The sequence below is a fragment of the Kitasatospora sp. NPDC059812 genome (assembly GCF_042732075.1).
Classification (GTDB): domain Bacteria; phylum Actinomycetota; class Actinomycetes; order Streptomycetales; family Streptomycetaceae; genus Kitasatospora.
This window is the reverse complement of the sequence record NZ_JBHWIO010000005.1, coordinates 73,398-128,542: the sequence shown is the minus strand read 5'-3', so window position 1 is coordinate 128,542 and position 55,145 is coordinate 73,398. Positions and strand designations below refer to the sequence as shown.

At 72.7% G+C, this 55,145-nt stretch carries 52 protein-coding genes (1 of these 52 only partly in view); 18 read left to right on the top strand and 34 right to left on the bottom strand.

The features are described from left to right. A protein-coding gene (locus ACFV6D_RS04360; RefSeq protein ID WP_380558298.1) for a DMT family transporter crosses the window boundary here: on the bottom strand, window positions 1-464 show its 5' portion. Its footprint begins 442 nt before the window's first position; the window shows 464 of its 906 coding nt (coding positions 1-464); its start codon is at window positions 462-464; the stop codon falls past the left edge of the window. Here ACFV6D_RS04360 and ACFV6D_RS04355 point away from each other — a divergent pair. After that, a complete protein-coding gene (locus tag ACFV6D_RS04355) occupies window positions 463-1,917 on the top strand; it encodes a PLP-dependent aminotransferase family protein (RefSeq protein ID WP_380558295.1) in 1,455 nt (484 codons plus the stop codon). The genes ACFV6D_RS04360 and ACFV6D_RS04355 overlap by 2 nt on opposite strands. A 44-nt stretch (window positions 1,918-1,961) precedes the next feature. Here ACFV6D_RS04355 and htpX read toward each other — a convergent pair whose 3' ends face one another. The 11 genes from htpX to ACFV6D_RS04300 all read right to left on the bottom strand — a co-directional run bounded on the left by htpX (window position 1,962) and on the right by ACFV6D_RS04300 (window position 13,203). Further along, the gene (htpX, locus tag ACFV6D_RS04350; protein WP_350876984.1) at window positions 1,962-2,825 is read right to left on the bottom strand and encodes a zinc metalloprotease HtpX; all 864 of its coding nucleotides are present in this window, start codon (window positions 2,823-2,825) and stop codon (window positions 1,962-1,964) included. A gap of 160 nt (window positions 2,826-2,985) precedes the next feature. Next, window positions 2,986-4,581 carry an NADH-quinone oxidoreductase subunit N gene (locus tag ACFV6D_RS04345; RefSeq protein ID WP_380558292.1) on the bottom strand — a complete coding sequence of 532 codons (1,596 nt, stop codon included), beginning with the start codon at window positions 4,579-4,581 and terminating at the stop codon, window positions 2,986-2,988. Between the two features lie 56 nt (window positions 4,582-4,637). After that, a complete protein-coding gene (locus ACFV6D_RS04340) occupies window positions 4,638-6,194 on the bottom strand; it encodes a NuoM family protein (protein WP_380375437.1) in 1,557 nt (518 codons plus the stop codon). A 62-nt stretch (window positions 6,195-6,256) separates the two neighbouring features. Then, a complete protein-coding gene (locus ACFV6D_RS04335) occupies window positions 6,257-8,308 on the bottom strand; it encodes an NADH-quinone oxidoreductase subunit L (RefSeq protein WP_380558289.1) in 2,052 nt (683 codons plus the stop codon). Beyond that, window positions 8,305-8,676 carry an NADH-quinone oxidoreductase subunit NuoK gene (nuoK, locus tag ACFV6D_RS04330; RefSeq protein ID WP_063348902.1) on the bottom strand — a complete coding sequence of 124 codons (372 nt, stop codon included), beginning with the start codon at window positions 8,674-8,676 and terminating at the stop codon, window positions 8,305-8,307. Before nuoK ends, ACFV6D_RS04335 begins: the two co-directional genes overlap by 4 nt. Then, entirely contained in the window at window positions 8,676-9,392 is a 717-nt protein-coding gene (locus tag ACFV6D_RS04325) for an NADH-quinone oxidoreductase subunit J (RefSeq protein ID WP_380558286.1), read from the bottom strand. Before ACFV6D_RS04325 ends, nuoK begins: the two co-directional genes overlap by 1 nt. Then, entirely contained in the window at window positions 9,389-9,961 is a 573-nt protein-coding gene (locus tag ACFV6D_RS04320; protein ID WP_380344090.1) for a NuoI/complex I 23 kDa subunit family protein, read from the bottom strand. Before ACFV6D_RS04320 ends, ACFV6D_RS04325 begins: the two co-directional genes overlap by 4 nt. Next, complete coding sequence (gene nuoH / locus ACFV6D_RS04315; protein ID WP_380558283.1) at window positions 9,958-10,917, bottom strand: NADH-quinone oxidoreductase subunit NuoH; 960 nt, start codon at window positions 10,915-10,917, stop codon at window positions 9,958-9,960. Before nuoH ends, ACFV6D_RS04320 begins: the two co-directional genes overlap by 4 nt. After that, window positions 10,914-12,164 (bottom strand): NADH-quinone oxidoreductase subunit C, encoded by a 1,251-nt coding sequence (locus tag ACFV6D_RS04310; RefSeq protein WP_380558280.1) that lies wholly within the window; start codon window positions 12,162-12,164, stop codon window positions 10,914-10,916. The genes nuoH and ACFV6D_RS04310 overlap by 4 nt, the downstream gene beginning before the upstream one ends. After that, window positions 12,161-12,796 (bottom strand): NADH-quinone oxidoreductase subunit B, encoded by a 636-nt coding sequence (locus tag ACFV6D_RS04305; RefSeq protein WP_063348898.1) that lies wholly within the window; start codon window positions 12,794-12,796, stop codon window positions 12,161-12,163. Before ACFV6D_RS04305 ends, ACFV6D_RS04310 begins: the two co-directional genes overlap by 4 nt. Continuing rightward, the gene (locus tag ACFV6D_RS04300) at window positions 12,787-13,203 is read right to left on the bottom strand and encodes an NADH-quinone oxidoreductase subunit A (protein ID WP_063351317.1); all 417 of its coding nucleotides are present in this window, start codon (window positions 13,201-13,203) and stop codon (window positions 12,787-12,789) included. Before ACFV6D_RS04300 ends, ACFV6D_RS04305 begins: the two co-directional genes overlap by 10 nt. 354 nt (window positions 13,204-13,557) lie before the next feature. Between ACFV6D_RS04300 and ACFV6D_RS04295 the strand changes: the two genes are divergently transcribed. Further along, window positions 13,558-14,727: a sensor histidine kinase gene (locus tag ACFV6D_RS04295; RefSeq protein WP_063351316.1), complete on the top strand. Its 1,170-nt coding sequence runs from the start codon at window positions 13,558-13,560 to the stop codon at window positions 14,725-14,727. A 118-nt stretch (window positions 14,728-14,845) separates the two neighbouring features. Here ACFV6D_RS04295 and ACFV6D_RS04290 read toward each other — a convergent pair whose 3' ends face one another. Next, window positions 14,846-15,931, bottom strand: a complete 1,086-nt coding sequence (locus ACFV6D_RS04290) for a S1C family serine protease (RefSeq protein WP_380338176.1) — start codon at window positions 15,929-15,931, stop codon at window positions 14,846-14,848. 209 nt (window positions 15,932-16,140) lie between these two features. On the opposite strand from ACFV6D_RS04290, the gene galE reads away from it, so the two are divergent. Further along, window positions 16,141-17,127 carry a UDP-glucose 4-epimerase GalE gene (gene galE, locus ACFV6D_RS04285; protein WP_063348897.1) on the top strand — a complete coding sequence of 329 codons (987 nt, stop codon included), beginning with the start codon at window positions 16,141-16,143 and terminating at the stop codon, window positions 17,125-17,127. 49 nt (window positions 17,128-17,176) lie between these two features. Here galE and ACFV6D_RS04280 read toward each other — a convergent pair whose 3' ends face one another. After that, the gene (locus tag ACFV6D_RS04280; RefSeq protein WP_363374955.1) at window positions 17,177-19,588 is read right to left on the bottom strand and encodes a PQQ-binding-like beta-propeller repeat protein; all 2,412 of its coding nucleotides are present in this window, start codon (window positions 19,586-19,588) and stop codon (window positions 17,177-17,179) included. A 436-nt stretch (window positions 19,589-20,024) separates the two neighbouring features. Between ACFV6D_RS04280 and ACFV6D_RS04275 the strand changes: the two genes are divergently transcribed. Then, window positions 20,025-20,672, top strand: coding sequence for a TetR family transcriptional regulator (locus ACFV6D_RS04275; protein WP_063348895.1), 648 nt, complete (start codon window positions 20,025-20,027; stop codon window positions 20,670-20,672). Window positions 20,673-20,887: 215 nt separating this feature from the next. On the opposite strand, the gene ACFV6D_RS04270 is transcribed toward ACFV6D_RS04275, so the two are convergent. From ACFV6D_RS04270 to ACFV6D_RS04245, 6 genes are all read right to left on the bottom strand, one after another. Further along, window positions 20,888-21,832, bottom strand: coding sequence for a beta-ketoacyl-ACP synthase III (locus ACFV6D_RS04270; RefSeq protein WP_063348894.1), 945 nt, complete (start codon window positions 21,830-21,832; stop codon window positions 20,888-20,890). A gap of 252 nt (window positions 21,833-22,084) precedes the next feature. Further along, window positions 22,085-23,341 (bottom strand): L,D-transpeptidase family protein, encoded by a 1,257-nt coding sequence (locus ACFV6D_RS04265; RefSeq protein ID WP_380558276.1) that lies wholly within the window; start codon window positions 23,339-23,341, stop codon window positions 22,085-22,087. 112 nt (window positions 23,342-23,453) lie between these two features. Next, a complete protein-coding gene (gene mqnE / locus ACFV6D_RS04260) occupies window positions 23,454-24,617 on the bottom strand; it encodes an aminofutalosine synthase MqnE (protein ID WP_063348893.1) in 1,164 nt (387 codons plus the stop codon). A gap of 121 nt (window positions 24,618-24,738) precedes the next feature. After that, a complete protein-coding gene (locus tag ACFV6D_RS04255) occupies window positions 24,739-25,746 on the bottom strand; it encodes a threonine/serine dehydratase (RefSeq protein WP_380491013.1) in 1,008 nt (335 codons plus the stop codon). A 3-nt stretch (window positions 25,747-25,749) separates the two neighbouring features. Then, complete coding sequence (locus ACFV6D_RS04250) at window positions 25,750-26,208, bottom strand: Lrp/AsnC family transcriptional regulator (protein ID WP_063348891.1); 459 nt, start codon at window positions 26,206-26,208, stop codon at window positions 25,750-25,752. Between the two features lie 119 nt (window positions 26,209-26,327). Beyond that, window positions 26,328-27,002, bottom strand: a complete 675-nt coding sequence (locus ACFV6D_RS04245; RefSeq protein ID WP_380426661.1) for a UbiX family flavin prenyltransferase — start codon at window positions 27,000-27,002, stop codon at window positions 26,328-26,330. Between the two features lie 66 nt (window positions 27,003-27,068). Between ACFV6D_RS04245 and ACFV6D_RS04240 the strand changes: the two genes are divergently transcribed. From ACFV6D_RS04240 to ACFV6D_RS04230, 3 genes are all read left to right on the top strand, one after another. Next, window positions 27,069-27,812, top strand: a complete 744-nt coding sequence (locus tag ACFV6D_RS04240; RefSeq protein WP_063348889.1) for a cyclase family protein — start codon at window positions 27,069-27,071, stop codon at window positions 27,810-27,812. A gap of 128 nt (window positions 27,813-27,940) precedes the next feature. After that, window positions 27,941-28,651: an MOSC domain-containing protein gene (locus tag ACFV6D_RS04235; RefSeq protein WP_380558273.1), complete on the top strand. Its 711-nt coding sequence runs from the start codon at window positions 27,941-27,943 to the stop codon at window positions 28,649-28,651. Between the two features lie 248 nt (window positions 28,652-28,899). After that, window positions 28,900-30,933 carry a hypothetical protein gene (locus tag ACFV6D_RS04230; protein WP_380558270.1) on the top strand — a complete coding sequence of 678 codons (2,034 nt, stop codon included), beginning with the start codon at window positions 28,900-28,902 and terminating at the stop codon, window positions 30,931-30,933. 146 nt (window positions 30,934-31,079) lie between these two features. Here ACFV6D_RS04230 and ACFV6D_RS04225 read toward each other — a convergent pair whose 3' ends face one another. After that, entirely contained in the window at window positions 31,080-31,853 is a 774-nt protein-coding gene (locus ACFV6D_RS04225) for a TetR/AcrR family transcriptional regulator (protein ID WP_063351314.1), read from the bottom strand. 102 nt (window positions 31,854-31,955) lie between these two features. Between ACFV6D_RS04225 and ACFV6D_RS04220 the strand changes: the two genes are divergently transcribed. From ACFV6D_RS04220 to gcvH, 3 genes are all read left to right on the top strand, one after another. Beyond that, on the top strand, window positions 31,956-33,182 hold the full coding sequence (locus ACFV6D_RS04220) for an FAD-dependent oxidoreductase (protein ID WP_380558267.1): 1,227 nt from the start codon (window positions 31,956-31,958) through the stop codon (window positions 33,180-33,182). Between the two features lie 65 nt (window positions 33,183-33,247). Beyond that, a complete protein-coding gene (locus tag ACFV6D_RS04215; RefSeq protein ID WP_380338149.1) occupies window positions 33,248-34,003 on the top strand; it encodes an alpha/beta fold hydrolase in 756 nt (251 codons plus the stop codon). A 116-nt stretch (window positions 34,004-34,119) separates the two neighbouring features. Continuing rightward, complete coding sequence (gene gcvH, locus ACFV6D_RS04210) at window positions 34,120-34,515, top strand: glycine cleavage system protein GcvH (RefSeq protein ID WP_063348884.1); 396 nt, start codon at window positions 34,120-34,122, stop codon at window positions 34,513-34,515. Window positions 34,516-34,579: 64 nt separating this feature from the next. Here gcvH and ACFV6D_RS04205 read toward each other — a convergent pair whose 3' ends face one another. Next, the gene (locus ACFV6D_RS04205; protein ID WP_380426671.1) at window positions 34,580-35,431 is read right to left on the bottom strand and encodes a hypothetical protein; all 852 of its coding nucleotides are present in this window, start codon (window positions 35,429-35,431) and stop codon (window positions 34,580-34,582) included. Between the two features lie 245 nt (window positions 35,432-35,676). On the opposite strand from ACFV6D_RS04205, the gene ACFV6D_RS04200 reads away from it, so the two are divergent. Next, the gene (locus ACFV6D_RS04200; protein ID WP_380558264.1) at window positions 35,677-36,468 is read left to right on the top strand and encodes a hypothetical protein; all 792 of its coding nucleotides are present in this window, start codon (window positions 35,677-35,679) and stop codon (window positions 36,466-36,468) included. Window positions 36,469-36,499: 31 nt separating this feature from the next. Next, window positions 36,500-36,709: a hypothetical protein gene (locus ACFV6D_RS04195; RefSeq protein ID WP_380558261.1), complete on the top strand. Its 210-nt coding sequence runs from the start codon at window positions 36,500-36,502 to the stop codon at window positions 36,707-36,709. 128 nt (window positions 36,710-36,837) lie between these two features. On the opposite strand, the gene mqnP is transcribed toward ACFV6D_RS04195, so the two are convergent. Together mqnP and ACFV6D_RS04185 are read right to left on the bottom strand one after the other, a co-directional pair. Further along, the gene (mqnP, locus tag ACFV6D_RS04190; protein ID WP_380558361.1) at window positions 36,838-37,743 is read right to left on the bottom strand and encodes a menaquinone biosynthesis prenyltransferase MqnP; all 906 of its coding nucleotides are present in this window, start codon (window positions 37,741-37,743) and stop codon (window positions 36,838-36,840) included. Then, window positions 37,731-39,188, bottom strand: coding sequence for a menaquinone biosynthesis decarboxylase (locus ACFV6D_RS04185; protein ID WP_063348882.1), 1,458 nt, complete (start codon window positions 39,186-39,188; stop codon window positions 37,731-37,733). The genes mqnP and ACFV6D_RS04185 overlap by 13 nt, the downstream gene beginning before the upstream one ends. 90 nt (window positions 39,189-39,278) lie before the next feature. On the opposite strand from ACFV6D_RS04185, the gene ACFV6D_RS04180 reads away from it, so the two are divergent. The 4 genes from ACFV6D_RS04180 to ACFV6D_RS04165 all read left to right on the top strand — a co-directional run bounded on the left by ACFV6D_RS04180 (window position 39,279) and on the right by ACFV6D_RS04165 (window position 42,876). After that, window positions 39,279-39,686 (top strand): PLD nuclease N-terminal domain-containing protein, encoded by a 408-nt coding sequence (locus tag ACFV6D_RS04180; protein ID WP_063348881.1) that lies wholly within the window; start codon window positions 39,279-39,281, stop codon window positions 39,684-39,686. 451 nt (window positions 39,687-40,137) lie between these two features. Further along, complete coding sequence (locus ACFV6D_RS04175) at window positions 40,138-41,739, top strand: acyl-CoA carboxylase subunit beta (protein WP_063348880.1); 1,602 nt, start codon at window positions 40,138-40,140, stop codon at window positions 41,737-41,739. 83 nt (window positions 41,740-41,822) lie between these two features. Further along, the gene (locus ACFV6D_RS04170) at window positions 41,823-42,032 is read left to right on the top strand and encodes an acyl-CoA carboxylase subunit epsilon (protein ID WP_063348879.1); all 210 of its coding nucleotides are present in this window, start codon (window positions 41,823-41,825) and stop codon (window positions 42,030-42,032) included. Window positions 42,033-42,258: 226 nt separating this feature from the next. Continuing rightward, window positions 42,259-42,876 carry a ScbR family autoregulator-binding transcription factor gene (locus ACFV6D_RS04165; RefSeq protein ID WP_063348878.1) on the top strand — a complete coding sequence of 206 codons (618 nt, stop codon included), beginning with the start codon at window positions 42,259-42,261 and terminating at the stop codon, window positions 42,874-42,876. Window positions 42,877-42,931: 55 nt separating this feature from the next. On the opposite strand, the gene ACFV6D_RS04160 is transcribed toward ACFV6D_RS04165, so the two are convergent. Further along, window positions 42,932-43,558 (bottom strand): ScbR family autoregulator-binding transcription factor, encoded by a 627-nt coding sequence (locus ACFV6D_RS04160; RefSeq protein ID WP_063348877.1) that lies wholly within the window; start codon window positions 43,556-43,558, stop codon window positions 42,932-42,934. 350 nt (window positions 43,559-43,908) lie between these two features. On the opposite strand from ACFV6D_RS04160, the gene ACFV6D_RS04155 reads away from it, so the two are divergent. Further along, window positions 43,909-45,027, top strand: coding sequence for a ScbA/BarX family gamma-butyrolactone biosynthesis protein (locus ACFV6D_RS04155; protein WP_380338132.1), 1,119 nt, complete (start codon window positions 43,909-43,911; stop codon window positions 45,025-45,027). Window positions 45,028-45,093: 66 nt separating this feature from the next. Here ACFV6D_RS04155 and ACFV6D_RS04150 read toward each other — a convergent pair whose 3' ends face one another. The 7 genes from ACFV6D_RS04150 to hemL form a co-directional block, all read right to left on the bottom strand. After that, window positions 45,094-45,480, bottom strand: coding sequence for a hypothetical protein (locus ACFV6D_RS04150; RefSeq protein ID WP_380338130.1), 387 nt, complete (start codon window positions 45,478-45,480; stop codon window positions 45,094-45,096). 140 nt (window positions 45,481-45,620) lie between these two features. After that, window positions 45,621-46,745, bottom strand: coding sequence for a c-type cytochrome biogenesis protein CcsB (gene ccsB / locus ACFV6D_RS04145; RefSeq protein WP_380558258.1), 1,125 nt, complete (start codon window positions 46,743-46,745; stop codon window positions 45,621-45,623). Window positions 46,746-46,748: 3 nt separating this feature from the next. Further along, window positions 46,749-48,503, bottom strand: coding sequence for a cytochrome c biogenesis protein ResB (locus ACFV6D_RS04140; protein WP_244293436.1), 1,755 nt, complete (start codon window positions 48,501-48,503; stop codon window positions 46,749-46,751). A gap of 2 nt (window positions 48,504-48,505) precedes the next feature. Further along, on the bottom strand, window positions 48,506-49,279 hold the full coding sequence (locus ACFV6D_RS04135) for a cytochrome c biogenesis CcdA family protein (protein ID WP_380558255.1): 774 nt from the start codon (window positions 49,277-49,279) through the stop codon (window positions 48,506-48,508). Next, the gene (locus ACFV6D_RS04130; protein ID WP_363374910.1) at window positions 49,276-49,881 is read right to left on the bottom strand and encodes a TlpA disulfide reductase family protein; all 606 of its coding nucleotides are present in this window, start codon (window positions 49,879-49,881) and stop codon (window positions 49,276-49,278) included. Before ACFV6D_RS04130 ends, ACFV6D_RS04135 begins: the two co-directional genes overlap by 4 nt. A gap of 162 nt (window positions 49,882-50,043) precedes the next feature. After that, window positions 50,044-50,691, bottom strand: a complete 648-nt coding sequence (locus ACFV6D_RS04125) for a histidine phosphatase family protein (protein WP_079136296.1) — start codon at window positions 50,689-50,691, stop codon at window positions 50,044-50,046. Between the two features lie 72 nt (window positions 50,692-50,763). Beyond that, window positions 50,764-52,092 carry a glutamate-1-semialdehyde 2,1-aminomutase gene (gene hemL / locus ACFV6D_RS04120; protein ID WP_063348870.1) on the bottom strand — a complete coding sequence of 443 codons (1,329 nt, stop codon included), beginning with the start codon at window positions 52,090-52,092 and terminating at the stop codon, window positions 50,764-50,766. Between the two features lie 292 nt (window positions 52,093-52,384). On the opposite strand from hemL, the gene ACFV6D_RS04115 reads away from it, so the two are divergent. After that, window positions 52,385-53,014, top strand: coding sequence for a hypothetical protein (locus tag ACFV6D_RS04115; protein ID WP_371518320.1), 630 nt, complete (start codon window positions 52,385-52,387; stop codon window positions 53,012-53,014). A gap of 64 nt (window positions 53,015-53,078) precedes the next feature. On the opposite strand, the gene ACFV6D_RS04110 is transcribed toward ACFV6D_RS04115, so the two are convergent. Both ACFV6D_RS04110 and ACFV6D_RS04105 read right to left on the bottom strand, forming a co-directional pair. Then, window positions 53,079-53,570, bottom strand: a complete 492-nt coding sequence (locus ACFV6D_RS04110) for a MarR family winged helix-turn-helix transcriptional regulator (protein WP_063348868.1) — start codon at window positions 53,568-53,570, stop codon at window positions 53,079-53,081. A 63-nt stretch (window positions 53,571-53,633) separates the two neighbouring features. Further along, the gene (locus ACFV6D_RS04105; RefSeq protein WP_380558252.1) at window positions 53,634-54,926 is read right to left on the bottom strand and encodes a glycosyltransferase family 39 protein; all 1,293 of its coding nucleotides are present in this window, start codon (window positions 54,924-54,926) and stop codon (window positions 53,634-53,636) included. Between the last annotated feature and the right edge of the window lie 219 nt (window positions 54,927-55,145).

Sequence of the window (55,145 nt, the reverse complement as noted above, 5' to 3'; positions counted from 1 at the left end):
TGCAGCAGGGTGAAGCCGAGGACGGCCGCCGCCCCCGCCACCGCCGCCGCCCAGAACGCCCGGGACGGCCGACGGCCGGTGCGCAGCGCCGCGCACACCGCGGTGGCCAGCGGCAGGACACCGATGACGACGGCCGAGTGGGCCGTCGAGGAGGTCCGCAGGGCGAGCGTGGTCAGCAGCGGGAAGCCCAGCACGCAGCCGCCCGACACCACCAGCAGGGCGGGCCAGTGCCGCCGCTTCGGCAGCGGGGCGCCGACGGCCACCAGGTAGAGCGCGGCCAGCACTCCCGCCAGGGCGCCGCGCAGCCCGGTCGCGGTCCACGGGCCGAAGCCCTCCAGGGCCCACGCGGTGGCGGGGAAGCTGAGGGAGAAGGAGGCCACCCCGAGGGCGGCCAGAGCGGTGCCGGAGGCGGGGCTTCGCGGTGCTACCGCCGACGGGTGGGTAGCGCTATCTTGTGCCGTCATGAACGAGCGTAGCAGTGTGACCGAACTCGCCGACAGGCTGCGGCGGGAGGTCGAGCGCTACCCGGAGGGGCGAAAGCTGCCCTCCAGCCGGGTGCTGGTGGAGCGCCATCAGGTCAGCCCGGTGACGGTCTCCCGGGCCATCGCGGTCCTCGCGGCCGAGGGCCTGGTGGTCTCCCGACCGGGCGCCGGGGTGTTCCGGGCGGCGGCCTTCGCCGGGCGCCCGGCCGGCACCGCCGCGCCCGCCGCCCGTCCCGGCGACCTCTCCTGGCAGGAGGTCGCGCTCAGCGCCGACTCCGACCCCCGCGACCTGCTGGCCGCCCCGGTGTTCGCCACCCTCCGCGTGCCCCCGCCCGACGTCATCGACCTCAACAGCGGCTACCCGCACGCCTCGCTGCTGCCCGAACGCCTGCTGGCCACCGCCCTCGCCCGGGCCGGCCGGCGCCCGGGCGCCTGGAACCGGCCGCCCACCGACGGCCTCACCGAGCTGCGCGGCTGGTTCGCCCGCGACATCGGCGGCACCGGCGGGCCGATCGGCGCCGGGAACGTCCTGATCACCTCCGGCGGGCAGGGCGGGCTCACCGTGGCCATGCGCTCGCTCGCCGCGCCCGGCGCGCCCGTCCTCGTGGAGTCGCCGACCTACTCGGGCATCCTGGCGGTCGTCCGCGCGGCCGGGCTGCGGCCCGTCCCCGTCCCGGTCGACGCCGACGGCGTGCGCACCGACCTGCTGGCCGACGCCTTCGAGGCCACCCGGGCGCGGGTCTTCGTCTGCCAGCCGCTGTTCCAGAACCCGACCGGCGCGGTGCTCTCACCCACCCGGCGCTCCGAGGTGCTGCGGATCGCCCGGGCGGCCGGCGCGTTCGTCGTCGAGGACGACTTCGCCCGCCTGCTCGTCCACGCGGACGCCCCCGCGCTGCCGCGCCCGCTCGCCGCCGACGACCAGGACGGGGTCGTGGTGCACCTGCGGTCGCTGACCAAGGCCGCCTCGCCCAACCTGCGGGTCGGCGCGCTCACCGCGCGCGGCCCGGCCCTGGCCCGGCTCCGGGCCACCCAGGTGGTGGACAGCTTCTTCGTGCCCCGGCCGCTCCAGGAGGCGACGCTGGAACTGGTCGCCGACCCCGGCTGGGCCCGCCACCTGCGCGCCCTCGGGGCGGAACTGCGGACCCGCCGCACCGCCACCGTCGCCGCCCTGCACCGCGAACTCCCCGGCCTGCTCGGCGTCTACCGGCCCGGCGGCTACCACCTGTGGCTGCGGCTCCCGGACGGCGTCGACGACGCCGCCCTCACCGCCGCCGCCCTGCGCGCCGGCGTCCAGGTCACCCCCGGCCGCCCGTACCACGCCGCCGAACCCCCGGCCCCGCACCTGCGCCTCAGCTACGCCGCCGCCGAGAGCTCCGCGCACGCCGTCGAGGGGATCCACCGCCTCCGCCGGGCCTACGAGGACCTGCCGACCTGACCTCCGGCCCCGCGCGGAGCGGGCCTCAGCGCCCGGAGCAGGCCTCAGCGCCCGTAGCCCGCCATCCGCTCCAGCCGGGCGATGCGCTCCGCCATCGGCGGGTGGGTGGAGAAGAGCCGGGCGCCGGCCTCGCCGGGGCGGAACGGGCTGGCGATCATCATGTGGCTGGCGGTCTGGATCTGCGGCTCCGGCGGGAGGGGCAGCCGGCGGGTGCCGGCGTCGAGCTTGCGCAGGGCGCCGGCCAGGGCGAGCGGGTCGCCGGTGATCCGGGCGCCGTCGGCATCGGCCTGGTACTCGCGGGAGCGGCTGACGGCCAGCTGGATGAGCCCGGCCGCCAGCGGGCCGAGGATCATGATGGCGAGCATGCCGAAGAGGCCGGGCCCGTCGTCGTCGTCGCTGCGGCCGAAGGGGATCAGCCAGGCGAAGTTCACCAGGAACATCACCACCGAGGCGAGCGCCCCGGCGACCGAGGAGATCAGGATGTCCCGGTTGTAGACGTGGCTCAGCTCGTGCCCGAGCACGCCCCGCAGCTCGCGTTCGTCCAGCAGCTGCAGGATGCCGTCGGTGCAGCAGACGGCCGCGTTGCGCGGGTTGCGGCCGGTGGCGAAGGCGTTCGGCGCGGGGGTCGGGGAGATGTAGAGGCGCGGCATCGGCTGGCGGGCCGCGGTGGAGAGCTCGCGGACGATCCGGTAGAGCCGCGGCGCCTCGATCTCGCTGACCGGCCGGGCCCGCATGGCCCGCAGCGCGAGCTTGTCACTGTTCCAGTAGGCGTAGGCGTTGGTGCCGAGGGCGACCAGCAGGGCGATCACCAAGCCGGTTCGGCCGAAGAATCCGCCGATCACCAAGATGAGCGCCGAGAGGCCGCCGAGCAGGACGGCAGTCCTCAGTCCGTTGTGCCGGCGGTGCACGTCAGGCCCTCCAATGGTGCGGTGGGGAAGCCCTTTCTGCCTCGTCCCTCTTGCCCGGTCAACGGGTGGGGGCCCGGGCCTTGTTCCCTTGTGACCGGCGTGACACCGCCGCGGCACCCCGCCGGGCCGGACCGCGACGGCCGGCCGGGCGGGTGCGCGCTCAGAACAGGCTTCCGCCGGCGACCTGGAGGACCAGCTGCGGGGCGAAGGAGAGGACCACGGCCACCGAGGCGGTGAGCCCCAGCGTGGCGGTCAGGGTGGCCGGCAGCCGGCCTTCGGCCCCGGCCTCGCCGACCGGTGCGGCGCCCGGTGCGGCGCCCTCCTCGGCACCCGGCGCCGGGGCGAACAGCCGGGTCGTCCAGAGCAGGTAGTAGTACAGCGCGACGACCACGTTGGCGGCCATCACGACGGCCAGCCAGCCCAGCCCGGCGTCGACGGCCGCGCGGAACACCACGACCTTGCCGAACAGGCCGATCACGCCCGGGGGCAGCCCGGCCAGACAGAGCAGGAAGAAGGCGAGCGCGAGGGCCGTCCAGCGGCGCCGGGCGAACAGGCCGCGGAAGTCGTCCACGCTGGTCCCGGCCCGGCGGCCGACCGCCGCGACCACGCCGAACGCGCCGAGGTTCACCACGCCGTAGATCAGCGCGTACGCGGCGGTGGCGCCGAGCGGGTCGACCCCGGTGGGCGCGTAGCCGGCGGCGGCGAGCGGCACCAGCAGGTAGCCGGCCTGGCCGACGGACGACCAGGCGAGCAGCCGCACCGCGCTGTAGCGGGTGTCGAAGCGCTGGCGCAGCGCGCCGACGTTGCCCACCGTCATGGTGACGGCGGCCAGCACGGCGAGCGCCAGGCCCCAGGTGTGCGCGTACGGGCGGAAGGCGATGGTGGTGGCGAGCGCGAGGCCGGACAGGCCGGCCGCCTTGCCGACCACCGAGAGGTAGCCGGCCACCGGCAGCGGGGCGCCGATGTAGGTGTCGGGCACCCAGAAGTGGAACGGGACGGCGGCGACCTTGAAGGCGAACCCGACCAGGGTCAGCACGGCGCCCGCCTCGGCCAGCGGCTTGAGCTGCCCGGGGGCGTGTTCCAGGCCCTGGGCGACGGCGCCGAGGTGCAGGCTGCCGCTGGCCGCGTAGACGAAGCCGACGCCGAGCAGCATCACGGCCGTGGCGGTGACGGAGGAGACGAAGAACTTGAGCGCGGCCTCGGCGCCCCGGCCGTCCCGGCGCAGCGCGACCAGGGCGAAGGCGGGCAGCGAGGCGACCTCCAGCGCGATCACCATGGTGGCGAGGTCGCGGGAGGCGGGCAGCAGCGCGGCGCCGGTGGCGCTGGAGAGCAGCAGGAACCAGTACTCGCCGCCGGGCAGCTTCTCCTCCTCGACGGTGTGCGCGGAGAGCAGGGCGGCGATCAGCGCGCCGCCGAGGGCGAGCAGCTGGAACACCAGGGCGAAGTGGTCGGCGACGTACGAGCAGCCTCCCGCGGCGGAGACGCTGGTCGCTGGAGTGTCAGACCCCCCTGCTACGTTCTGCACACAGAAGGTCGCCCGGGGTGATCCCCCGGTGAGGGGGAGGAGTGCGATGAGGGCGAGGGCAAGTCCGGCCGCGGCGAGGCGGCCGAGCCACTTCCGGTGCCGCTCGGGCAGGAACAGGTCGGTGAGCAGGACGGCGAGGGCGGCCACCGCGGCGATCAGCGGGGGCGCGATCGCCACCCAGTCCACGGACTGGATCAGGCTGCCCGGGTTGGCTACGGCGAGGGAGGTCACAGTGTGCTGCCCCGTGGAGTGAGGTCCGAGTGCGGCGATCTGGGCTCCGAGCACGGTCAGCCACCCCCGAGGAGGTGCTTGACGGCGGGGTCGGAGAGGCCGAGCAGGAGCGCGGGCCAGAGGCCGGCGAGCAGGGTGAGGGCGGCCAGCGGCGTCCAGCTGACGGCCTCGTACGGGCGCAGGTCGGCGACCTGGTCCACCGGGGCGGGCTGTTGGGGGTCGCCCATGCAGACGCGCTTGACCACGATCAGCAGGTAGGCGGCGGTGAGGAGGGTGCCGAGACCGGCCAGGACCATGTAGGTGACGAACGCGGGGCGCGACAGGCCGTCGGCCGGGTCGAACGCGCCGAACATGGCGAGCAGCTCGCCCCAGAAGCCGGCCAGGCCGGGCAGACCGAGGCTGGCCACGGCGGCGAAGGCGAGCAGCGCGCCGATCCGCGGGGCGCGGCCGTACAGGGCGGCGCCGGTGGCACCGGAGAGGGTGTCGAGGTCCGCCGTGCCGTAGCGGTCCTTGAGGGCGCCGACGAGGAAGAACAGCAGACCGGTGATCAGACCGTGGGCGATGTTGGCGAACAGCGCGCCGTTGACGCCCACCGGAGTGAGGGAGGCGATGCCCAGCAGCACGAAGCCCATGTGGCCGACGGAGGAGTACGCGATCAGGCGCTTGAGGTCGCCCTTGGCGCCGGGGCGGGCCAGCGCCAGACAGGCCAGTGATCCGTAGACGATGCCGACGGCGGCGAACGCGCCCAGGTAGGGGGCGAGCGTCGCGGTGCCGTCGGGCACGACCGGGAGGAGGACGCGGACCAGACCGTACGTGCCCATCTTCAGCAGCACGCCGGCGAGCAGCACCGAGCCGACCGTCGGGGCGGCGGTGTGCGCGTCCGGGAGCCAGCTGTGCAGCGGCCAGGCAGGGGCCTTGACCGCGAGCCCGACCATGATCGCCAGGGCGGCGATCACCTGGGTGGTGTGGCTCAGGCCGTTGCCGTGCGCGGCAGCCAGGGCCTGCATGTCGAAGGTGCCGGCCTTGCTGCCGATCAGCAGGAAGCCGAGCAGCATCACGGCCGAGCCGAGCAGCGTGTACAGGATGAACCGGTTGGCGGCCGGGGCCTTCGCCCCGCTCCCCCAGCGGGCGATCAGGAAGTACATCGGGATCAGCACGATCTCGAAGGCCAGGAAGAAGAGCAGGAGGTCCAGCACCGCGAAGGTGGCGAGCATGCCGACTTCGAGGAGGAGGAACAGCCCGACGAAGGCCTTCGCCGACGGCACGCCGTCCCCGCCCGGCAGCCGCTTCTCCGAGTACAGCGCGCAGAGGAAGGTGAGCAGTGCGGTCAGCACGATCAGCGGCAGCGAGATGCCGTCCACGCCGAGGTGGAGGCGCACGTTGAGGGCCGGGATCCAGGACACGTCGGTGGTGGCCTGCATCCGGGCGGGCTCGTCGTGGTCGAAACCGGCCGCCAGGGCGACGGTGAGCAGCAGCACCGCGCCGGTGACGACGCTGTTCAGCCGCAGCGCCCGCCGGTCGGCGGCGGCCGGCTCCCGGCCGAACACCGGCGCCAGGGTGAGCGCGGCGCCGAGCAGCGGCAGCACCAGGAGGGCGATGAGGACTGCGTTCATCGGGGGCTCCTACAAGCGGCGGTCGGAATCGGGAGAACCGGGGAGAGGGGGTACGGCATCCGCTACACCGCCACCAGGACGGCCAGCAGGACGACGCCGGCGAGCAGCGCGCTGAGGTAGGTCTGCGCGTTGCCGGTCTGCGCGAGCCGGACGGCCCGGCCGAGCAGGTTGGCGCCGGCCCCGCTGCCACGCACGTAGGTCTCGACGACCTCGCGGTCGAGGAAGCGGACCAGCCGGGCGGCGGCGGTCACCGGGCGGACGAACAGCGCGTGGTACAGCCGGTCGACGCCGAAGCCGTGCCGGGCCGGGCCGAACAGCGGGCCGAGCAGGGTGCGCCCGGGGTCGGCGACGATCACCTCGGCGATCGGAGCTCCGGCCTGCTCGGGCACCCGGCCGGCGTCGGCCGGGGCCGGGCGGCCGGTGGCCAGCCGCGCGGTCGCCGAGCGCCAGGCGCCGTACGCCGCGAGCACGCCGACCACGGCGAGCCCGGTGCCGATGACGGCGGTGACGGCCGAGGGGCGCAGCGAGCCGCCGTCCAGCAGCGCGGGCAGCCAGTCCGAGCGCAGGCCGGCGACGCCGAAGCCCATGGTCGGGATCGCCAGCACCCAGAGCGGCCAGCGCATCGCGGGCGGCTCGGCGGTGGCCGGGTCGGCCTCGTCGAGCTCGGGCGAGTACGGCGCGTCCGCCTCGTGCCCGGCCGCAGACGCCACGGCCTGCGGCACTGCGGCCTGCGACGCCCCGGCAGCCTGCGGGCTGTGGAAGCTGACCAGGAAGAGCCGGGTCGCGTACGCGGCGGTGAGCAGCGCGGTGAGTCCGGCGGAGATCAGTACGATCCACCCGGCGGCCTCCGGCACGGCCGAGGCCGGGCCGAGCCCGTTGGTGAGCGCCTCGCCGTTGGCGGCGTGCTCGGCGGCGGTCAGCACCGCCTCCTTGCTGAAGAAGCCGGAGAACGGCGGCAGCCCGACCAGGGCGACGAGCGCGATGCCCATCGTCCAGTAGGCGTCCGGGACGCGCTTGCGCAGCCCGGGGATCCGGGACATCGCAGAGATCGAGTTGGTGTGCGCGGCGTGGATCACCACGCCGGCGGCCAGGAACAGCAGCGCCTTGAAGGCGCCGTGGCTGACCAGGTGGAAGACGGAGGCCTCGCGGTCGCCGGTGGCCAGCGCCCCGGCCATGTAGCCGAGCTGGCCGACGGTGGAGTAGGCGAGCACCCGTTTGAGGTCGTCCTGGGCGAGCGCACAGAACGCCGAGCCGATCATCGTCACGGCGGCCATCACGGCCAGCACGACCAGCGCCGCGCCCGACAGCAGGAACACCGGCAGCAGCCGGGCGACCAGGTAGATGCCGGCCGCGACCATGGTGGCGGCGTGGATCAGCGCGGAGACCGGCGTCGGGCCGGCCATGGCGTCCGGGAGCCAGGTGTGCAGCGGGAACTGCGCGCTCTTGCCGGCCACCCCGGCGAGCAGCAGCAGGGCGATCAGCGTCGGGTGGCCGAGCCGCCCGTCGGTCGCGGCGGCCAGCACGTCGGGGATCCGGAAGCTGCCGGCGTCCGCGCCGAGCAGGAAGATCCCGAACAGGAACGGCACGTCGCCGAGCTTGGTGACCAGGAAGGCCTTCAGCGAGGCCGAGCGGGCGTCCTCGGTCTCCCAGTGGTGGCCGATCAGGAAGTACGAGCAGATGCCCATGACCTCCCAGCCGACCAGCAGCACGATCAGGTCGCCCGAGTAGACCACCAGGAACATCGCCGCGGTGAACAACGAGACCAGCGCGGCGTACGACGGGTAGCGCGGGTCCTTCCTGAGGTACGCGGTCGAGTAGACCTGCACGCAGGTGGCGACCAGGCCGACCAGCACGGAGATCAGCGAGCTGAAGCCGTCCAGGTGGAGGGCGAGCGCGATGTCCGGGCCGCCGGTCGGAGTGAGCCGGGTGGCGGCGTCCAGCGCCTGGCCGGTGCCGAGCTGGAGGGCGACGACCAGGGCGAGCACGGCCGAGACGGCGACCGGCACGATGGCCAGCGGCCGGGCCAGGCCGGGCGCCTTCTTGCCAACGGCCAGGGTCGCGGCGGCCCCGAGTGCGGGCAGCGCGGGGACGAGGGCGGGCAGGGCGAGGTTCATGCGGCGGCCTGGCCCTTCAGCGCCTCGGCTCCGGCCGGCGTCTCCTCGGCGAGCGGCTCCGCCGGATCGCCGAGCGCGGTGGCCCGGTCGATGTCCGCGGTGCCCCGGGCCCGGAACAGCAGCAGGACGATGGCGAGCCCCAGCCCGATCTCGGCGGCGGCGACGGTGATGGTGAACAGGGTGAGCGCCTGGCCGGCGTGCAGCGAGTCGCGCAGCCAGGTGTCGAAGGCGACCAGGTTGAGGTTGACGGCGTTGAGCATCAGCTCGACGGACATCAGGACCAGGACGGCGTTGCGCCGGGCGAGCACGCCGTACACGCCGATGCTGAACAGCAGCGCGGCGAGGACGACGGGGTAGGCGAGGTGCATCAGCTCTCCTCCGACGCGGACGGCGCGGACGGCGCGGCCTCAGGGGCCGCCGGGTTCTCCGGCGCCGGCCGGGGCACGGTGGCGGCGACGGTCCCGTTCGAGCCCACCGGCCGGCCGGCCCGCAGCCGGCCCGCCCGGGGCGGCGGCACCCGCCGCGTCGACCCGCGCGACAGCACGATCGCGCCGACCAGCGCCGCCAGCAGCAGCACGGAGAGGGCCTCGAAGGGCAGCACCCAGTGGCGGAACAGGCTCGCCCCGGTGACGGCGGCCGAGCCGCCCCCCGCGCCGAGGTCGATCCAGGAGGTCCGGAAGGCGTCGACGACCAGCGTCACCAGCGTCCCGGCCGAGGCGAGCGCCACGACCAGGGCCACCCAGCGGTTCTTGGAGTCGGCGTCCGGCGAGCGCCCGATCGGCGCCTTGGTGAGCATCAGCCCGAACAGCACCAGGACGATCACCGAGCCGAGGTAGATCAGCACCTGCACCCAGGCGATGAACTCGGCGGTGAGCAGCAGGAACTCCACCGCCAGCCCGCCCAGCGCGACCACCAGCCAGAGCGCGGCGTGCACCAGTTGCTTGGTGCTGACGGCGACCACGGCCGAGCCGAGCACGGCGATGCCGACCAGCAGGAAGACGATCTCCACCCCGGTCGGGGACAGGAACGAACGGGCGGCCGGCTCCAGCGAGCCGGTCGCCGCGAGCAGGGTGGCGGCGCTCACTGGGCCTCCCCCTCATCCGAGGCCGCCGAGGCAGCCGCTGCGGCCGCTGCGGCGGCGGCCAGCTTGTCCGCCGTCTTGCGCGCGGTGGTGATCTCCTTGGGCTCCTCGGCCGCCGGGTCCAGCGCCGGCGGCGCCGGGACGGTCCACATCCACTCGCGGAGCTTGTCCCGCTCGTGGGTCAGCTCCAGGATGTCGGTCTCGGCGTACTCGAACTCGGGCGACCAGAACAGCGCGTCGAAGGGGCACACCTCGATGCAGATCCCGCAGTACATGCAGAGCGAGAAGTCGATGGCGAACCGGTCCAGCACGTTGCGGGTGCGGGCCCGCGCGTTCGGCTCGGCGGCCGGCAGCGTCTCCTTGTGGGAGTCGATGTAGATGCACCAGTCCGGGCACTCGCGCGCGCAGAGCATGCACACCGTGCAGTTCTCCTCCAGCAGCGCGATGACGCCGCGCGAACGCGGCGGCAGCACCGGCTGCACGTCGGGGTACTGCGCGGTGACGGTCTTCTTCGTCATCGTCCGCAGGGTCACGGCCAGGCCCTTGGCCAGGCCGGCACCGGGAAAACTCATGAGATCGCCACCTTGATGACGCCGGTCAGGGCCAGCTGGACGAGGGCGAGCGGGATCAGCACGGTCCACGCGAAGCGCATCAGCTGGTCCTCGCGCAGACGCGGGTAGGTGACCCGCAGCCAGATGACCACGAAGGCCAGCGCGAAGGTCTTCAGGATCATCCAGAGCCAGCCGAGCTGGTCCGCCAGCGGGCCGTGCCAGCCGCCCAGGAAGAGCACCGCGGTCAGCGCCGACACCACCAGGATGCCCGCGTACTCGGACAGCAGGAACAGCGCGAAGCGCAGGCCCGTGTACTCGGTGTACGCGCCGAAGATGATCTCCGAGTCGGCGACCGGCATGTCGAACGGCGGGCGCTGGAGCTCGGCCAGGCCGGCCGTGAAGAACACGAACGCGCCGATGAGCTGCCAGGGCAGCCAGTACCACTCCCAGGCGTCCACGATCCCGGGCAGCGAGAGCGTGCCGGCGGCCATCGCCACCGAGGCCGCCGCCAGCACCATCGGCAGCTCGTACGACATCAGCTGCGCGGCCGTGCGCAGGCCGCCGAGCAGCGAGAACTTGTTCGCCGAGGCCCAGCCGGCCATCAGCTTGCCGATCACGCCGACGCCCATCACGGCCAGCACGAAGAACAGGCCGGCGTCGATCGCCTGGCCGACGAAGCCGTTCGGGCCGACCGGGATCGCCAGCAGCACGAAGAGGTACGGCAGCAGCGAGACGGCGGGCGCCAGCTGGAAGATCCGGCGGTCCGCCCCGGCCGGGACGATGTCCTCCTTCTGCGCGAACTTCACGCCGTCCGCGACGAGCTGCGCCCAGCCGTGGAAGCCGCCCGCGTACATCGGGCCGAGTCGGCCCTGCATGTGCGCCATGACCTTGTGCTCGGTCTGGCCGATGACCAGCGGGAAGGTGAGGAAGACGACCAGGGTGGCGACGCAGCGCAGCACCGTGTCGAGCAGGTTCACGCGCCGTCTCCGTCCTGGCCGGCCGGTCCGGCCGTCGTCTCGTCCTGCTCACCCGCGGGCGCGGCGGGCTTCGCCGGCTCGACGGGCGACTGCTCCTCGGCAGGCTCCTCCGCAGGCTTCTCCACAGGCTTCGCGGGCTCGGCCGGTGCCTTCGCCTCGGCGGGCTTCGCGGGCTCGTCGTGCGCGGGCACCGGGTTGTGCCAGGGCGCGTCCGAGGACCGGGTCCGCGGCGACGCCGAGCCCTCGGCCTTCGGCTCGGCAGGCGCAGCGGCCTCGGCAGCCTCGGCGGGCGCCGCCTCCGCAGCCTGACTGACCGATCCGTCGGACACCGACCTGACCCGACGCGGCCGGTCCGCCCGCACCACGGGCGCCGCCTCGCCAGCAGCCGAAGCAGCGGCCGAACCAGCGGTCGGAGCAGCAGCCTCGCCAGCAGCCGAAGCAGCGTCCGGAGCAACGGCACCAGCAGCCTCGGCTCCCGCCTGACTCGCCGACCCCTCCGCCACCGTCCTGGTCCGCCGAGGCCGGTCCGCCCGCACCGCCGCCGCGCCCTCGGCACCGGCAGCAGCACCGGCCCCAGCAGCGCCAGCAGCACCGGCCCCAGCACCAGCAGCCCGGGGCGTCCGCCCGGCCGCGCCCGCCGCCCGCGCACCACGCGCGGGCCGCTCGGCGACCGGCGGCAGGGTGCCCTTCAGCGGCCCCCACTCGTTCGGGTCCGGCACCCCGGCCGGCTGCATCTTGCGCCGGGCGGGCCCGTCGCCGTGGTCCGACTCGCCCGGCTCCTTGGCTCCCGGCCAGGCCTTGGCGACCCGGGCCGCGAGCACGAACTCCTTGCGCAGCGGGTACCCCTCGAAGCCGTCCGGCAGCAGCAGGGTGGCGAGGTAGGGGTGTCCGGGGAAGTCGATGCCGAACATCTCGTGGGTCTCACGCTCGTGCCAGGCGGCGCCCGCGTAGACCGGTACGGCGGTGGGCAGCGCGGCCTTGTCCCGCGGCACCCGGGTGCGCAGCGCCAGGTGGCGCAGCACGCCCGGGGCGTCGGCGGAGGCGAGGTGGGCGACCACGGAGAAGCCCTCGGCCAGTTCGTCGACGGCGCTCAGCCAGTCGAAGTAGCCCAGGCCGAGCGTGTCGCGGGCGTTGGTGAGCGCCTCGATCCAGTGCTCGGCGGGGACGTCGACGGTGACCAGCCCGTAAGCCTCGGCGCCGGTCGCCCACTCCCCGACCGACGCCGCGTACTGCTCGGCGGAAGTCATGAGGCCCCTCCCTCGGTCGAAGGCCCCGTCACCAGCGGGCGGCGCAGCGCCGCCGCGGGCGCGGCGTAGCGGTCGGGCAGCGACTCGGCGGCGATCTTCTCCTGGAGCTTGAGGATGCCCTGGAGCAGCGCCTCGGGCCGGGGCGGGCAGCCGGGCACGTAGACGTCGACCGGGATGATCTGGTCCACGCCCTTGGTCACCGAGTAGGAGTCCCAGTACGGGCCGCCGGAGTTGGAGCAGGCGCCGAAGGAGATGACGTACTTCGGCTCGGGCATCTGCTCGTAGAGGCGCTTGACGGCGGGCGCCATCTTGTCGGTCACCGTCCCCGAGACGATCATCAGGTCGGCCTGACGGGGTCCGGGCGCGAACGGAATGACACCCATCCGGATGAAGTCGTGTTTGGCCATGGACGCGGCGATGAACTCGATCGCGCAGCAGGCCAGGCCGAAGTTGAAGCACCAGAGGCTGTAGCGGCGGCCCCAGTTGAGCACGACCTTGACCGGGTCGGGCGCGAGCCGGGCCAGCGGGCCGATGCCACGGCGCTCGACGGCGCCGGGGCGCGACGGGTCCGGGAGGCCGAGTGGGACCGGCCCGCCCTGGGCGCCGTGCGAGTGGGTGTGCGTCACGTCCATTCCAGAACGCCCTTCTTCCAGGCGTAGAGCAGGCCGACCGCGAGGAAGCCGATGAAGAGGAACATCTCGATCAGCGTTCCGGCGCCGTACCCGGCGGTGGCGAAGACCGTCGCCCACGGGAACAGGTAGATCGCGTCGACCGCGAAGATCACGTACAGGAAGGCGTACACGTAGTAGCGGATCTGGGTGTGCGCCCAGTCCTCGCCCACCGGGTCCACCCCGCACTCGTAGGCGAGGAGTTTCTCGGGCGAGTACACCACCGGCCGCAGCAGGCGGTTGGCCGTGAACGCCGCGGCGACGAAGAGCACCCCGACGACGGCCAGCAGGCCCATCGCGGCGTACGCGTCGAAGTAGCCGCCGCCGACCGCCGGGTCGGCCGCGACGGCAGCCGCATGCTGCCCCTCCATGCCTTCGCCCTCCACCTCGGCCGTGAACAACCCCTCAAGGCAGTTCTACGACGTTTCCTCGCACGGTCATAACCATGGCCAATGCGTGAGTCTAAGGGGACGGCTCCGCTCCGCCCGAACCCTGCCCGCTCCGCAAGACGTCCGGTGGACACTCCCGCGAGCACCGGGCAGTGGCCCGACGACCAGGACGGGGGTAGGGATAACCCCCGTCCCGGAAGATGTATCACCCCCATGGCATCTCCCGCCCCGGGTTCGGGAAGCTTGCTCCACCAGCTCGACCAAGAGGGACGGTAGATCCAGATGAAGCCGCTGCACCGCCGCACCGTGGATGCCATCAAGGAGCAGGACGCTCAGATGGTCCGCTCGCCGCTGTACGGCGCGCAGATGTGGCGGCAGGTCGGCCAGCTGCTGCTCAACCTGCCGCTCGGCGTCGCCGGCTTCACGCTCACCGCCATCACGCTCACGGCCGGCCTGGGGATGTCGATCACCGTGGTCGGCCTGCCGCTGCTGGCCGGCGGGCTGGCCGTCTCCCGCGCCCTGGGCGGGCTGGGCCGCTGGCGGGCCCGGGCGGCGTACGACTCCGCGATCCACGAGCCGGAGCCGGTGCAGCAGCGCCGGCCGGGGGTGGTGGGCTTCACCATCGCCCACCTGACCGACCTGCTGAACTGGCGCTCGGCGCTCTACAACGTACTGATGCTGCCCTGGGGCATCCTGAGCTTCACGGTGGCCCTGGTCGCGGTCACCGTGATGTGGCCGGTGCTGCCCTGGGTGATCCGGGCGCTGGCGGCGGTCGACCGGATCCTGGTCGAGTCGCTGCTCTTCCCGGGCGCCCTGGCCGAGCGGGTGCGCGAGCTGGAGGACGACCGCGGCACGGTGGTCGACACCGCCGCCGCCGACCTGCGCCGGATCGAGCGCGACCTGCACGACGGCGCCCAGGCCCGCCTGGTCGCGCTGGCCATGGACCTGGGCATGGCCAAGGAGCGGCTGCGCGAGGTCGAGACCGAGGACGACGTGGTGGCCGCCACGAAGATGGTCGACAACGCGCACGGCGAGGTGAAGCTGGCCCTCCAGGAGCTGCGCGACCTGGCCCGGGGCATCCACCCGGCGGTGCTCACCGACCGCGGCCTGGACGCGGCCCTGTCCTCGGTCGCCGCCCGCTGCACCGTCCCCGGTGGGGTCAAGGTGAACGTCGACCTGAAGGGGCCGGACGGCCAGGCCGAGCGCCCGGACTCGGCGGTCGAGGGCATCGCGTACTTCACCGTCAGCGAGCTGCTGACCAACGTCTCCAAGCACGCCGGCGCCCGCACCGCCTCGGTCGACGTCTGGCGCTCCGACAACCAGCTGATGGTGCTGGTCCAGGACGACGGCAAGGGCGGCGCCGCCCCCTACCCGGGCAGCGGCCTGGCCGGGCTGACCGAGCGGATCCGCGCGGTGGACGGGGTGCTCCTGGTGCAGAGCCCGGAGGGCGGCCCGAGCAGCATCACCGTCGAACTGCCCTGGCGCACCCGCACCGCCCGCCGCTGAACCGGGGCGCGGCACGGCGCCGGGACCTCGTCGAGGAAGTGACGAGGTCCCGGCGCCGCTCCGGTGGGGCGGCCGGTCCGCGGAACCCTTGCGCGGTGCCGGGGTCCGGAGCCAGGTCCTACGGGCTCTCCAGGGCGCCGAGGGTGACGTCGGCGGTCCGGCTGTTGCCGTCCCTGGTGTAGGCGACGGTGGCCTTGTCGCCCGGGGTGAGCGAGGCGAGCGCGGTGGTGAGCGCGTTCAGCGAGTCGACCGTGGCGTCCCCGATCTTGGTGATCACGTCGCCGGCCTGCATCCCCGCCGAGGCGGCCGGGCCGCCCGCGGTGACCGCCACGATGACCGCGCCGGCGGGCTTGAACTGCTGGTTGAAGCTGGTCCGGGCGGTGATGCCGAGCGCGGCCCGGCCGGAGTTGGTGACCTTGCCCTGCTTGATCAGCTGGTCGGTGATGTTGGTGATGGTGGACGCCGGGATGGCGAAGCCGATGCCGGGCGCGGCCGCGCCGTTGGCCTCGGGCTCCGTCGCCGCGAGCGTGTTGATGCCGATCACCTGGCTGTCCAGGTTGACCAGCGCGCCGCCGCTGTTGCCCGGGTTGATCGCGGCCGAGGTCTGCACCATGTTGCCGATGGTGGCGCCGGGCGAGCCGCCGCCCCTGGGTTCGGAGACGGTCCGTCCGGTGGCCGAGACGATGCCCTGGGTGACGCTGCTGGAGAGGCCGAGCGGGCTGCCCATGGCGAGGGTGATCTGGCCGAGCTGGACCTTGCCGGAGTCCCCGAAGGCGGCCGGCTTGAGGCCGCTCGGCGGGCTGCTCAGCTTGATCACCGCGAGGTCGGTGTCGGGGTAGCTGCCGACCAGGGTGGCGTCCAGCGACTTGGTGCTGTTGGCGAGGGTGACGGTGAAGGTGGTCGCGGTGCCCACCACGTGGGCGTTGGTGACGATGTCGCCCTTGTCGTCGTAGACGATCCCGGAGCCGAGGCTGTCGCCGGTGGTGATCTGCACCACCGAGGGCAGCACGTCGGCGATGACCCGCTGGTAGTCGTCCTGCAACTGGTTCCCGTCGGCCGACCGCGCGGGGGCCGACGAGGCCGGCTTGGCCGAGCCGGAGCTCGACGGGGAGCCCGCGGCCTGCGAGGCGGACGAGGAGGAGCCGCTGCTGCACCCGGCCAGCGCCAGCGCGGTCAGTACGGCCACCGCGCCGGGCACGAGCAACCGGCCGTGGGCCGTCCTGGGGCCGGTCGGCCGGGGCCCGGCCGGCAGGGGGCGGGCGTGTTCCTTCTTTCGGCTCACCTGACTGCCTCCGATTCGTCACCACGCTGAGAGCACGGAAATCTTTGTCAGCATTTCACCGATTTGTCCGATTTGACGGCTCGACTCGCCCGGCACTCACCACGGAAACCCGAACACCCTAGAATCGGCCCATGACTTGGTTGATCACCGGCGGTGCCGGATACATCGGCGGGCACGTCGTCCGCCAGCTGCTCGACGCCGGTGAGCGCGTCGCCGTCCTGGACGACCTCAGCACCGGCGACGCCTCCCGCCTACCGGAGGGCGTCGCCCTGGTCGAGGGCTCCACCCTGGACCGGGCCGCCCTGGACGCCGCCATCCGCGAGCACGCGATCGAGGGCATCCTGCACTTCGCCGCCAAGAAGCAGGTCGGCGAGTCCGTCGAGCAGCCGTTCTTCTACTACCGGGAGAACATGATCGGCCTGCAGACCGTCCTGGAGGCCGCCGCCGAGGGCGGGGTCAAGCGCTTCCTCTTCTCCTCCTCCGCCGCCGTCTACGGCATGCCGGACGTCGACCTGGTCACCGAGTCGACCCCGTGCGCCCCGATGAGCCCGTACGGCGAGACCAAGCTGGCCGGCGAGTGGCTGGTCGCCGCGGCCGGGAAGGCCCACGGCATCTCCACCGTGGCGCTGCGCTACTTCAACGTGGCCGGTGCCGCCTCCCCCGAGCTGTCCGACACCGGGGTCTTCAACCTGATCCCGATGGTCTTCGAGCGGCTCACCGCCGGCGAGGCCCCGCGGGTCTTCGGCGACGACTACCCCACCCAGGACGGCAGCTGCGTCCGCGACTTCATCCACGTCTCCGACATCGCCTCGGCCCACGTCGCGGCCGCCAAGCGGCTGGCCGCCGACCCGGCCGGCGAGACCTCGCTGGTGCTCAACATCGGCCGCGGCGAGGGCGTCAGCGTCAAGGAGATGCTGGAGGTGATCGGCAAGGTCACCGGTTACGACACCACCCCCGAGGTGACCCCGCGCCGTGCCGGCGACCCCGCGCGGGTGGTGGCCTCGGCCGACCTGATCCGCCGCGAGCTGGGCTGGGGCGCCCGCCACGACGTGGCGGAGATGGTGGCCTCCGCGTGGGACGGCTGGTGCAGCCGCCACCCCGGGGCCCGCAAGGCCTGATCGGGCGCGTCTGACGGCGGCGGGGCGCCCGCCCCGCCGCCGCGCCGGTTCAGCGCGCCGGGACGGCCGTGCCGTAGAAGGCGTCCAGCGCGTACACGCAGCGGTCCTTGGAGCCGACGAAGACCCGGCCGCCGACCGCGACCGGCGAGCCGGTCAGCTCGCCCTTGGTGCCGAGCTCCCAGCGCAGCTGACCGCTCGCCAGGTCCAGGGTGTGCAGCGAGTGGTCCCGGCTGCCCAGGTGCACCAGGCCGTCGGCCACCGCCGGGGAGCCGACGATCTCGCCGCGCGCCGTGTAGCGCCAGCGCTCCCGGCCGCTCGCCGCCTCGAAGGCGTACAGCACCCCGCCGCTGCCGACCAGCACCATGCCGTCCCCGACCACCACCGGCTCGGCGCCCTGGCGGTTGCCGGTGACCCCGCGCCAGCGGTCCCGGCCGGTGGCCGCGTCCAGCGCGTACACCGTCCCGAGGTAGTCGGCCACGTAGACCGCGTCGGCGTCCAGCGCGGGCGGGGTGAACAGCACCACCGGGGCCTCGAAGCGCCAGCGCTCGACCCCGCTGGCCGCGTCCAGCGCGTACACCCGGGAGCCGGCCGTCACGTACAGCACGCCGCCGCGCTCGACCGGGTGCGAGGGCACGTCCTCGCCGACCGGGAAGGACCAGCGCAGGCCGGCGCCGTGCGGGTCGATGCAGCGCAGCCGCCCGGCCCCGTAGTAGTAGGCCGCGCCGGCCACCAGGACCGGTCCGGACTGCGGGTTCTCGTAGTCCTGCTGGGCGTCGTCGGCCCGCCACAGCTCGGCGCCGTTGGCGGCCGAGCGCAGCTGGACACCGCCGCCGCGGACGCCGCAGCACAGCACCCCGTCGGCGGCGGAGAGCGAGTAGACCCAGCCGTCCAGCGAGGTGCGCCAGCGCTCGGTGCCGTCCGCGACGTCCACGGTGTACAGGTGCGGGCCGTCGGCCGCGTGCACCCGGCCGGCGTCCACCGCGAGCGCCCAGGCGACGTCCCGGGTCTTGTAGCGCCGCTCGCCGGAGGCGATGTCCAGCGCGTGCACCTCGAAGCTGGAGACGAAGAGCGTGCCGTCGGCGACCACCGGGGTGCCCCAGACGTCGTTGGACATCCGGAACCGCCAGGGGCGCCAGCGGGCGGCCGGCGCCGGCGGCGGGGTGATCCGGCGGACCCAGTCGGTCTCGGCCGGGGCGGTGCCCGGGCCGGGCTGCTCGTGCTCGGCCCGCGGCCCGGGGCCTATCCGCACCGAGGCTCCGGACAGCCGCACCTCGACGGCCCCGCCGCCGCCCGGCGCGCGGTGCTTGTTGGGGGAGGCGATCTTCGCGGTCGGGATCTCGCCGTCGGACACCGGGCCCGGCCTCCGCCCGGTGTGCACCGGCCCGGACGGCGGCGGCGCGTGCCCCCCGCCCGGGTGGGTGCGCGGGTCGTCCAGGCCGGGGCGCTGCACCGGGACCGGCTGGTGCGGCTGCGGCGGCTGGTGGGGCTGGAGCGGGCCGGCCTGCGGCGGCCCGGCCGGGGGCGGCGGCGCGCCGCCCGGCAGCTGGACGGCCCGGGGCGGCGCGCTCGGGCGGCGGCCGCGCTTGCGCTCGATCAGCTCCAGCGCGTTCACGGGGAGCCAGTCGCCGACCTCGCCGGCGGCGTCGTCCCGGGAGAACAGGTGCGGGGCCAGTTCGGCCTGGATCTGCGCCGGGGTGGGCCGGTGCTCGGGCGAGGGCCGCATGCAGGCGCGGACCAGGTCCATCAGCTCGCGCGGCATCCCGGACAGGTCCGGCTCCTCGCGCAGCAGCTGGAACACCGTCTCGACCGGGTTGGAGCCGCTGAAGGGCGGGTGCCCGGTCGCGCAGAACACCATCAGCGAGCCGAGCGAGAAGACGTCGCTGGCGCCCCGGACGTTACGGCTGTCCTTGGCCTGCTCGGGGGACATGTAGGCGGGGGTGCCGACCGCGACGTTGGTCATGGTGAGCCGGGTGCTGGAGACGCCGGAGGCGATGCCGAAGTCGATCACCTTCGGGCCGTCCTCGACCACCAGCACGTTGGAGGGCTTGAGGTCCCGGTGGATCAGCCCGGCCGCGTGGATGGACTGCAGCGCCTCGGCGATGCCCGCGATCAGCCAGCGGGTGGCGTCCACCGGCAGCGGACCGCACTCCTCGACCAGGTCCTCCAGCGAGGGGGCCGGGATGTACGCGGTGGCCAGCCAGGGCACCCGGGCGTCCGCGTCGGCGTCCACCACGGCCGCGGTGTAGAAACCGCCGACCGTCTTGGCCGCCTCGATCTCGCGCGCGAAGCGGACGCGGAACAGCTCGTCCTCGGCCAGTTCCCCCCGGACGGTCTTGATGGCCACCCGCCGGCCGGAGGCGGAGCGCGCCAGGTAGACCAGCCCCATCCCACCCGCGCCGAGCCGCCCCAGCACCTCGAAGGGCCCGATCCGCCTCGGATCGTGCGCCGTCAGCTGGTCCACTCCGCTGCCACCTCCCCGTTTTCCGCACCCGCCGCGTGGTGCCGGACCCGATTCTCCAATGCCGCCCGGCCCATCTCCAACCTCCCCCGCCCAGAGCCGACGGCCGCCCCGGGAGCGCCGCCGTCCGGCCGGTGATGACGGAACGGCCGGATTCTGACGCCCGTTCCGGCCGTGGCTTGCACCCGGACGCCCGGACCCTCCCCTTCGGCGCCGATCTTCCGACGTCGCCAGTCGTCACGCTCTGTCACTCGATCGCCCCTCAGCGGACTCGCCGTCACGCTGTGGGGTCAAAGGCACACGGGGGGGCTTCAACGACGCCTGCGGAGCGCGGTGAATATCCGTCCGAAGTGGTTCATGCCCCTATAGCAACCCCCCGTGCGGAGTAATAGTCGCATCACCGAATCGCGCCAAGATCGTGCCACGGTAAGCTGACGGCATGACAGGACAAGTTCGCACCGTCGACGGTCGCGTCGCCGGGCGACGCGGACAGGAAACGCGGCAGAAGCTGCTCGACTGCCTCCGCGAGATGCTCAGCACGTCGCCGTACCGGGACGTCAAGGTCATCGACGTCGCCCGTATGGCGGGTACCTCCCCCGCGACCTTCTACCAGTACTTCCCGGATGTCGAGGGCGCTGTCCTCGAAATCGCCGAGGAAATGGCCAAGGACGCCGACACCCTCAAAGAGCTGGTGGCCGGAAAGTCCTGGGCAGGGAAGTCCGGTCCGACCACTTCGGAAGAACTGGTCGACGGATTCCTCGCCTTCTGGCGCAAGAACGACGCCATTCTCCGAGTGGTCACGCTCGGTGCCGCCGAAGGGGACAAGCGGTTCTTCAAGATCCGCATGACGGTCCTCAACGCGGTCGCCAAGCCGCTCGCGGAGGCCGTCAAGGAACTCCAGGCGAAGGGCCAGGCCGACAAGTCGCTCGACCCGAACGCCGTCGCCGGGGCCCTGGTCTCGCTGCTCGCCTCGGCGGCCGAGCACCAGAAGGCCTTCACCGCCTGGGGCGTCAAGGTCAAGGACCTCAAGCCCAACCTCGCTCCCCTGGTGTACCTGGGCGTCACCGGCAAGAAGCCGCCCAAGTAGACCATCCGCTCAACCGACCATCCGCTCCGCGCGCAGCCCCGGCCTCCTGTCCGGGGTACGACGGACGGCGGCCGTGTCCTCGGGGGAGGTCCGCCGACGTACCGCACGCGCGCCAGACATGCCGGTGGGCGGGCACCCCTCACACAGGGTGCCCGCCCACCGGCATGTTCGCGTTCCCGCCCCTCAGGGGCCCTCGGAAGCCCGGCTCCGCGCCGTCAGGGGCAGCGGACCACCTGGCCGGCGTAGGCGAGCCCGCCGCCGAAGCCGAAGAGCAGGACCGGGTCGCCCGGGGACAGCTCGCCGCGTTCGACCAGCTTGGAGAAGGCCAGCGGGATCGAGGCGGCCGAGGTGTTGCCGGAGTCGACCACGTCCCGGGCCACCACCGCGTCGGTGAGGCCCAGCTTGGCGGCGATCGAGTCGATGATCCGCAGGTTGGCCTGGTGCGGCACGAAGCCCTTCAGCTCCGACGGGTCGATCCCGGCCTGCTCGCAGGCCCGGCGGGCCAGCGGGGCGAGCTGGGTGGTGGCCCAGCGGAACACCGACTGGCCCTGCTGGCTGATCACCGGGTCCCAGCCGGTGATCACCACGGCGTCGCCCTTCTCCGGCTCGGAGCCCCAGACCACCGGGCCGATGCCGGGCTCGGCACCGTCCTCCTGGGCCTCGACCACCGCGGCGCCGGCGCCGTCGCCGAAGATCACGCAGGTGGTGCGGTCGGTCCAGTCCAGCGTGTCGGACATCCGCTCGGCGCCGATCACCAGCGCGCGGCGCGCCGCGCCGGCCCGGATCGCGTGGTCGGCGGTGGCCAGGGCGTACGAGAAGCCGGAGCAGACCGTGTTGATGTCGTACGCGGCGGGCGCCCGGACGCCGAGCCGGGCGGCCACGGCGGCGGCGGTGTTGGGGCTGCGCTCGATCGCGGTGCAGGTGGCGACCACGATCAGGTCGATCTCGTCGGCCGTCCGGCCGCTCTTGGCGAGCGCCTTCTGCGCGGCCTCGGTGGCGAGGTCGACCAGGGTCTCGCCCTCGGCGATGTGCCGGGTTCTGACGCCCACCCGGCTACGGATCCACTCGTCGTTGGTGTCGACGAGCGCCTCCAGGTCGTCGTTGGAGAGGACCTTGGGGGGCTGGTAGTGGCCGAGTGCCACAATGCGCGAACCGCTCATAGTGCCATGGAACCGGGTTACCCACTGGTCAGCGGGGCGCGCCCGGCTACAGGATCCGCCCCCGTGATCTGTAGGAGCCCGACAAGGGGCGTTGCGGCGACTGGCCTCCGGGCGCGCCGGGATCGACGCCGATACGGACGAGGGGGCGGGCACCGCCGCCGATGACGGGGCCGACACCGCCCGGAACACCGTACGGACGCCCCCGGAACGCCGCAGTCAGGCCGGGGGCAGGTCGGGGTCGGAACGCCGGGGTCAGGCGGACAGCGAGGCGGCGTCGCCCATCACGATCACCGGGTGGGCCGCCGGGTCCAGGGTGCGGATCAGCTCGGCCATCTTGTCCTCGGGGATCGAGACGCAGCCGTGGGTGGGGCCGTCATGGTCGACGTGGATCCAGATCCCGCCGCCCTTCTTCGCCCCCATCGGGCGGCGCGGGTCCAGCGGGGAGTTTCCGGGCACCCGGTTGTAGTTGATCGCGACCACGTAGTCGAAGGAGCCGGCCAGCTGGTCGCCGAAGAAGCCCGTCCCGGAGACCACGAAGCTCGGGTCCTTGTCGTACGGGAGCTTGCTGCCCGGGTCGGCCTTGCGGCCGCCCGCGTCGGAGAGCGCGAAGACGCCGATCGGGCTGCGCAGGTCGCCCTCGTTGTGGTCGGTGGTCCAGCCGTTGTTGCCGTTGTGGCCCTGCCAGGTCTCGCCGGCCAGCCAGCGGCCCTCGGGGGTGCGGGTCCAGAGGGTGACGGTGTTCTTGTTGCCGTTCTTGTCCTGGCCGGAGGCGAGCACCACCTGGGTGGTCTCGGTGGGTATCTTCGCGACGAAGTCGGCGCCGAGGCCGGGTATCGCGGCGACCGAGCCGTCCGCACGGACCTGGCTGCGGTCGGCGGCCGGGGGCTGGGTCTGCCGGTCGGCGGCGGCCCGGGCGGCGGGAGCCGGCTGGTCGGGCGTGCTGACGCCCTCCGGGCCGGGGCCGTCGGCGGCTGCGGCGACGGGCTTGGCGTCGTCCTGGCCGACGGTGTACCAGCCGGCGGCGGCCGCGACCAGCAGCGCGGTGCCGGCCATCACCGCCTTGCCGTGACGCTTCTTCTTCGCCTTCCGGCGGTGCCCCCGGGCGGCCGCCCGGGCACCCACGGGCGCCGCCACGGGCGGGGGCGTGGGCTGCCGGACGGGCTCCGGCTCGAACGCGTACACCGGTTCGGCGTCGTACACCGACTCGGGGGCGTACACCGGCTCGGCGTCGTACGCCGGCCCGGGGGCGTACACCGGCCCGGGGGCGACGAGCGGGTCGGGCCCGGCGGCGTACGGCTGGAACGGCTGGGATGGCTGGAACGGCTGCTCGTACGCCTCGAAGTACCCGTCAGGGGCCTGCGGGAGCTGCCCGTACTCGCCGTAGTGGTCCTGCCGGACGGGCTGCCGGTACGGCTCACCCGCCCCGTGCGGCTGCTGCGGCACCCCGTACACCGGCTCGGCTATCGGCTCGTACGACGGGTACGTGGTGGCGCGATGAGAACCGGACATACCGCCGATCCTGCCAAACGGTGTACCGGTTGGTAAACCCGGGGCGGGTGCGGGGGCGGTGAAGAAACGCCGCCGCCCGGGCCGGGGCCCGGGCGGCGGGGGAGTTCTCCGGTCAGAGGCGCATCGCCTGCGGGGCCTCGCGGCGCCCCAGGTCCGGGCCCTCGTACTCGCGGATGATCTCGTAGCGGGTGTTGCGCTCGACCGGGCGGAAGCCGGCGTCGCGGATCAGGTCGAGCAGGTCGTCACGGCCCAGCTTGTTCGGGGTGCCGAAGTTGTCCGCGTCGTGGGTGATCTTGTACTCGACCACCGAGCCGTCCATGTCGTCCGCGCCGTGGCTGAGCGCCAGCTGGGCGGTGGTGACGCCGTGCATCACCCAGAAGACCTTGACGTGCGGGACGTTGTCGAAGAGCAGCCGGGAGACCGCGAAGGTCTTCAGCGCCTCGGCGCCGGTGGCCATCTCCGTGCGGGCCATCAGCTTGTTGCGCACGACGCCGTCCTTGGAGTCGTGGAAGTCGTGCTGGTAGCGCAGCGGGATGAAGACCTGGAAGCCGCCGGTCTCGTCCTGCAGCTCGCGCAGCCGCAGCACGTGGTCCACCCGGTGGCGGGGCTCCTCGATGTGGCCGTACAGCATGGTGGCCGGCGTCTTGAGGCCCTTGCTGTGGGCGAGGCGGTGGATCCGCGACCAGTCCTCCCAGTGGGTGTCGTGGTCGACGATGTGCTGGCGGACCTCCCAGTCGAAGATCTCCGCGCCGCCGCCGGTCAGCGACTCCAGGCCGGCGTCGATCAGCTCGTCCAGGATCTCGTCGGCGGGCAGGCCGCTGATCTTCTCGAACCAGTGGATCTCGGTGGCGGTGAAGGCCTTCAGCGAGACGTTCGGCAGGGCCGCCTTCAGCTCCCGCAGCGAGCGCGGGTAGTAGCGCCAGGGCAGGGTCGGGTGCAGGCCGTTGACGATGTGCAGCTCGGTGAGGGAGTCGACCTCCATCGCCTTGGCGAGCCGGACGGCCTCCTCGATGCGCATCGTGTAGGCGTCCTTCTCGCCCGGCTTGCGCTGGAACGAGCAGTACGCGCAGGACGCGCTGCACACGTTGGTCATGTTGAGGTGGCGGTTGACGTTGAAGTGGACGACGTCGCCGTTCTTCCGCGTCCGCACGTGGTGGGCCAGACCGCCCAGCCAGGCCAGGTCGTCGCTCTCGTAGAGCGCGATCCCGTCCTCGCGGGTCAGCCGCTCACCCGCGTAGACCTTCGCCTCCAGCTCGCGCTTCAGCCCTGCGTCCATGCGGTGCCCCGCCTCCTCCGACTTCGATTCCTTGCCGGACCGAGCGTACGTCACTCGTCCGCTCGCCTCCGGGCCGCTCCGACCCGGTGCCGACGCTCCTCGCTCCGGCGCTCCTCCGTCGCTAGTCGCTCGTCACTTTCGGCACCGGCGCGCCCTTCGGCTCGGGACGGTCCGACAGCAGCTCAGCGAGCAGTGCGGGGTCGATGTTGCCACCACTGACCACGGCCGCGACCGTCCGGCCCCCGGTCTCGGCGGCGCGGTGGAAGTAGGCTGCCGGGGCGACCGCGCCGGAGGGCTCGGCGACCAGCCGGCCGCGGCGGGCCAGCAGGGCGACGGTGGCGCGGATCTCGTCCTCGGTGACGGTGACGATGTCGTCCACGTACGCGGTCAGGTGCTCGAAGGGCAGCTCGCCGACCGACGGGGTACGCAGGCCGTCCGCGATGGTCCGGTAGGTGTCGGCGACCGGCCAGGCCAGCCGGCGGCCGGCCCGGAAGCTGGCCTGCGCGTCGGCGGCCAGCTCCGGTTCCACGCCGATCACCCGGATGCCCGGGCGGGTGAGCTTGAGCGCGGCCGCCGTCCCGGAGATCAGGCCGCCGCCGCTGACCGGCACCAGGACGGTGTCCAGCCCGGCCGGGGCGTCCTCGGCGATCTCCAGGCCGACCGTGCCCTGGCCCGCGATGATGAACGGGTCGTCGTACGGCGGCACCCAGACGTAGCCGTGCCGCTCGGCCAGTTCGGCGGGCAGGGTGTCCCGCTCCTCCGGCGACACCAGGACCACCTCGGCGCCGAACCCCCGGGTGGACTCCACCTTCACCGCCGGCGAGGTGTCCGGCATCACGATCACGGCCTTGATGCCGAGCAGCGCCGCCGCGTACGCCACCGCCTGCGCGTGGTTGCCGCTCGACTGGGCGACCACGCCACGGGCCCGCTCGGCCTCGGTGAGCGCGGCCAGCCGGTTGTACGCGCCGCGGGTCTTGAAGGCCCCGGTCGGCTGGAGGTTCTCGGGCTTCAGCCAGAGCCGACGCTCCCCCTCGTCCGCCCACGGGGCGGGAACCAGCGGGGTGCGCACGGCCACCCCCGCGATCCGCTGCCGAGCGGCGCGCAGCTCCTCCAGACCGACCAGTGCCATCCGTCACTCTCCTTCGGGAGGGAGTTCGCTCACCCGGTTCTCCCACTTCGTGGAGAGTACGACGGTGGTGCGGGTGCGGGCCACGCCTTTCGTGCCCGAGATCCGCTTGACCACCGACTCCAGGCCAGCCACGTCGGCCACCCTGACCTTGAGCATGTAGGAGTCGTCACCCGCGATGAACCAGCAGTCCTCGACCTCGTTGAGGTCCTTGAGCCGGTGCGCGACGTCCTCGTGATCGGCGGCGTCGGTCAGCTGAAGGCCGATCAGGGCCGTGACGCCGAAGCCGAGCGAGGCCGGATTGACCGTCGCGCGGTAGCCGGTGATGACACCGGCCTGCTCCAGTCGGTTGATCCGGTCCGTGACGCTCGGGCCGGAGAGCCCGACCAGCCGGCCCAGCTCGGCGTAGGACGCGCGGCCGTTCTCCCGGAGCGCCTGGATGAGCTGTCTGTCCACCGTGTCCATATACCGTCCGCGTCCTTCCGAACCTCACCAGACCCACAGATCATTATCCGGATTCCAAGGCGCCATGCGCGGAACAACCCGGATATCGCAGAGAAGATACTCTCCCGCCCCCGGCCTCCTCACTCCCCCTCAGCCGACACGCTGCCGTTCTCGTCGGCCCGGCGGGCCGCCGCCCCCAACTCCCCTTCCCAGCGCAGGTACAGGGAATGCGGGACGCCGACCGCGTCCAGCACCCGGCCGGCCACGAAGTCGACGAGTTCCCGCACGGTCGAGCCGCCGGCGTAGAACCCGGGAGAGGCGGGGAGGACGACGGCGCCCTGCGCGTCGAGCTCCACCAGGTGCTTCAACGTCACCCCGTTGAGTGGCGCCTCGCGCACGCACACGACCAGCGGGCGGCGCTCCTTGAGGGTGACGCTGGCCACCCGCTGCAGCAGGTCCTTGCTCAGGCCGAGCGCGATCCCGGCCACCGCGCCGGTGGTCGCGGGCACCACCAGCATGCCCTTGGCCGGGTACGAGCCGCTGGACGGGCCGGCCGCGAAGTCCCCGGCGGGCCAGTAGCGGACGTCGTCCAGGCCCTCGTCGGAGCCCAGCCAGGCGGCCAGGTCGGCGCGCCAGTGGGCGTCCCGGAAGGAGATGCCGGTCTCGTCGAGGATGGTGAGCCGGGCGGCTCGGCTGACGATCAGGTCCACCGGCTCCCCGGCGGCGAGCAGCGCCCGGACCACCGAGGCGGCGTACGGCGTCCCCGACGCACCAGAGACCCCGACCACCCACGGCTGACGCTTGACTGTTCCCATGTCCCATTTCTATCCGGACTCACCCGGTCGGGCCTCATCCGCGGGCTCCCCTGGAAGGATGGGGGCATGGCAGCGACCCTCGTCGACCTCACCCATCAGGTGACCACCGCGATGCCGGTCTACCCCGGCGATCCGGCCGTCCTGTTGGAGCCCGCGCTCACCACCGCCACCGCCGGGGTGAACGTGCTGGCCCTGCACCTCGGCTCGCAGTCCGGGACGCACGTGGACGCGCCCTACCACGTGGACGTCACCTGGCCGACCCTGGACGGGCTGCCGCTGGAGCGGTTCACCGGCCCCGCGGTGCTCGCCGACCTGCGCGGGCTGGAGCCCCGGGCCGCCGTCACCCCCGAGCTGCTCGCGCCCGCCCTGGCGCGCGTCGGCGAGGGGTCCGTCCTGCTGCTCGCCACCGGCTGGGCCCGGCACTGGGGCACCGACGCCTACCTCGCGCACCCCAGCCTGACCGCGGCCGCCGCCGAGGCGATCGTCGCCGCCGGGGTGCGGACCGTCGGGGTGGACGCGCTGAGCGTCGACCCCACCCCCGACCCGGGCCCGGGCGACCCGGCGGTCGCCGCGCTGCTCGCGGACCTCACCGACGAGCACGACCAGCCCGGCGCCGACGAGCCGACCCTCGCCGCGCACCGGGTGCTGCTGGGGGCGCCCGGCGGCGGGGTGATCGCCGAGAACCTGACCGATCTGCGGGCGCTGCTGGACGCCCAGGAGGCCGGGCGGCCGGTCGAGGTGTCGCTGTTCCCGCTGCGGCTGGCGGCGGCGGACGGTGCGCCGGTCCGGGCGGTGGCACGGCTGGGCTAGGGCGGGTCTTCAAACCCCCGCCTGCGCGCCGACTGGAGTTTGAAGACCCGCCGTGGGCCGTTCCGGCCAGTCGCCGCACGGGACTTGGTCTAGACCATCCCCCGGCGCCGCCGCTACGCTGTCCGCCCATGGCAGAGATCATCGGAGTGATCGAGCGACTCTGGCGCTACCCCGTGAAGTCCACCGGCGGCGAGCGGCTCGACTCCGTCGAGGTGGACGAGCGCGGCCTGGCCGGCGACCGCCTCTACGCCGTCCGCGACGCGGACGGCAAGCTCGGCTCGGGCAAGAACACCCGCCGCTTCCGCCGGATGGACGGCCTGCTCCGCCTCTCCGCCCGCCTCGGCCACCGGATCGACGGCCCCGAACTGTTCGACCCGCTCGGCCGCCCGGTCGCCGACCCGGCCGCCTTCCTGCGCGCCTACCTCCAGCGCGAGGACGTCGAACTCGCCCGCGAGGACGCCGTCTCCCACTTCGACCAGCTGCCGGTCAGCGTGCTCACCACCGCCACCCTGGACTGGGTCCGCGAGGCCGCCCCCTTCACGGTGGTCGACGAGCGCCGGTTCCGCCCCAACATCCTGCTGCGGACGCCCCCGGGCACCCCGCCCTTCGTCGAGGACGGCTGGTTCGGCCGGGAGGGGCAGGGCGGCACCGGCGCCCGCCTCGCCTTCGTCCGCTCCAGCGAGCGCTGCGCGATGACCGGCGCCCCGCAGCCGGGGCTGCCGCACGCCCCCGAGATCCTCAAGGCGATCGTGCACGCCCACGACGGCCGGCTCGACGCCCTCGCCGAGGTCGCCGCCCCCGGGCGGCTGAGCGTGGGCGACGAGCTCGCGCTGCACTGAGCCCGGCGGGCGCTGGAGAGCGGAACCGCAGGTCAGGGCGGTCTCAGAGGTTTTCGAAAAAACTTTTGGATCACCTGCAACCCCGGCGGCCGCCGCACGTCTATGTCAGTGAGAGGCGGGGAAGCCCGCCGAACCCGGACCGCGAGAGGCGCTGGGGGCGACGCCCTCGAACTTCGGGTCCGACTCCAAGCACACGTACCGGCCGGCGGCTGAAATGCCGACGGCAGAACACCCCGGGGGGTATTTCCATGTCCGTTGTCCGCGCCCGTCGCTCCCGCTCCACCGTCCTCACCGCCGCCACCCTCGGCGTGCTGCTGGCCACCGGCGCGGTGCTGTCCTCCCCGGCCGCGTACGCCGCCGAGGCACCGGCGGCCGCCACCGCCCCCGCCGCGCCGGCCGCCGAAGCCACGGCCGACAAGCCGTCGCTGAAGGTCAACGCGCCGACGACGGTCGGCCGCGGCGGGCAGCCGGTCGAGTTCGCCGAGACCATCACGAACCCCGGCACCACCGAGGCCTCGTTCACGCTGAGGATCGGCACGAGCGGCGCGGGCCCCATCGCGACGCACGCCATCAAGGTCGACTACCGCGACGCGGACGGCACCTGGAAGCCCGTCGCCGACACCGTCCCCGGCCTGACCGTCGCCGCCGGTGCCACCAGGACCGTCCAGCTGCGCCTCACCACCGAGCTCGCCGCCTACTGGTCCAACCAGGACTCGACCGTCACGCTCAGCTCCGCCGTCCTCGACGCGGCCGGCACCACCGTCCTCGCCGAGAGCACCGACCAGGTCGCGGCCAAGGCCATCACCGTGCAGGTCAAGGACGCGCCGACCACCGCCGTCGCCGGCGGCGCCCCGGTCGAGTTCGACGTCACCGTGAACAACCCCAGCGCCTCGCGCTACACCACCGTCGACAAGGTCGTGGAGGCGGACAAGCACAGCACGCTCCAGGTGCGGAAGGCCGACGGCAGCTGGGAGAACATCACCGGCACCGCCAGCAGCCAGCCGGGCTCCGACCGCGTCACGTACCACCTCACCGACGACAGGACCATCGCCGCCGGCAGCAGCGACACCCGGCACGTCCGCTTCGCGTTCACCGCCGACGCCCCGCTCGGCACGGCCTACATCCACCCGTGGGCGATGCTCGACCAGGGCGCCGGGGCCATGCAGGCGATCGTCGGCCCCCAGTTCGTCGCGATCGACGTCACCGCCGCCCCGGTCGCCGCCAAGCCGGCGCTGACCATCCAGGAGCCGGCCCCGATCGGGTACGGCGGCGAGCCCGTCGAGTTCTCCGAGACCGTCACCAACCCGGGCACCGCCGAGGCCCCGTTCACCCTGAAGCTCAACGTGAGCAACGTGCACGCCCGGGTTCACGACGCGTTCGCCATCGAGTACCGCGACGCCGACGGCACCTGGAAGCCGGTCGAGCTGACCTTCAAGCAGAGCGACAGGACCTTCAACTTCAGCGGCAAGGTCACCGGCCTGACCGTCCCCGCCGGCGCCACCAAGACCTTCCAGCTGCGGCTCGCCGCCGTGGGGAACAACGACACGGGCGGCTACAACCTGCCGACCAAGCTCTACTCCGCCGTCGTCGACCCGGCGGCCGAGGACACCGTGCTCGCCGAGGCCACCAAGGACGTCGCGGTGAAGTCCCTGGTCGTCCAGCTCAAGAACGCGCCGACCACCGCCGTCGCCGGCGGCGCCCCGGTCGAGTTCGACGTCGCCGTCAACAACCCCAGCGCCTCCCGCTACGACAAGCTCGCCACCATCCTGTGGGCCGACTCGCACAGCGTCCTGGAGATGCAGAAGGCCGATGGCGCCTGGGAGACCGTGCCCGGCACCCCGGGCCCCCAGGCCGGCGGCCCCGTCCGCTACCTCCTCAGCGGCGACGCCCTCGCGGCAGGCGCGACCATCACCAAGCACGTCCGCCTCGCCTACACCGCCGAGGCCAAGGTCGGCCAGACCTCCGTCGACCCGTCCGCCGTCATCAACGAGGGCACCGCCCACGCCGCCAGCGCGAGCCCGCAGGGCAACGCGATCCAGGTCACTACCGACACTTCCGGCATCGGCACCGGCCCCGTCATCCGGACCAGCTACACCACCGGCACCGCCGACGAGACCGACACCACCAGCACCACCGGCACCACCGGCACCACCCAGCTGGCGGGCGGCGAGCTCGCCCACACCGGGTCGGACGGCGTCATCAAGACCGCGGCGGGCGCCGCCGCCCTGCTCGTCAGCGGCATCGGCGCGCTCTTCGTCGCGCGCCGCCGCCGCAGCGCCTGACCGCCTCCGTCCGAGCCCCGGCTCCCCGGCTTCGCCCGGCGGGCCGGGGCTCGACGTTTCCCGGGAGAGCTCGGTGTTTTCCGGCAGAGCTCGGCGTTTTCCGGCAGACACGTCCCAGGAACGGATCAGGCGGTCTCCCGGCCCCGCTACGGCAGGGCGACCGCCCGCAGGTAGGCCTCGGCGAAGAGGTCGATGGACTCCTCCAGCGAGGGCAGTCCGGCGCCGAGCGCCGGTTCGAGGACCGGCCGCAGCAGGATGTGGTTGATCAGCGGGCCGAACAGCAGTTGGACCAGCACCGGGAGCGGCAGCGGACGCAGCCGTCCGGCCTCGATGTACGGCAGCAGCAGCCGGCCGAGGCCGTCGAACAGTCGCGGCAGGTGGGCCGCCATCATCCGGGAGGCGGGGCCGTCCGGTCGGGCGAACAGGTCGGCGAAGACCGCCGGCATGACCCGGGGCTGGCGGTCGAAGGCCGCGGCGAAGGCGCGGTGGAGCGCCCGGACGGTGTCCTCCAGGCGTTCCGGCGGGTTCGCGGCGAGCGCTTCCAGGTCCGGCAGCGGGCCGTACTGGAGGAAGACGGCGGTGAGCAGGCCGTCCCGGCCCTCGAAGACGGTGTGCAGGCTGGGCAGCGAGCACTCGGCGCGGTCTGCCACGGCGTCCAGGGTGACCCCGCCCAGGCCGCGTTCGGCCACCAGCCCGGCGGCCGCCGCGATCGCGCGTTCCCGTACCGGCGGCCGTCCGCCCGGGTCGACGCCCGCCTGCCGGACCGCCTCGTCCAGCGGCGCCCGGCAGCCGCCGAGCCTGCGCAGCAGGGTGCTGCGGGAGATGCCGGCCGTCGCGGCGATCGCCGTCAGCGGGACGTCCGCGACGTCCTGGCCCCGGTCCTTCGCCGCCGTGAGGGCGGCCGCCACCAGATCCTTCATGTGGAGCAGCATACTACTTGACACCTGAGACAGTTCCAGAGACTCTGTAAATGTAAGTTCCACACGGAAGGTGATCAACCGAGCACAGCAAGGGAGAGAGCCATGAGCGTCGTGATCTCCGGGGGCGGACCGGCCGGAATGATGTTGGGCCTGCTGCTGGCCCGGGCGGGTGTCGAGGTGACCGTGCTGGAGAAGCACGGGGACTTCCTGCGGGACTTCCGCGGCGACACCGTCCACGCCTCCACCGTGCGGCTGATGGACGAACTCGGCCTCGGCCGGAAGTTCGCCGCGCTGCCGCAGAGCCGGCTCGGCAACCTGGTGGTGCCGGTGCCCGGCGTCGGCCAAGTCCCGCTGAGCGCCTACGACCGGCTGCCCGCGCCGTACAACTACATCGCGATGATGCCGCAGTGGGACCTGCTCAACTTCCTCGTCGAGGAAGCCCGGCAGGAGCCCACCTTCACCCTGCGGATGAACACCGAGGCCACCGGGCTGATCCGGGAGGGCGGCCGGGTGGCCGGCGTACACTACCGCACCCGGGACGGCGAGCAGGGCGAGCTCCGCGCCGACCTCACCGTCGGCACCGACGGCCGGCACTCCACCCTGCGCAAGGCGGCCGGGCTGGTGGCCGAGGAGTACCCGGTGCCCTTCGACGTCTGGTGGTTCCGCCTGCCCCGGCACGCGGAGGAGCAGGCCGCGCCGCCCAGCCTCGTCGCCGGCTTCGGCGACGGCGAGCTGGCCCTCAGCATCGCCCGCGACAGCTACTTCCAGATCGCCTACTTCAAGCCGAAGGGCTCCGACCCGCAGCTGCGCGCCGAAGGCGTGGAGCGCTTCCGCGAGCGGATCGCCCGGCTGCTGCCCCAGTACGCCGACCGCGTCGACCAGTTGGCGGGCATGGACGACGTCCACATGCTCGACGCCCGGCTCAACCGGCTGGACCGCTGGTACACCGACGGGCTGCTGCTGATCGGCGACGCCGCCCACGCGATGTCCCCGGCCGGCGGGGTGGGCATCAACCTCGCCATCCAGGACGCCGTCGCGGCCGCCACCCTGCTCGCCGAGCCGCTGCTGCGCGGCCGCCCGACCACCGCCGCGCTCGCCCGGGTGCAACGGCGGCGCCAGATGCCGACGGTGGTCATCCAACGGCTGCAGCGGATCCTGCACGGCGTGATGTTCGTCCCGGCGCTCACCGGCCGGCGGTCCGGCCCGCCGATGGGATTCGCCGCGCTCGTCCGCCACGTCCCGGCGGTCCGGCTGGGCATCTCCCGCCTGATCGCCTTCGGCCCCCGCCCCGAACACGCCCCGGACTTCGCCCGACGGCCCATGGCGTAGCCGCCGGCCGCACGGGTCGGCGACCGGCCGTTCGGGCGGGAGGCTTCCGGGGAAGGACCGAGGGCATGACGATCCCTCACCGCTCGACCGGCACCGGCGACCACCACGTCCTGGTCCTGCACGACTGGTTCGGCACCAGCGCGGGCTGGGGCCCCTTCCTCGACTACCTCGACGGCAGGGCCTTCAGCTACGCGTTCCTCGACTACCGGGGCTACGGAGAACGCAAGGACGTCACCGGCTCCTACACGCTCGCCGAGATCGCCGCCGACGCGCTCGCCCTGGCCGATCAACTCGGCTGGGACCGCTTCTCGCTGATCGGCCACTCGATGGGCGGCAAGGCCGCGCAGCAGGTGCTGGCCGAGGCGCCGCTGCGGGTGCGCAAGCTCGTCGGCCTGGCACCCGTCCCCGCCGGGGCCTACCCGCTGGACGCCGACGGCGAGGCGCTGTTCTACGGCGCCGCCGAGGACCGCGAGAAGCGGTACGCGATCCTCGACCTGGTCACCGGGCAGCGGGCGGGCCGGGTCTGGCTGGACCGCATGGTCGACCAGTCGCTCCGGCTCTCCACGCCCGAGGCCTTCGGCGGGTACGTGCGGGACTGGGCGACGGCCGACCTGGAACGCCGCATCAACGGGAACCCCGTCCCCGTCAAAGTGATCGTGGGCGCACACGACCTCGCCCTGACCGCCGACGTGATGCGCGGCACCTGGCTCGCCCACTACCCCAACGCCGAACTGGAGGAGCTCGACGGCAGCGGCCACTACCCGATGTACGAGACGCCGGTGGCACTGGCCACCTCGCTGGAGTCCTTCCTGCACAACTGACACCCGCCTTCACCCGACCGGGTGCGCTTCGCGGCGAGGGGCGGGGACCTGTAGCAGGCTCCTCCGCATGACTGACGATCAGTCAGTGCAGTCGCCTCGACCTCGCGGAGATCCCCATGGCCAACGTCCCGAAAGACCTCAAGTACACCAAGGACCACGAGTGGGTGCGGACCACCGGCAAGGACAAGGCCCGTGTGGGCATCACCGACTTCGCGCAGAAGCAACTCGGTGACGTCGTCTTCGCCGACATCCCCACCATGGGGAAGCAGCTCGAATCCGGCGAAGCGTTCGGCACGGTGGAGTCTGTCAAGGCGGTGAGCGAGATCTTCATGCCGCTCACCGGAACGGTCACCGCGGTGAACGAGGGCCTGAACGACGAACCCGAGCTGATCAACACGGACCCGTACGGCGACGGCTGGATCATCGAGCTCACCGTCGCCAAGCCTGACGAGCTGAAGCAGTTGCTCACGGCCGCCCAGTACGAGGCCTTCATCTCCAGCCGTTCGGAGTAGCCACCCCGGGCCGAGCGCACAGGAAGTCGGACTCGCCGACTTCCTGTGCGCAGCCGGCACCCGATCAGGTGACAGGGGCCAGGGCGAGTCCGCGGGCGGCGAGGAGAACGCCGCGGGCTCGGGCGGCGCCGGTACGGGCGGTGGCCGGGTCCGGGGCGACTCGCCGGGGGACGAGGCCGGCACAGGAGCGGCAGATGCCGGGGCGGGGCACCGGATCGCGGCACTCCGCGCATTCGGAGCGGGCAGGTGCGGCGACGGCGGGTTCACGCGGCGGTGGGAGCTTGCGCTGCAAGCGGTTGCGGAGCAGGCCGACCGGCGAGTGCAGGGGCCGCGGCAGGTCGGGGAGCAGGGCGTGGGCGAGGTCGGCGTCCGTGTGGCCCCTCGCCAGCCATTCGGCGACGAGGGGTGCGAGGGCGACGGCCTCGGCCTCGCCGAGGCGCAGGCGGGGCTCCCGGCGGATCACCCGGTGGAGTATGGCCACCGCCTCCCGGACGTGTGGATCGGTCTCGGTCAACGCGGCCGGGAGGGTGGGTACTTCTTCCGGGTTCTTTACGGGAGGGGCGTCAGAGGGGCCGGTATCAGGCTCACCGGGGGCCGGGGGTGGGTCACTCGGCGGCCCCGGGCGCTGAGGAGTGTCGTACACGTGCACCTCGGTCCGGATCGTGCCGTCGGGCATCCGGACCTTCTCGACCCGGTAATACCCGGCGTCCTTCAGCTCGTTGAGCGTCCGGCGGATCGTGCCACGCCCCTGCGGGCTGCTGTCGGCCATGCCCCGGCCGTCCTCACGCCAGCCGTCCGGACGGGAGAGGAGGTCCACGAGGAGTCCTCGGGCGGTGTAGCTGAGGCGACGGTCCTGGAGGAGTCCGTTCGGAAGGACGGAGAAAAAGCGCGAGTGCGCGCTACGATGAATCTGCATGGGGAGGGTTTGCTCCTGGTGCCAGACCCCGGGGTGTTGGTAGCACCGCTGGGGTCTTCTCTTTTCTGCTTGCGCCACGGAACGTAACACGCCGGTAGCAGCTGGTGTTAACCGGATTGACGATCAATCAGCGCGCGAAGCACTCGGGGGCGCACGCGAGTTGGCGCGCGCCTGGTAGACGATGGCGCATGAACCGGAGACCCGCACGCATGGGGCGTCTCATACTTCTCGCCTACGTTCGAGGCATGACAGAGAAGCGAGTTGACGACACGTCATCTGTGCTGGCGGTCGGCGTCCCCGGAGCGGTCGAGCAACACGTCGGACTGCAGCTCGCCGCCGCCGGGGTACGGGTGCGGACGCTGACGCGGCGGGCCCTGCTCGACCCGGCATCGCTGGAGGCGGCGGTCCAGGAGGCGGGCGCGGTGCTGCTGGGGTGGCCGTTCCCCACGGCGGACGAGGCGGCGGACGCGGTGGGGGTGCTGGCCCGGGAGGTCGGGCGGGTGGTGTTCCTCTCCTCGACGGCCGTCCGGGCCGAGGGCGAGGTGGAGGCGCTGCTCGCCGGGAGCGGGGTCCGGCACACGGTGCTGCGGGCGCACGGGTTCACCGCCGCGCTCCAGTGGGCGCAGGAGATCCGCTCCGGGGGCGCCGTGCAGGGCTACGGCGGCGCGGCCGGACTGAACCCGGTGGATGAGCGGGACATCGCGGCGGTCGCCGTCCGCGCCCTCACCGAGGACGGCCACGACGGCGCGCACTATCTGCTCACCGGCCCGGAGTGCCCCACCCAGGCGGAACAGGTGGACATCATCGGCGAGGCCGCCGGCCGCCCGGTGAAGTGGCAGGAGATCCCCCGCGAGGCGGCCCGCCGCCGCATGTCCGCCACCGGCCGGCCCGGGGTGGCCGTCGACAGCGCACTGGACTTCATCCACGCCCGCATCACCACCCCGAACCCGGCCACCACAACGGTCCAGGACCTCACCGGCCACCCACCCCGCAACTTCCGCACCTGGGCCACGGATCACGCCGCCCTGTTCCGCTGACCCGGCTAGGACGAGACGAGAGGAATGCCCCGTGAGTCACCCTGAGCCCGACCCCGTCCCTCGTGCATTCGCCGCCCACTGGGCCACCATGGCGGAGATCAAGCGGGCCCCGGCCACGGCGGAGGCCTTTCGACGGGCGAGCTACCTGGCCAATCACGCGGCGACGGAGGAGGAATGCCGCCTGTACGCCACGGAGGTCGCCGTGCTGTACCGGGCCGCCTTCGAGGCGGTGAACGGGTGAAGTTGGGGCTGGGCGTTAGTTCGATCAGGGCCAGGGACGTCTCCAGCGACAACGTGGCGCCCCTGGCAAATGTTGGTCGACGATAAGCACCAACGGCGACGGGGTCTACGCAAGCGGCTTCGCGGGGATCAGACCCCGATCCCACGGATGATCAGGTCCAGCAGGGCGAAGACGAACAGCGAGATGCCCACGAAGCCGTTGGTCTGGAAGAACGCCCGGTTCAGCTTGGAGAGGTCGTTCGGCTTGACGATGGTGTGCTCGTAGACGAACGCCCCCGCGACGACGACCAGGCCGACCCAGAACGCCGCACCGGCATGCGTCAGGAGCGCGAACCACCCCAGCAGGAGCGTCGTGACGACGTGGCACACCCGTGCGCCCCAGATGGCCGCCGGGATGCCGAAGCGGGCCGGTACCGACCGCACCTTGCCGTGCCGGTCGGACTCGACGTCCTGGCAGGCGTAGATGAGGTCGAAGCCGCCGATCCACACGCCGACCGCGACGCCCAGTACGAGGGCGTCCCTCGACCAGGTGCCGGTCACCGCGAGCCAGGCGCCGACCGGGCCCATGGCCTGGGCGAGGCCCAGGATGGCCTGCGGGAAGTCGGTGAAGCGCTTGCCGTACGGGTAGACCACCATCGGCACGACGGCGACCGGCGCGAGCGCCAGGCAGAGCGGGTTGAGCATCGCCGCCGCGCCGAGGAAGACGATCAGCGCCACGGCCGAGCCGGCGTACGCCGTCTTCAGCGACACCGCGCCCGTGACGAGTTCGCGCGAGGCCGTGCGCGGGTTCCGGGCGTCGATCTCGCGGTCGATGATCCGGTTGGCGGCCATGGCGAAGGTGCGCAGGCCGACCATGCAGACGGTGACGATGAACAGCTCGCCCCAGTGCACCCGCTTGTCGGCGAGGAACATGGCCGTCAGTGCGGCGGTGTAGGCGAAGGGCAGGGCGAAGACCGAGTGCTCGATCATCACCAGGCGCAGGAAGGCCTTCGTGCGCCCCGGGGTTTCGACGGCAGCCGTGCTCACAGCCCGTATTCCTTCCAGCGGCGGGACACCAGGGCGGCCGTGGCCGGGTCCGACTCGACCATCTCGGGCCACCCGCCGTCGCGGGTGTACCCCTCCTCGGGGAGCTTGCGGGTCGCGTCGATGCCGGCCTTGCCGCCCCAGAACTGCTGGTAGGAGGCGTGGTCGAGGTGGTCGACCGGGCCCTCGACGACGGTGAGGTCGCGGCTGTAGTCGACGTTGCCGAAGGCCCGCCAGGCGACCTCCTGGTAGTCGTGCACGTCGCAGTCGGAGTCCACCACGATGATCAGCTTGGTCAGCGACATCATGTGGGCGCCCCAGATGGCGTGCATCGTCTTCTGGGCGTGCTTGGGGTACTTCTTGTCGATCGAGACGATCACGCAGTTGTGGAAGCCGCCGGCCTCGGGCAGGTCGTAGTCGACGATGTCCGGGATGATGATCTTCAGCAGCGGCAGGAAGAACCGCTCGGTGAACTTGCCCAGCGGGCCGTCCTCGGTCGGCGGGCGGCCGACCACGATGGACTGGAGGATCGGGCGGCGGCGCATCGTCACGCAGTCGATCTTCAGCGCCGGGAACGGCTCCTGCGGGGTGTAGAAGCCGGTGTGGTCGCCGAACGGGCCCTCGGGGAGCATCTCGCCGGGCTCCAGCCAGCCCTCCAGCACCACCTCGGCGTCGGCCGGGACCTGGAGCGGGACGGTCTTGCAGTCGACCATCTTCACCCGCTCCCCGGCGACGAAGCCGGCGAACAGGTACTCGTCGATGTCGCCGGGCAGCGGCGCGGTGGCCGCGTAGGTCACGGCGGGCGGGCAGCCGAAGGCGATCGCGACCGGCAGCCGCTCGCCGCGCTTCGCGGCCACCGCGTAGTGGTTGCGGCTGTCCTTGTGGATCTGCCAGTGCATGCCGATGGTGCGGCGGTCGTGCCGCTGGAGCCGGTAGAGCCCGAGGTTGCGGATGCCGCTGTCCGGGTCCTTGGTGTGGGTGAGGCCCAGGTTGAAGAAGGAGCCGCCGTCCATCGGCCAGGTGAACAGGGCGGGCAGCTCGTCCAGGTTGACGTCGTCGCCGGTGAGCACGACCTCGTGGACCGGTGCGTCACCGGACTTCACGTGCCGGGGCGGCACGTGCGCCATCGAGGCGAGCTTGCCGAAGGCGTCCCGGAAGCCGGTGAAGCCCTGCGGCAACTCGGGCTTGAGCAGGCCGGCGATCTTCTCCGCGATGTCGTCCGGGCCCTTGAGGCCGAGCGCCTTGGCGAGGCGCCGCTCGGTGCCGAAGACGTTCATCGCGAGCGGCATCGACGAGCCCTTGACGTTCTCGAAGAGCAGCGCGGGGCCCTTGGCCTTCTGGACCCGGTCGACGATCTCGCCGATCTCCAGGTGCGGGTCCACCTCTGCCTTGATGCGCTTGAGGTCGCCCTCACGGTCGAGTGCCCGCAGGAACGAGCGGAGATCGTCGTATGCCATGCCTGTCAGTATCCGCCACCGGATAGCCTGGCTCCGTCAAGGGCCCCGGGAAGGCACCCGCCCCGACCGCCCCGCAGGGAGATCGCCGCCGTGCTGAGAATTCTTCTGACCATCGTCCTTCCGCTCGCGCTCTGGGTGTGGGCGTTCATCGACTGCCTGACCACGTCCGAGGACCAGGTGAAGCACCTGCCCAAGCCGGTGTGGGTGCTCATCGTGCTGCTGTTCCCGCCGGTGGGCCCGATCGCCTGGCTGGTGGCCGGCAAGCAGCGCGGCCTCCTGCGGACCGGGGCTCCCGACGACGCCGACGGTCGTCCGGGGCAGCCGGTCCGGCGCGACGGCCGCCCGCTCGCACCGGACGACGACCCCGAATTCCTCGCTTCGTTGAAGAGGAGCGACAACGATCACGAGGACATGCTGAAGCGGTGGGAGGCCGATTTGCGCCGCCGCGAGCAGGAGCTGCGGGGCGAGGACGAGCCCGAGGACGGCCGAAAGAGCTGATCGGAGCCACTGGGGGGATCCCCCGGACAGCCCACCCGGACGGCACCGGGTGGGCTGTGGTGTTTTTGGCGCTTCCCTACGACTCGGCGCCCTCCAGCACGGATCCGTACCGGTGCCCGACCGGACTTGAGCGGGGCTTGAGCAAGGCGCAAGAGGGCCGCCCTACATTACTGAACGAGGGCCCTGACCTGCGCTTTTCTTCATGTTCAGATCATCGGGCCATCACCTGACCGACAGCCCCCGGTATTCGAACGGACACCCAGTGCTCCGGCTTCGACACCACCGCTTCTGTGCAGGCCTGACATCTAAACGGACCTGACCTTGTACGGAATCGACGCCGAAACCAACGCACGGCCCCTCGTACAGTCATAAGTGAAGAAAGTGATTCGCAGCCGGGGGCACAGCAGACGTTGGCTGTCGGACAGTTCCCTCACCCTTGGAGTGGTTCGAGATGACGGTTGTGCATGAGGCGCCAGTCGACGGCGAGGTCCCCGAGGTCGCGGCCGACGCCCGCGGGCGGGTCGCCGAGCTGCACGAACTGCGCGAGAAGGTGCGGCGCGGCCCCAGCGAGAAGGCCACCGAGGCCCAGCACGCGAAGGGCAAGCTGACCGCCCGCGAGCGCATCGACCTGCTGCTGGACGAGGGCTCCTTCCGCGAGGTCGAGCCGCTGCGCCGGCACCGCGCCCAGGGCTTCGGCCTGGAGGCGAAGAAGCCGCACACCGACGGTGTGATCGTCGGCTGGGGCACCGTGCACGGGCGGACCGTCTTCACCTACGCGCACGACTTCCGGATCTTCGGCGGCGCGCTGGGCGAGGCCCACGCGCAGAAGATCCACAAGATCATGGACATGGCCATCGCGGCCGGCGCCCCGCTGGTCTCGCTCAACGACGGCGCCGGCGCCCGCATCCAGGAGGGCGTCACCGCCCTCGCCGGCTACGGCGGCATCTTCCAGCGCAACACCAAGGCCTCCGGCGTCATCCCGCAGATCTCCGTCATGCTCGGCCCCTGCGCCGGCGGCGCCGCCTACTCCCCCGCGCTGACCGACTTCGTCTTCATGGTCCGCGAGACCTCCCAGATGTTCATCACCGGACCCGACGTCGTCCAGGCCGTCACCGGCGAGAAGATCACCCAGAACGGCCTCGGCGGCGCCGACGTCCACGCCGGCGTCTCCGGCGTCTCCCACTTCGTCTACGACGACGAGCAGTCCTGCATCGAGGAAGTCCGCTACCTCCTCTCCCTGCTCCCCCAGAACAACCGCGAGATGCCGCCCCCCGCCGTCAACGACGACCCCGTCGAGCGCCGCAACGACACCCTCCTCGACCTCGTCCCCGCCGACGGCAACCGCCCCTACGACATGCGCAAGGTCATCGAGGAGATCGTCGACCACGGCGAATACCTCGAAGTCCACGAACGCTGGGCCACCAACGTCCTGTGCGTCCTGGCCCGCATCGACGGCCACGTCACCGGCATCATCGCCAACCAGCCCCAGTCCCTCGCCGGCGTCCTCGACATCAACGCCAGCGAGAAGGCCGCCCGCTTCGTCCAGATGTGCGACGCCTTCAACATCCCCCTCGTCACCATGCTCGACGTCCCCGGCTTCCTGCCCGGCGTCGACCAGGAGCACGACGGCATCATCCGCCACGGCGCCAAGCTCCTCTACGCCTACTGCAACGCCACCGTGCCCCGCATCCAGCTCATCCTGCGCAAGGCCTACGGCGGCGCCTACATCGTCATGGACTCCCGTTCCATCGGCGCCGACCTCTCCTACGCCTGGCCCACCAACGAGATCGCCGTCATGGGCGCCGAAGGCGCCGCCAACGTCATCTTCCGCCGCGACATCAACGCCGCCGAAGACCCCGACGCCATGCGCGCCCAGAAGATCAAGGAATACAAGAACGAACTGATGCACCCGTACTACGCGGCCGAACGCGGCCTCGTCGACGACGTCATCGACCCCGCCGAGACCCGCCAGGTGATCGCCTCCGCCCTGGCCATGCTCCGCACCAAGCACGCCGACCTGCCCAGCCGCAAGCACGGCAACCCGCCGATGTAACGCCCGCGCCCACGCGCGGCCCGCAGCACGCAGTTCCGAGCGACCACCACACACCACAAGCCACCGGGGGAGAAAACCAGACCATGACTGCTTCCGCCGAACCCCTCGTCCGTATCGTCCGCGGCTCGCTCTCCGACGAGGAGCTGGCCGCCCTCACCGCCGTGCTGATGGCCCGGGCGGCCGTCGCGCAGCAGGCCGCCGCGACCGCGCAGGTCGAGCCGATCGCCAACTGGCAGCGCCTGGAGCGCCGCCCGGCCTACTACTCGCCGGTCAGCTGGCAGCAGGCCGCCTGACGGCCCGGAACCTCCCGCGACGGCCGGTCACCCCACCCGGGTGGCCGGCCTTCCGGCCTTCCCGGCGGCCTGGGGCACCGGTCCCGGCCGGTCCGACCACCGGGTGTCCGCTCCGCCCCGGCGCGGCTCGGTAGAATACCTACTGGACGGTATGCGGCCCGCCGCCCCGTCGGCCCCCATAGGATCGGCCGCTGCCGATGGACCAGAACTATCCAGGGAGGCTGCGATGGCCAGGCAGGCCCGCGCGCTGGCGACCCGCCAGACGGTACTCCTCGCGGCGGCCGAGGTGTTCGACGAGCGGGGCTACGCCGCCGCCACGATGTCCGAGATCCTGGACCGGGCCGGTGTCACCAAGGGCGCGCTGTACTTCCACTTCCACTCGAAGGAGGAGCTGGCGCTCGCCGTCATCGAGGGGCAGGGCGCCTGGCTGGGCACCTGGCAGCCGTCCTCGGACAGCCCGGTGCAGACCCTGATCGACCTCGGGTACGCCTTCGCCCACGCCCTCCAGGACGACCCGCTGGTGCGCGGCAGCATCCGGCTGACGATCGAGCACGGCAGCTTCACCCAGCCGCAGATCGCCGCCTACCAGGGCTGGTCCGACGTGGCCCGCGGGCTGCTGGAACGCGCCCGGGACGCCGGGGACCTCCACCCGGGGATCGACCTGGCGGCCGCCGCCGGGGTGATCACCGGGGCCGTCACCGGGATCCAGCTGAGCTCCCAGGTGCTGACCGACCGGCGGGACCTGATCCAGCGGATGTCCGACCTGTGGACGCTGGTGCTGCCCGGCCTGGTCCAGCCGCACGCGCTCGCCCGGCTGAGCGTCGCCGAGCGCGTGCCTTCCTAGGGCGTCTCCCGGACGTTTCCCAGGGCGCTTGCCGGGGCTCTCCGCCCAGGGCCGCTCAGAGCCGGTAGCCGGCGCAGTGCTCCACCGCCACCAGGGCCGGCAGCGCGGCCGCCCAGAGTCGGCCGACGGCCTCCGGACCGGGCCGGTCGGCCTCCTCGGCGGCGAGCAGCACCTGGCCGGCCGCCATCGTCGTCAGCAGTTCGGCGGCGGCCCGGCGGTCCAGCCCGGGGCGCAGCTCGCCGGCCTCGGCGGCGCGGTCCAGCAGCCGGTGGACGACGGCGGTGAGGCTGCGCCAGGCGGCGTCCGCGCCGGGCGGGCCGTCCGGGGTGTCGGCCCGGGGCGGGCCCTGGCGGCCGAGCCGGACGCCGGCCCGGACCATCACGTCCTCGCGCAGCAGCCGGGCGAGTTCGTGCGAGAAGTCGATCAGGCCCTGGAGGGCCGGTCCGCCGGAGCGCAGGGCGCGCAGCGCGGCCGAGCCGATCTCGCGCCCGGCGGCGGCGCGCACGCCGTCGGCGAGGGCCTGCTTGGAGACGAAGTGGAAGTAGAGGGCGCCCTTGCTCACCCCGGCCCGGCGGCTGATGTCGACCAGGCTGGCGGCTTCGAAGCCCACGCCGGCGAACGTGTCCGCCGCGGCGAGCAGCACGGCACGCCTGGTCCGCCCCGCGCGTTCCTGCTTGACCACTGGGCCCCTCCGGACTCGGCCGGACGCGTTTCCCCCCGCCCGCCCCGCTGCTGTCAGCGCGCCGCCGTTGGGGGCGACGCCTCGCATGCGGACGGCGCCGACCGAAACCGCATGGTTGGTATCTAATCTAGCTCCTTCGCGGACCCCGCCGTCCAGTGGGGAGCACCCCCGCCCCGGGCCTGCCACCCCCCGGGCGGCCATTACCCCAGTCCAGGGTAGGGGTAGCGTGGTCGCGTCGGGCTGCGCGGCAGGGGCCACCCCAGACGCAGAAGAGAAACCGGGTGGTCTGTATGTTTTATCTCAGGCGACCGTACCGGCCGCTCGACCGTCACCCTGGAGTAGGGCCCGTCATGCCATTGATCGTAGAGCCGGACGCCCACGGTCCGTACGCCCACCCCGGTCCCGGCTACGACTTCCACGAGCGGACCGTCTCCCGCCACCTGGTGCACCGCACCTCGGTGTCCGAGGTGTTCCTCACCGGCTGGCAGGCCACCGGTCCGTACGACTTCCTGCTCGGCGCCCAGTGGCCCCGGCTGCACGCCTTCTACCGCCTGCCCGGGGACCGCTTCCACGACCCGGTGCTGATGGCCGAGACCATCCGACAGGCCGGGCTGCTGATCGGCCACGCCGGCTTCGGGGTGCCGCGCGGCCACCACTTCGTCATGGAGGACCTCTCCTACGCGCTCGGCCCGGACGGGCTGCGCGGCCTGGCCGTCACCACCGGGCCGGCCTCGCTGATGCTCGCGGTCGGCTGCGAGGACGTCCGGATGCGGCACGGCCGGCTGGTCTCGCTGCGGGTGCACATCGACATATCCCGGGACGGCCACCCGATCGGCCACGGCTCCGGCCAGTTGCGGGTCGTCTCCCCCGCCTCCTACGCCCGGCTGCGCGGCCCCGAGCGGCGGGCCGCCACCCTGCCCCGGCTGCCCGCGCCCACCGCGCCCGAGCTGGTCGGCCGCGCACAGCCCACGGACGTCGTACTCAGCCCCACCCTGCGGCCCGACACCTGGCTGCTGCGCACCGACGCCGGGCACCCGGTGCTGTTCGACCACGAGCTGGACCACGTGCCCGGGATGCTGGTGCTGGAGGCCGCCCGGCAGGCCGCCCAGCGGCTGCGCCACCCCGAACCGGTGGTACCGGTCGAGCTGGTGACGTCCTTCGACCGCTACATCGAGCTGGACCGGCCCTGCCTCGTCCAGGCGGTCCACGAGCAGGCGCCGGACGGCCGCCGGCTGCCCGTCCGGGTGCTGCTGGTCCAGGACGGGCGGACGGCGGCCGACTGCCGGCTGCTCACCGAACCGATCGACGGACCCGCCGACGGATCGGCGGACAGGCCGACCGACAGACGGGGTGACAGACCGGGCGACAGACCGGCCGAGCCGCCGACGGTGCCCGCCCGGCGGGAGGCCTTCGACGACCGCCCCGCCGGCCAGGGCATCGGCAGCCCCCGGCTGCCGCTGGCCAGTTGAACGGCCTCCCCTGAGCACCCCCTGAGCACCCCTTGAGCGCCCCCTGAGTACCCCCTTGGCCGCCCGCTAGGCGGCGACCAGTGCCGACGGCCGACCCGCGTGCATCACGCTGAGGTTGGTGGCCAGCCGGACCGGGTCCTGGGCCAGCCAGAGCCGCAGCGCCGCGCCCAGCATCGCGCTGGCCGACTCGATCCGGACCTCGGTGACCTGCGCGATCCGCGCCGCGCCGGGCACCAGCAGGTCGGCCAGCGGGGTCGGCAGCCAGACCGTCAGCGCGCACGGCGCCGGCGCCGTCAGAGCGCCCAGCAGGCGGTAGGCGTCCCCCGGCGAGCTGAGCGTGGGGATGATGTCCAGCAGGCCGTCGGCCACCACCTCGGACACGTCGCTGCGGTGTCCCTGGGCGAGCCGGCGGAGCAACGTGCGCTCGGCGGCGGTGATTCGGACGGTCAGCATGACCTCGTCGCACTCCATTGCGCGATTTCCTCCTCGTTCCTCCCCGTGCCGGCCGGCGGCCGGCACGAACTACCCCTGTCGCACCTCGGCCCGGCTACCTTCTGCGGAGAGCCGGGCCGGTGGGTGACTGTGTGCCCCGGTCAGATCCCCGCGTAGGAGTGCTTGCCGGTGACGAAGATGTTCACGCCGTAGTAGTTGAAGAGCCAGCAGGCGAAGGCCGCCAGCGCCAGGTAGGCCGCCTTGCGGCCCTTCCAGCCGGCCGTCGCGCGGGCGTGCAGGTAGCAGGCGTAGGCGACCCAGGTGATGAACGACCAGGTCTCCTTCGGGTCCCACTCCCAGTACTTGCCCCAGGCCGCCTCGGCCCAGATCGCGCCCGCGATGATGGTGAAGGTCCAGAGCGGGAAGACCAGGGCGTTGATCCGGTAGGACAGCTTGTCGAAGGTGGACGCGGCGGGCAGCCGGCGCCAGACCGACGCCGGGGTGCCCAGCGGGCCGGTGGTCAGGCCGGCCGCGATCCGCTTGTCGAAGGAGTCCTTGCCGAGGTACAGCAGCGTGGCGATGAACGCCGCGTAGAAGGCGCCGCCGCAGAAGATCGCGGTCGAGACGTGGATCGCCAGCCACGGCGAGTGCAGCGCCGGGACGAGCTGCTCGGAGTCGGTGTAGAGCACCGTGGTGGCGATGCCGAGGGTCAGCAGCCCCGCGAGCACGACCGGCAGGCCGAGCCAGCGGACGTTCTTCTTCGAGGCCAGCAGCACCAGGTACGCCGCCGTCATGGCGAAGGCGAAGGCGCAGGAGAACTCGTACATGTTGCCCCACGGCCAGCGGGAGACCGAGAGGCCGCGGGTGACGATGCCGGCGGCGTGCAGCAGGGCGCCCAGCACGGTGAGCGAGACCGCGATCCGGCCGGCCAGGTCGGCCCGGGTGCTGTTGCCGGCCGCGCCCGGGCCGTCTTCCTCGTCCGCGCCGCGCCCGCTGGTGACCACCGTCGCGCCCTCGCCCGCCAGGGCGGTGCGGGTGAGCGTGGTGGTGCCGCCGCCGGCCCCCGCCACGGTGACGGTGACCTTCTTCGCGCCCTTGGTCCCGGCGACGGTCTCGGACAGGCTGCCCGACTGCTCCGTCGAGCGGACGGCGACGGCGCCCTTGCTGCCGAAGGTCCACTCGATCATGTGGGCGAACATGGCGAGTGTGTAGACCACCATCGCCGAATAGATCAGCTTGTTGGAGAGGTCGGCCAGCTGTGGGTCGACCCCCGAGGCGAGATGCACCGTCTACTCCTTGGAGTTCTGGTCGGCAGGGACTGCGGGGTCCTCGGGCGCGGGGCCTTCGGCTGTGGGGCCTTCGGGCGCGGGGCCTTCGGGTGCGGCGTCGTCCTCGTCCTCCGACGCCGGGGCGTCGTCCTGGAGGTCCACCGCGAGTTCGGCCAGTTCCTCGGCGATCTTCGCCGACTCACTGCGGGCCAGGCCGGCCAGCTCCACCTGGGTGCCGCCGCCCGGCAGGGCGACCGCGCGCACCCAGATCCGGCGGCGCTGCACGAACAGCGAGCCGATCAGGCCGAGGATCGCCAGCACCGCACCGGTCAGGGCGATCGTGTTGCCCGGGCGGTGCGAGACGTTGAAGCTGGCCCACTGCTTGTAGCCCTCGAAGGTGACGCTGCCGTAGCCGTCCGGCAGGTCCCAGGCCTGGCCGGGCTTGAGCCGGGCCTTGGCGGGCTGGCCGTCCTGGGTCAGCTGGGTCAGCTTGCGGGTGTTGAGCTGGTAGATGTTCTGCGGCAGGCCGGAGTCGGTGCCCAGGTCGCCCGCGAAGGCGTTCAGCACCAGCTCGGGGGCGGCGTCGCCGGGGAAGAGCGAGATCGGGCCGGTGCCCTCGAAGCTCAGCGGCGCGGTCGGCAGGAAGTAGCCGGAGAAGCCCATCTGGGTCGAGCTGCCGTCCGGTCCGACGCCGTAGTCGGAGACCTTCACGACACCGGTCGAGGTCAGGTTGCCGTCCTGCGGCAGGAACGGCACGGAACCCCGGTAGACGACGTCGCCCTTGCCGTTCTTGACGGTGATGACCGGGGCGTAGCCGTGGCCGATCAGGAAGACCTTGCTGCCGCCGATCTCCAGCGGGTGGTTGACCTCGATCGTGCCCTGCTTGAGCTTCGAGGTGTCCTCGCCCGCCGTGTACTCGACGTTCGCGGTGAACTGCCGGGCGGCGCCGATCTGGTCGCCCTTGTCCTGGAACTTGGCGGTGAAGCCGTTCAGCTTCAGGTAGAAGGGGTCGAGGTCCTCGGTGCCGTAGAACCGCGTGCCGTTGAAGTCGTCGAGCTGGGTGATGGTGTTGGAGTAGCCCTCGCCCTCGACCATCAGCTTGCCGCCGGTGCCGGACGCCAGGCTGGCCCAGGCGAAGCCGCCGAGCAGCGCGAACAGCGACATGTGGAAGAGCAGGTTGCCGACCTCGCGCAGGTAGCCCTTCTCGGCGGCCACCGAGCCGCCGGCCAGGTTGGTGCGGAACCGGCGCTTGCGCAGCAGCCGGTGGGCGGCGGCGTTCACCGCGTCGGCGTCCGCCTCGGTGCGCCAGGCCGCGTAGACCGGCATCCGGGTCAGGTTGCGCGGCGCGGTCGGCGGCTGGGCCCGCAGCACGCCGACGAACTGCCAGGTGCGCGGGACGATGCAGCCGGCCAGCGAGACGAACAGCAGGATGTAGATCGCGGAGAACCAGACCGAGCTGTAGACGTCGAACAGCTGGAGCTTCTCGTAGATCGGCGCGACCGCGGTGTGGTGCGTCTTCCACGCCTCGACCTTGAGCAGGCCCTGGCCGTTCTGGTACTGCGGGATCAGCGAGCCCGGGATGGCGGCCAGCGACAGCAGGAAGAGCAGGATCAGCGCGACCCGCATCGAGGTCAGCTGGCGCCACATCCAGCGCGCCCAGCCCAGGACCCCTATGCCGGTCGGGCCCTCGGACTCGACCGGCGCGGTGCTGAGCCGCTCGGCGGCCGCGTCGTCCGGCGCCAGGGGCAGCTCGGCCTCGGTCGTGGTCTTGCTCACGGTCAGATTCCGATCGAGAAGTCGGCGGTCCAGGACTGCAGTTCACTCATCATGGAGTCCCAGACTCCGGTGACGAGCAGCAGACCGACCGCGACGAGCATGCCGCCGCCGATCCGCATGACGAGCGGGTAGTGCCGCTTGACCCAGCCGAAGGCACCCAGTGCCCGGCGGAAGGCGAGCGCGGCCACGATGAACGGTACGCCCAGGCCGAGGCAGTAGAAGGTCATCAGCAGGGCGCCGCGCTCCGCGTCGGCCTGGTTCAGGGCCAGGTTCTGGACGGTCGCCAGGGTCGGGCCGATGCAGGGCGTCCAGCCGACGCCGAACACCATGCCGAGCAACGGGGCGCCCCACAGGCCGACCGCCGGGCGGCGGTGGGAGCGCACCTCGCGCATGCTCAGGCCGGGGACGAGGCCCATGAAGGCGAGGCCCATCACGATGGTCAGCGCGCCGAGCACGATCGAGATGACCCGCTTGTGCGCCTGGAGGGTGTCGCCGAACTGGCCGAACAGCGCCCCGCCCGAGACGAACACCGCGGTGAAGCCGAGGATGAACAGCGTCGCCCCGAGCAGCATCCGGCCGCGCCGGGCACCGCGGGCGTCCGCGAGGTCGGCGGCGGAGAAGCCGGTCACGTACGACAGGTAGCCGGGGACGAGCGGCAGCACGCAGGGCGAGAAGAACGAGACCAGCCCGGCGGCCAGCGCGATCGGCGCGGCCACCAGCAGTGCCCCGCTCTGGAGGGTCCCGGTGTTGTCGGCGAGTTGTAGCGGCAGGCTCACTGCTTCTGCTCCGCGACCACCGGCTGGAGGATCGACTCCAGCGCGTCCTGGGTCGTGCCGCCGACGGCGCGGGCGGCCAGCTTGCCGTCGCGGTCGACGATCAGGGTGGTCGGGAGCGACTGCAGGCTGAGGCTGCCCTTGGGGAACTTGAGCAGCTGGGTGCCGGCCGGGTCGAAGATGCTCGGGTAGGTGACGCCCTGCTCCTGCTCGAAGCGGACGGCGTTGGTCTTGTCGCTGTCCCGGGTGTTGACGCCGAGGAACTGGACGCCCTGGTCCTTGTACTTCTCCGAGACGGCCTGGAGGCTCTTCGCCTCGGCCCGGCACGGCCCGCACCAGGAGCCCCAGACGTTCAGCACCACGACCTTGCCGTGGTAGTCCGAGAGCTTGGTCTGGCCGCCGTCCAGGGTCTCCCCGGAGATGTCGGGGGCGCTCCCACGCTTGCCGGTGTCCACCTTCGACAGGTTGGTCCCCTTGACGGTGACGAAGCCGACCTGGCCTTCGCCGCTGCCCGACGAGCCCGAGGAGGAACAGCCGGTGAGGACGAGCGCAGCGGCGGCGACAGTGGCGGCGGCTGCGGCGACACGGGGACGGGGGCGCGCCATGGCAGACATGTGAAAAGTTTCGCATGGAGTTCCGGGCAGGTTCGCCGGGGTCCTCCCTAGCGCGTCGCACCCCCTCTGACCTGTGGCGGAGTCGGGCCGCCAGGCTCTCGCCGGGCGGCCCGATCCCATATTTACGCGGGGTTTACCAACGGCCCCGCGGGCTCACGCGCCGAAGCTCTTGCCCACCGGCTTGTCCTTGCCGCCCTTGCCGATCAGGTGCGCGGGCAGCAGGTCGCGGGCCGGCTCGCGGTAGCCGACCGAGACGATCTTGTCGCCCTCGAAGGTGAAGCTGGTCAGCGAGGCCAGCGAGCACTGCCGGCGGCGCGGGTCGTGCCAGAGCCGGCGGCGCTCGACGAAGGAGCGGACGATCCAGATCGGCAGCTGGTGGCTGACGCAGACCGCCTCGTGCCCGCGCGCGGCGTCCCGGGCGGCGCCGAGCGCGCCCATCATCCGCACCACCTGGTCGAGGTAGGGCTCGCCCCAGGAGGGCTTGAACGGGTTGGTGAGGTACTTCCAGTAGCCCGGGTTCCGCAGCGAGCCGTCGCCGACGCCGAAGGTCTTGCCCTCGAAGATGTTGTCCGCCTCGATCAGCCGCTCGTCCGCCGCGACGTCCAGGCCGTGCGCCTTGGCGATCGGCCCGGCGGTCTCCTGGGCCCGCTCCAGCGGGGACGCCACCACGTGGGTGATGTCCCGGCCGGCCAGGTCCTCGGCGACCCGCTCGGCCATCTCCCGGCCCAGCTCGGACAGCCGGTAGCCCGGCAGGCGCCCGTACAGGATGCCCTCCGGGTTGTGCACCTCACCGTGCCGCATCAGATGGACGACGGTGATCTCTTTGGCGCTCACTTCTCAGTACTCCTGGGGCTCGCAGGGATGGTTCGGGGCCTAGACCGTGGCCGCGGCGGCCGCGCGGGCGGCGGCCGGAAGGGCGGCGGCGATCCGCTCGATCGCCCGCTCGTCGTGGGCGGCCGAGACGAACCAGGACTCGAAGGCGGACGGCGGCAGGTAGACGCCCTCGGCGAGCATCGCGTGGAAGAAGGCGGTGAAACGGTACGCCTCCTGAGTCTTGGCCTCGTCGTAGTTGGTGACGGCGGCCTCGGTGAAGAACACCGAGAACATGTTCCCGGCGGTCTGCAGCCGGTGCGTCACGCCCTCCTTGGTGAGCGCCTGCGACACCAGGCCGGAGATCTCGGCGGCGACCTTGTCCACCGTCGCGTACACCTCGTCGGTGCAGCCGCGCAGTTGGGCCAGGCCGGCCGCGGTGGCGATCGGGTTACCGGACAGGGTGCCCGCCTGGTAGACCGGGCCGGCCGGGGCCAGGTGGGCCATCACGTCGGCGCGCCCGCCGAAGGCCGCGGCCGGGAAGCCGCCGCCCATGACCTTGCCGAAGGTCAGCAGGTCCGGCGCCCAGCCCTCGTTCGCCGCCTCCAGGCCGTACCAGCCGGCCTTGGAGACGCGGAAGCCGGTCATCACCTCGTCCGAGACGAACAGCGCGCCGTTCGTCCGGCAGAGCCGGGCCAGGCCCGCGTTGAAGCCGGGCAGCGGCGGGACGACGCCCATGTTGCCGGGCGAGGCCTCGGTGATCACGCAGGCGATCTCGCCCGGGTGGGCGGCGAAGGCCTGCTCGACGGCGGCCAGATCGTTGTAGGGCAGCACGATGGTGTCGCCGGCCTGGGCGCCGGTGACGCCCGGGGTGTCCGGCAGGCCGAAGGTGGCCACGCCCGAACCGGCGGCGGCCAGCAGGGCGTCCACGTGGCCGTGGTAGCAGCCGGCGAACTTCACCACCTTCGCGCGCCCGGTGAAGCCGCGGGCCAGCCGGATCGCGGACATGGTGGCCTCGGTGCCGGAGGAGACCAGGCGGACCTGCTCGACCGGGGCGACCCGGCCGACGATCTCCTCGGCCAGCTCGACCTCGCCCTGGCCGGGCGTGCCGAAGGAGGTGCCGCGGGTGACCGCCTGCTGGACGGCGTCGATCACCGCGGGGTACGCGTGGCCGAGGATCATCGGGCCCCACGAGCACACCAGGTCGACGTACTCGCGGCCGTCGGCGTCGGTGAGGTAGGGGCCGGTGCCGGACACCATGAAGCGCGGCGTGCCGCCGACCGCGCGGAAGGCGCGCACCGGGGAGTTGACGCCGCCGGGCGTCACGACGGAGGCGCGGTCGAACAGCGACTGGGACTGGGGGGCTTCGTAGGGGTAGCTCACGGGAGACATGGTCTCAAATCGTGTCCTTGAGCTCTGCATGTCGGACCCGATCATCTGGAACGATGATCCGGGCACCGTTGTCTGTACGGTTGTCCGTACAGACGGGGCCGCTGACTGCTCCGGAGCACGGACCAGTCAGACTGTGCACTCAGAGTGCGCAAGTGTTCCGGTTGTGTGCAGGGGTGTGGAGAGGACTGCCGCGTACCGCGAGTGGGTACGGCGGCGCATGACGGGTAAGGAGCACGTCCGGAGGGACGCCGGACGTGCGGGGGTCTGTCGATTCCGGCGAATTCCGGTGAGGATGGTCCGAGTGTCCGAGGCGCAGGACGGCTACGACGAGGCTGCGGGGGGCTCCCGCAGGCCCGCCGAAACCGCACGCGGGGGTAAGGGAGCGGGCACGGGTCGTGGCCGCCGCGGCGGCGAGAGGCGGGGTGAGGGACGCGTGGGGGTGACGTACAAGTACTTCGGCGCACCGGATCGCGCCACCGCCGCCAGAGTCCCCACCGCCCTCGGACCCGGCGGGCTCGGCCTGGACGCCGGCGAACTCGGTTCGCTCGGGCGGCTCGGCGACCTGATGGAGACCAGCGGCTCCCCCAACGGCCACCTCTCCACCAAGATCAAGCCGGAGACCATGAGCGCCATGGTCCTCACCGGCATCCAGGGCGTCCCGCTGCACCAGGTCCCGCCGCTGGAACTCGTCGTGCTGCACCCCGACTACGCCGTCGTCCAACTCCCGCAGAACGTCGTCGAACCGCTCCGCAAGGCCGACGAGACCGAACTCGGCGCCGCCGCCTTCATCTGGTCCACCGTCCCCGACCGGCGCGGACCGCGCGACGCCTTCGTGATCTACAGCATGCTGCACGAGTGGCAGGACTTCGCCAACCGCCTGCACGAGGCCGGGCACCAGCTGTACTGCCTGGTCTGGCCGTAGGACTTCCGGGGCCCTTCGCCCCGGCCGTCGAACGGCGGCCGGGGCGAAGGGATATGACCTCGCGTCAGTTCGTCCGGGCGCGGCGCGCCCGCCGTACCGCCCGTTCGCTCTCCACCGGCTCCGCCAGCGGCCCGTCCACCAGGCGCGTCAACGCCGACACGAACACGTCCCGCTCCGGGCCGGGCAGTGACTCCAGCACCTCCCGGTGCACCCGGTCGGCGATCGCGGTGCCCCGCTCGACGGCGCGCTCGCCCGCCTCGGTGACGGAGATGATCCTGGCCCGGCGGTCGGTCGCGGACGGGCGGCGCTCGGCCAGGCCCGCCTTCTCCAGCTCGTCCACGGTGACCACCATGGTGGTCTTGTCCAGGTCCGACAGCTCGGCCAGCTGGATCTGGGTGCGCTCGGTCTCCTGCGCGTGGAACAGCACGGAGTACGCGCGGGGGGTGATCCCGAGCTCGGTGAAGGCGGCCGCCATCCGGGTCGCCAGCACGTGGCTCGCGTGGTCCAGCAGGCCGGAGATGTCACGGATCTGGCGCACGGGCGGGGTCGTCGTCATACGTCCGAGATTAGCAACGGCCCGTCCGCTGCCGGATGATCCCGTTGGCAACCAACCCCGGGTCTACGGGATGCCCAACTCGAACAGCGCATACCCCGCGTACCAGCCCGCCGCCACCACGGGCATCGCGAGCAGGCCGACCAGCGAGGACGTCCGCACCCGGCGCAGCGCCACCGCCAGGCCGATGAACAGCGGGAAGGCCGGCAGCAGGTAGCGCGAGATGTTGCCGAAGATCTGGTTGCTGCTCAGCGCGGTGGCGATGGTGAGCACCGTGTAGACCACCAGCACCAGCGGCGGCCGGGTGCGCCACAGCAGCACCAGCAGTCCGGGCAGGGCCATCAGCAGGGCGATCGCGATCAGGTCCGGGACGGGGTTGGACTGCCAGAAGTTCCAGTGCCCGGTGATCACGTCCATGACGGTGCGGACCGTGGAGGCGCCGGCGTCGAAGTAGCGGTTCCAGGCGCCCCGCTGGAGCTTGAAGTAGCCGCCCCAGTCGCCCATCCGGTAGCCGACCCAGACGACGTACCCGATCAGGCCCCACGGGGTGATCAGCATCGCGGTCAGCGGCCGGGCCACCCCGTCGGTGCGCCGGATCAGCGCCACCAGCGCGGCGATCGACACCGCGGCGATCAGCGCGGCGGCGGTCGGCCGGTTGAGGCCCGCCACCAGCGCCAGCACGCCGGCCGTCAGCCAGTGGCGGGTCATCACGCAGTAGCAGGCCCAGGCGGACAGCGCGACGAACAGCGAGTCCGAGTAGACCGCCCACTCCACCCCCGAACCCGGGAACAGGCCCCAGATCACCGCGGCGATCACGCCCGCCCGGAAGCCGCCGAGCCGCTCCGCGATCGCGAAGATCCCCGCCGCCGCGACGAGCGAGGCGATCACCGAGACGGCGATCCCGGAGCCGTACGGGCCGAGCCCGGTGACCGCGCCGACCAGCCGCATCAGCCACGGGTAGAGCGGGAAGAAGGCGGCCGAGTTCTCGTAGTAGGAGGCCAGCGGCCAGCCGTGCATCGGGAGCAGCTGCGGGTCGTAGCCGTTCTCGGCGATCCGCTGGTACCAGACGCCGTCCCAGGTGCCCAGCACGTCCCACGGCTGGGCTCCGCCGCCGCGGCCCGGGTTCTTCTTGAGGTAGTCCCCGGTGTGCGACAGCAGCAGCATGAAGACCGTGAGGCCGATGGCCTTGACCACCGCGTACGCCCCGAGCGCGGGCGCGAAGCGCTCCACCAGGGCGCCGAACCGCCCGGGCCGCCGGGCCGCCCGCTCCTCGGAGCGCTCCGCGGGCCGCTCCGTCTCCGGCGCCGCGGGCGCGCCGGGCTCGGTGCTGGACGACTCGGTGCTCGATGCCGTGCTCATCTGCTCTGGGTACTCCCCGCCACGCTGGTGGTCCGCGCGGCTACGGCGCAGCGATTTCAGGTGAGCCTACGGCACACCCCCACCTGCCCCGCGAACGCCCGCCCGCCCCGAAAACCCCGTGGCGGGGGCCCCCCCCCCCCCGGGCCGCGCGGCCGGGGGGGGGGGGGCGGGGGGGGGGCGCCGGGTGGCGGGGGTGGGGGGGGTGGGGGATGTGGGGGT

What these genes read in the sequence shown, in the direction of transcription:
- ACFV6D_RS04125 (WP_079136296.1), bottom strand. Translation starts at nt 50,691, where the DNA reads ATGCGGCACGGTGAGGTGCACAACCCGGAGGGCATCCTGTACGGGCGC.
- ACFV6D_RS04115 (WP_371518320.1), top strand. Translation starts at nt 52,385, where the DNA reads ATGGTCCGAGTGTCCGAGGCGCAGGACGGCTACGACGAGGCTGCGGGG.
- ACFV6D_RS04130 (WP_363374910.1), bottom strand. Translation starts at nt 49,881, where the DNA reads ATGGCGCGCCCCCGTCCCCGTGTCGCCGCAGCCGCCGCCACTGTCGCC.
- ACFV6D_RS04205 (WP_380426671.1), bottom strand. Translation starts at nt 35,431, where the DNA reads ATGCAGATTCATCGTAGCGCGCACTCGCGCTTTTTCTCCGTCCTTCCG.
- ACFV6D_RS04155 (WP_380338132.1), top strand. Translation starts at nt 43,909, where the DNA reads ATGCCATTGATCGTAGAGCCGGACGCCCACGGTCCGTACGCCCACCCC.
- ACFV6D_RS04270 (WP_063348894.1), bottom strand. Translation starts at nt 21,832, where the DNA reads ATGAGCGGTTCGCGCATTGTGGCACTCGGCCACTACCAGCCCCCCAAG.
- hemL (WP_063348870.1), bottom strand. Translation starts at nt 52,092, where the DNA reads ATGTCTCCCGTGAGCTACCCCTACGAAGCCCCCCAGTCCCAGTCGCTG.
- ACFV6D_RS04320 (WP_380344090.1), bottom strand. Translation starts at nt 9,961, where the DNA reads ATGAGTTTTCCCGGTGCCGGCCTGGCCAAGGGCCTGGCCGTGACCCTG.
- ACFV6D_RS04220 (WP_380558267.1), top strand. Translation starts at nt 31,956, where the DNA reads ATGAGCGTCGTGATCTCCGGGGGCGGACCGGCCGGAATGATGTTGGGC.
- ACFV6D_RS04235 (WP_380558273.1), top strand. Translation starts at nt 27,941, where the DNA reads ATGGCAGAGATCATCGGAGTGATCGAGCGACTCTGGCGCTACCCCGTG.
- ACFV6D_RS04245 (WP_380426661.1), bottom strand. Translation starts at nt 27,002, where the DNA reads ATGGGAACAGTCAAGCGTCAGCCGTGGGTGGTCGGGGTCTCTGGTGCG.
- ACFV6D_RS04200 (WP_380558264.1), top strand. Translation starts at nt 35,677, where the DNA reads ATGACAGAGAAGCGAGTTGACGACACGTCATCTGTGCTGGCGGTCGGC.
- ACFV6D_RS04300 (WP_063351317.1), bottom strand. Translation starts at nt 13,203, where the DNA reads ATGGAGGGGCAGCATGCGGCTGCCGTCGCGGCCGACCCGGCGGTCGGC.
- ACFV6D_RS04225 (WP_063351314.1), bottom strand. Translation starts at nt 31,853, where the DNA reads ATGAAGGATCTGGTGGCGGCCGCCCTCACGGCGGCGAAGGACCGGGGC.
- ACFV6D_RS04275 (WP_063348895.1), top strand. Translation starts at nt 20,025, where the DNA reads ATGACAGGACAAGTTCGCACCGTCGACGGTCGCGTCGCCGGGCGACGC.
- ACFV6D_RS04175 (WP_063348880.1), top strand. Translation starts at nt 40,138, where the DNA reads ATGACGGTTGTGCATGAGGCGCCAGTCGACGGCGAGGTCCCCGAGGTC.
- ACFV6D_RS04355 (WP_380558295.1), top strand. Translation starts at nt 463, where the DNA reads ATGAACGAGCGTAGCAGTGTGACCGAACTCGCCGACAGGCTGCGGCGG.
- nuoK (WP_063348902.1), bottom strand. Translation starts at nt 8,676, where the DNA reads ATGCACCTCGCCTACCCCGTCGTCCTCGCCGCGCTGCTGTTCAGCATC.
- ACFV6D_RS04150 (WP_380338130.1), bottom strand. Translation starts at nt 45,480, where the DNA reads ATGCTGACCGTCCGAATCACCGCCGCCGAGCGCACGTTGCTCCGCCGG.
- ACFV6D_RS04170 (WP_063348879.1), top strand. Translation starts at nt 41,823, where the DNA reads ATGACTGCTTCCGCCGAACCCCTCGTCCGTATCGTCCGCGGCTCGCTC.
- ACFV6D_RS04255 (WP_380491013.1), bottom strand. Translation starts at nt 25,746, where the DNA reads ATGGCACTGGTCGGTCTGGAGGAGCTGCGCGCCGCTCGGCAGCGGATC.
- mqnE (WP_063348893.1), bottom strand. Translation starts at nt 24,617, where the DNA reads ATGGACGCAGGGCTGAAGCGCGAGCTGGAGGCGAAGGTCTACGCGGGT.
- ACFV6D_RS04305 (WP_063348898.1), bottom strand. Translation starts at nt 12,796, where the DNA reads ATGGACGTGACGCACACCCACTCGCACGGCGCCCAGGGCGGGCCGGTC.
- ACFV6D_RS04340 (WP_380375437.1), bottom strand. Translation starts at nt 6,194, where the DNA reads ATGAACGCAGTCCTCATCGCCCTCCTGGTGCTGCCGCTGCTCGGCGCC.
- ACFV6D_RS04250 (WP_063348891.1), bottom strand. Translation starts at nt 26,208, where the DNA reads ATGGACACGGTGGACAGACAGCTCATCCAGGCGCTCCGGGAGAACGGC.
- ACFV6D_RS04295 (WP_063351316.1), top strand. Translation starts at nt 13,558, where the DNA reads ATGGTCCGCTCGCCGCTGTACGGCGCGCAGATGTGGCGGCAGGTCGGC.
- ACFV6D_RS04310 (WP_380558280.1), bottom strand. Translation starts at nt 12,164, where the DNA reads ATGACTTCCGCCGAGCAGTACGCGGCGTCGGTCGGGGAGTGGGCGACC.
- ACFV6D_RS04110 (WP_063348868.1), bottom strand. Translation starts at nt 53,570, where the DNA reads ATGACGACGACCCCGCCCGTGCGCCAGATCCGTGACATCTCCGGCCTG.
- galE (WP_063348897.1), top strand. Translation starts at nt 16,141, where the DNA reads ATGACTTGGTTGATCACCGGCGGTGCCGGATACATCGGCGGGCACGTC.
- ACFV6D_RS04165 (WP_063348878.1), top strand. Translation starts at nt 42,259, where the DNA reads ATGGCCAGGCAGGCCCGCGCGCTGGCGACCCGCCAGACGGTACTCCTC.
- ACFV6D_RS04265 (WP_380558276.1), bottom strand. Translation starts at nt 23,341, where the DNA reads ATGTCCGGTTCTCATCGCGCCACCACGTACCCGTCGTACGAGCCGATA.
- ACFV6D_RS04240 (WP_063348889.1), top strand. Translation starts at nt 27,069, where the DNA reads ATGGCAGCGACCCTCGTCGACCTCACCCATCAGGTGACCACCGCGATG.
- ACFV6D_RS04335 (WP_380558289.1), bottom strand. Translation starts at nt 8,308, where the DNA reads ATGAACCTCGCCCTGCCCGCCCTCGTCCCCGCGCTGCCCGCACTCGGG.
- ACFV6D_RS04185 (WP_063348882.1), bottom strand. Translation starts at nt 39,188, where the DNA reads ATGGCATACGACGATCTCCGCTCGTTCCTGCGGGCACTCGACCGTGAG.
- gcvH (WP_063348884.1), top strand. Translation starts at nt 34,120, where the DNA reads ATGGCCAACGTCCCGAAAGACCTCAAGTACACCAAGGACCACGAGTGG.
- ACFV6D_RS04230 (WP_380558270.1), top strand. Translation starts at nt 28,900, where the DNA reads ATGTCCGTTGTCCGCGCCCGTCGCTCCCGCTCCACCGTCCTCACCGCC.
- ACFV6D_RS04105 (WP_380558252.1), bottom strand. Translation starts at nt 54,926, where the DNA reads ATGAGCACGGCATCGAGCACCGAGTCGTCCAGCACCGAGCCCGGCGCG.
- ACFV6D_RS04215 (WP_380338149.1), top strand. Translation starts at nt 33,248, where the DNA reads ATGACGATCCCTCACCGCTCGACCGGCACCGGCGACCACCACGTCCTG.